This is a genomic window from uncultured Maricaulis sp. (assembly GCF_905480005.1).
Lineage (GTDB): Bacteria > Pseudomonadota > Alphaproteobacteria > Caulobacterales > Maricaulaceae > Maricaulis.
The window spans coordinates 1-44,649 of sequence record NZ_CAJQOO010000005.1; the positions used below are offsets into that span (position 1 = coordinate 1).

39 protein-coding genes, 1 tRNA gene and 2 pseudogenes are annotated in these 44,649 nt (G+C 63.6%); 15 read left to right on the forward strand and 27 right to left on the reverse strand.

Going from position 1 to position 44,649, the window contains the following annotated elements:
- Positions 1-1,293 (reverse strand): annotated as a pseudogene (locus tag QZ266_RS00470) (hypothetical protein); the annotation flags it as partial.
- Positions 1,294-1,499: 206 nt separating this feature from the next.
- Here QZ266_RS00470 and QZ266_RS00475 point away from each other — a divergent pair.
- Positions 1,500-1,946, forward strand: coding sequence for an energy transducer TonB (locus tag QZ266_RS00475; RefSeq protein ID WP_295690590.1), 447 nt, complete (start codon positions 1,500-1,502; stop codon positions 1,944-1,946).
- A gap of 293 nt (positions 1,947-2,239) precedes the next feature.
- A complete protein-coding gene (locus QZ266_RS00480; protein WP_295690592.1) occupies positions 2,240-4,729 on the forward strand; it encodes a PAS domain-containing sensor histidine kinase in 2,490 nt (829 codons plus the stop codon).
- A gap of 42 nt (positions 4,730-4,771) precedes the next feature.
- On the opposite strand, the gene QZ266_RS00485 is transcribed toward QZ266_RS00480, so the two are convergent.
- Positions 4,772-5,092 (reverse strand): 2Fe-2S iron-sulfur cluster-binding protein, encoded by a 321-nt coding sequence (locus QZ266_RS00485; protein WP_295690595.1) that lies wholly within the window; start codon positions 5,090-5,092, stop codon positions 4,772-4,774.
- A 103-nt stretch (positions 5,093-5,195) separates the two neighbouring features.
- Between QZ266_RS00485 and tsaE the strand changes: the two genes are divergently transcribed.
- From tsaE to trxA, 6 genes are all read left to right on the forward strand, one after another.
- Positions 5,196-5,672, forward strand: a complete 477-nt coding sequence (gene tsaE, locus QZ266_RS00490; RefSeq protein ID WP_295690597.1) for a tRNA (adenosine(37)-N6)-threonylcarbamoyltransferase complex ATPase subunit type 1 TsaE — start codon at positions 5,196-5,198, stop codon at positions 5,670-5,672.
- Positions 5,659-6,759 (forward strand): phosphotransferase, encoded by a 1,101-nt coding sequence (locus QZ266_RS00495; RefSeq protein WP_295690598.1) that lies wholly within the window; start codon positions 5,659-5,661, stop codon positions 6,757-6,759. The genes tsaE and QZ266_RS00495 overlap by 14 nt, the downstream gene beginning before the upstream one ends.
- The gene (locus QZ266_RS00500) at positions 6,756-7,469 is read left to right on the forward strand and encodes a nucleotidyltransferase family protein (RefSeq protein ID WP_295690601.1); all 714 of its coding nucleotides are present in this window, start codon (positions 6,756-6,758) and stop codon (positions 7,467-7,469) included. The genes QZ266_RS00495 and QZ266_RS00500 overlap by 4 nt, the downstream gene beginning before the upstream one ends.
- Complete coding sequence (gene addB / locus QZ266_RS00505) at positions 7,466-10,516, forward strand: double-strand break repair protein AddB (protein ID WP_295690602.1); 3,051 nt, start codon at positions 7,466-7,468, stop codon at positions 10,514-10,516. Before QZ266_RS00500 ends, addB begins: the two co-directional genes overlap by 4 nt.
- Positions 10,513-14,064 (forward strand): double-strand break repair helicase AddA, encoded by a 3,552-nt coding sequence (gene addA / locus QZ266_RS00510; protein WP_295690605.1) that lies wholly within the window; start codon positions 10,513-10,515, stop codon positions 14,062-14,064. Before addB ends, addA begins: the two co-directional genes overlap by 4 nt.
- A gap of 80 nt (positions 14,065-14,144) precedes the next feature.
- Positions 14,145-14,465: a thioredoxin TrxA gene (trxA, locus tag QZ266_RS00515; RefSeq protein WP_295690608.1), complete on the forward strand. Its 321-nt coding sequence runs from the start codon at positions 14,145-14,147 to the stop codon at positions 14,463-14,465.
- Positions 14,466-14,543: 78 nt separating this feature from the next.
- Here the strand turns inward: trxA and QZ266_RS00520 are convergent, their stop codons facing one another.
- The 9 genes from QZ266_RS00520 to QZ266_RS00560 form a co-directional block, all read right to left on the reverse strand.
- A complete protein-coding gene (locus tag QZ266_RS00520; RefSeq protein ID WP_295690610.1) occupies positions 14,544-15,560 on the reverse strand; it encodes a S41 family peptidase in 1,017 nt (338 codons plus the stop codon).
- Between the two features lie 88 nt (positions 15,561-15,648).
- Positions 15,649-16,971: a folylpolyglutamate synthase/dihydrofolate synthase family protein gene (locus QZ266_RS00525; protein WP_295690671.1), complete on the reverse strand. Its 1,323-nt coding sequence runs from the start codon at positions 16,969-16,971 to the stop codon at positions 15,649-15,651.
- Positions 16,967-17,902 carry an acetyl-CoA carboxylase, carboxyltransferase subunit beta gene (accD, locus tag QZ266_RS00530; protein ID WP_295690612.1) on the reverse strand — a complete coding sequence of 312 codons (936 nt, stop codon included), beginning with the start codon at positions 17,900-17,902 and terminating at the stop codon, positions 16,967-16,969. The genes QZ266_RS00525 and accD overlap by 5 nt, the downstream gene beginning before the upstream one ends.
- Before the next feature lie 50 nt (positions 17,903-17,952).
- Positions 17,953-18,750 (reverse strand): tryptophan synthase subunit alpha, encoded by a 798-nt coding sequence (trpA, locus tag QZ266_RS00535; protein ID WP_295690614.1) that lies wholly within the window; start codon positions 18,748-18,750, stop codon positions 17,953-17,955.
- A gap of 495 nt (positions 18,751-19,245) precedes the next feature.
- Positions 19,246-19,530 (reverse strand): BrnA antitoxin family protein, encoded by a 285-nt coding sequence (locus QZ266_RS00540; RefSeq protein ID WP_291765863.1) that lies wholly within the window; start codon positions 19,528-19,530, stop codon positions 19,246-19,248.
- The gene (locus QZ266_RS15300; protein ID WP_366523997.1) at positions 19,502-19,786 is read right to left on the reverse strand and encodes a BrnT family toxin; all 285 of its coding nucleotides are present in this window, start codon (positions 19,784-19,786) and stop codon (positions 19,502-19,504) included. Before QZ266_RS15300 ends, QZ266_RS00540 begins: the two co-directional genes overlap by 29 nt.
- Before the next feature lie 59 nt (positions 19,787-19,845).
- Positions 19,846-21,078 carry a tryptophan synthase subunit beta gene (trpB, locus tag QZ266_RS00550; protein WP_295690620.1) on the reverse strand — a complete coding sequence of 411 codons (1,233 nt, stop codon included), beginning with the start codon at positions 21,076-21,078 and terminating at the stop codon, positions 19,846-19,848.
- Positions 21,079-21,107: 29 nt separating this feature from the next.
- On the reverse strand, positions 21,108-21,743 hold the full coding sequence (locus QZ266_RS00555; protein WP_295690623.1) for a phosphoribosylanthranilate isomerase: 636 nt from the start codon (positions 21,741-21,743) through the stop codon (positions 21,108-21,110).
- Positions 21,744-21,883: 140 nt separating this feature from the next.
- The gene (locus QZ266_RS00560) at positions 21,884-22,834 is read right to left on the reverse strand and encodes a LysR substrate-binding domain-containing protein (RefSeq protein WP_295690625.1); all 951 of its coding nucleotides are present in this window, start codon (positions 22,832-22,834) and stop codon (positions 21,884-21,886) included.
- 91 nt (positions 22,835-22,925) lie between these two features.
- Between QZ266_RS00560 and QZ266_RS00565 the strand changes: the two genes are divergently transcribed.
- Positions 22,926-23,078: a hypothetical protein gene (locus QZ266_RS00565; protein WP_295690627.1), complete on the forward strand. Its 153-nt coding sequence runs from the start codon at positions 22,926-22,928 to the stop codon at positions 23,076-23,078.
- 16 nt (positions 23,079-23,094) lie between these two features.
- Here the strand turns inward: QZ266_RS00565 and QZ266_RS00570 are convergent, their stop codons facing one another.
- The 5 genes from QZ266_RS00570 to aroA all read right to left on the reverse strand — a co-directional run bounded on the left by QZ266_RS00570 (position 23,095) and on the right by aroA (position 28,149).
- Positions 23,095-23,796, reverse strand: a complete 702-nt coding sequence (locus tag QZ266_RS00570; protein ID WP_295690630.1) for a putative metalloprotease CJM1_0395 family protein — start codon at positions 23,794-23,796, stop codon at positions 23,095-23,097.
- An 89-nt stretch (positions 23,797-23,885) separates the two neighbouring features.
- Positions 23,886-24,191: an integration host factor subunit beta gene (locus tag QZ266_RS00575; RefSeq protein ID WP_295690633.1), complete on the reverse strand. Its 306-nt coding sequence runs from the start codon at positions 24,189-24,191 to the stop codon at positions 23,886-23,888.
- 141 nt (positions 24,192-24,332) lie between these two features.
- Positions 24,333-26,078, reverse strand: coding sequence for a 30S ribosomal protein S1 (rpsA, locus tag QZ266_RS00580; RefSeq protein WP_295690674.1), 1,746 nt, complete (start codon positions 26,076-26,078; stop codon positions 24,333-24,335).
- 137 nt (positions 26,079-26,215) lie between these two features.
- Entirely contained in the window at positions 26,216-26,842 is a 627-nt protein-coding gene (gene cmk, locus QZ266_RS00585; RefSeq protein WP_295690635.1) for a (d)CMP kinase, read from the reverse strand.
- Complete coding sequence (aroA, locus tag QZ266_RS00590) at positions 26,839-28,149, reverse strand: 3-phosphoshikimate 1-carboxyvinyltransferase (RefSeq protein ID WP_295690637.1); 1,311 nt, start codon at positions 28,147-28,149, stop codon at positions 26,839-26,841. Before aroA ends, cmk begins: the two co-directional genes overlap by 4 nt.
- 143 nt (positions 28,150-28,292) lie before the next feature.
- Between aroA and QZ266_RS00595 the strand changes: the two genes are divergently transcribed.
- Positions 28,293-28,739: a TIGR02300 family protein gene (locus QZ266_RS00595; RefSeq protein WP_295690638.1), complete on the forward strand. Its 447-nt coding sequence runs from the start codon at positions 28,293-28,295 to the stop codon at positions 28,737-28,739.
- A 121-nt stretch (positions 28,740-28,860) separates the two neighbouring features.
- Positions 28,861-28,936 (forward strand) — tRNA-Ala (locus tag QZ266_RS00600).
- 36 nt (positions 28,937-28,972) lie between these two features.
- On the opposite strand, the gene QZ266_RS00605 is transcribed toward QZ266_RS00600, so the two are convergent.
- The 11 genes from QZ266_RS00605 to QZ266_RS00655 form a co-directional block, all read right to left on the reverse strand.
- Positions 28,973-30,214 carry a tetratricopeptide repeat protein gene (locus tag QZ266_RS00605; protein WP_295690639.1) on the reverse strand — a complete coding sequence of 414 codons (1,242 nt, stop codon included), beginning with the start codon at positions 30,212-30,214 and terminating at the stop codon, positions 28,973-28,975.
- Positions 30,215-30,275: 61 nt separating this feature from the next.
- Entirely contained in the window at positions 30,276-31,169 is an 894-nt protein-coding gene (locus QZ266_RS00610; RefSeq protein ID WP_295690641.1) for a hypothetical protein, read from the reverse strand.
- 111 nt (positions 31,170-31,280) lie between these two features.
- Complete coding sequence (ptsN, locus tag QZ266_RS00615; protein ID WP_295690642.1) at positions 31,281-31,745, reverse strand: PTS IIA-like nitrogen regulatory protein PtsN; 465 nt, start codon at positions 31,743-31,745, stop codon at positions 31,281-31,283.
- 17 nt (positions 31,746-31,762) lie between these two features.
- The gene (gene raiA / locus QZ266_RS00620) at positions 31,763-32,413 is read right to left on the reverse strand and encodes a ribosome-associated translation inhibitor RaiA (RefSeq protein ID WP_295690643.1); all 651 of its coding nucleotides are present in this window, start codon (positions 32,411-32,413) and stop codon (positions 31,763-31,765) included.
- A gap of 160 nt (positions 32,414-32,573) precedes the next feature.
- The gene (gene rpoN / locus QZ266_RS00625) at positions 32,574-34,091 is read right to left on the reverse strand and encodes an RNA polymerase factor sigma-54 (protein ID WP_295690644.1); all 1,518 of its coding nucleotides are present in this window, start codon (positions 34,089-34,091) and stop codon (positions 32,574-32,576) included.
- 37 nt (positions 34,092-34,128) lie between these two features.
- Entirely contained in the window at positions 34,129-34,890 is a 762-nt protein-coding gene (lptB, locus tag QZ266_RS00630) for an LPS export ABC transporter ATP-binding protein (RefSeq protein WP_295690647.1), read from the reverse strand.
- Between the two features lie 33 nt (positions 34,891-34,923).
- On the reverse strand, positions 34,924-35,460 hold the full coding sequence (locus tag QZ266_RS00635; protein WP_295690650.1) for an LptA/OstA family protein: 537 nt from the start codon (positions 35,458-35,460) through the stop codon (positions 34,924-34,926).
- The gene (gene lptC, locus QZ266_RS00640) at positions 35,457-36,170 is read right to left on the reverse strand and encodes an LPS export ABC transporter periplasmic protein LptC (RefSeq protein WP_295690653.1); all 714 of its coding nucleotides are present in this window, start codon (positions 36,168-36,170) and stop codon (positions 35,457-35,459) included. Before lptC ends, QZ266_RS00635 begins: the two co-directional genes overlap by 4 nt.
- Positions 36,171-36,257: 87 nt before the next feature.
- Positions 36,258-36,872: a ribonuclease D gene (locus tag QZ266_RS00645; RefSeq protein WP_295690655.1), complete on the reverse strand. Its 615-nt coding sequence runs from the start codon at positions 36,870-36,872 to the stop codon at positions 36,258-36,260.
- Positions 36,873-36,898: 26 nt separating this feature from the next.
- On the reverse strand, positions 36,899-38,158 hold the full coding sequence (locus QZ266_RS00650; protein WP_295690656.1) for a hypothetical protein: 1,260 nt from the start codon (positions 38,156-38,158) through the stop codon (positions 36,899-36,901).
- A gap of 12 nt (positions 38,159-38,170) precedes the next feature.
- Positions 38,171-39,691, reverse strand: coding sequence for an MBOAT family O-acyltransferase (locus tag QZ266_RS00655; RefSeq protein ID WP_295690658.1), 1,521 nt, complete (start codon positions 39,689-39,691; stop codon positions 38,171-38,173).
- A 287-nt stretch (positions 39,692-39,978) separates the two neighbouring features.
- Between QZ266_RS00655 and QZ266_RS00660 the strand changes: the two genes are divergently transcribed.
- The 4 genes and pseudogenes from QZ266_RS00660 to QZ266_RS00675 all read left to right on the forward strand — a co-directional run.
- Positions 39,979-40,413 (forward strand): hypothetical protein, encoded by a 435-nt coding sequence (locus QZ266_RS00660; RefSeq protein WP_295690661.1) that lies wholly within the window; start codon positions 39,979-39,981, stop codon positions 40,411-40,413.
- Positions 40,414-40,811: 398 nt separating this feature from the next.
- Positions 40,812-42,830, forward strand: coding sequence for a class I SAM-dependent DNA methyltransferase (locus tag QZ266_RS00665; protein WP_295690664.1), 2,019 nt, complete (start codon positions 40,812-40,814; stop codon positions 42,828-42,830).
- Complete coding sequence (locus QZ266_RS00670) at positions 42,827-44,104, forward strand: hypothetical protein (protein WP_295690666.1); 1,278 nt, start codon at positions 42,827-42,829, stop codon at positions 44,102-44,104. The genes QZ266_RS00665 and QZ266_RS00670 overlap by 4 nt, the downstream gene beginning before the upstream one ends.
- Positions 44,101-44,649, forward strand: a pseudogene (locus QZ266_RS00675) (CBS domain-containing protein); the annotation flags it as partial. The gene QZ266_RS00670 and the pseudogene QZ266_RS00675, both read left to right, overlap by 4 nt.

Sequence of the window (44,649 nt, forward strand, 5' to 3'; positions counted from 1 at the left end):
GGCAGCGTCAGCCGCCGCGTCGGAGGCGGTCTCGTCTGCGACAGTGACTGCCGCGTCTGCCGCAGTGTCGGAGGCAGTATTGGAGGTGGTGTCAGAGGCCAGGTCGACTTCGTCAGTGGCCACGATTTCTGCGGCGTCTGCGGCAATATCTGTTTCCGCATCGCTGGTTGGCGCAGCTGGCAAAAGATCGTCCTGGGCCGGTGCCTCCACCTCGCCCGACCCGCCTTCGTCCTGGGCCGTTTCAACGGTGTCAGGTGTGTCAGGGGTGTCGGATGACGAGTCGTTGCTGGCTTCCGGTGCAGACTCGGTCTCGGCGCTCGCCTCAGTCGGCGCGTCGCTGACTTCGGCAGCAGCCGGCTCGTCACTGCCCTCGGCCGTTGCGGTGGCCGCAGCGATGGCGGCGCTCGCAATCACACCGGCCTTGGTGGCGTCGGATGTGTCGCTGGTGCGCACACCTTCCTGGGGCGGATTGCGCAGGGCGTGTTCGGCGAGGCGAGCCACACGGGCATTGAAACGCCCACCATCGCGAACGCGATTGATCAGGCCGCCCAGCATGAAGAGAAGCAGGCTGCCACCAATGACCGCGAGAGTCGGCAGGGCGGCGCCCAGAATGGCACCGGTCGCCAGTGCCAGGGTCGCAAGCGCCGGGATATAGACCAGGCGCCAGGAGCGTCCGAGGAAGCTGAGCAGGGCCAGAAGGCCAGCGCCGATGCCGATTCCCCACTCGGTCAGTTGATCCATCGGGATGAAGCCGAGCGATGCGAGCCCGTCCAGCAGGCCGGCAGGCAGGGCCGTCTCGAGACGCCAGCCCGACAGGCCAGGCAGGAATGCGGCGATCTCGGCGTAAACGTCAAAGGCCGGAATTGATGCCATCAGATTCCCATTGACCTCGGTCAGGAAGCCGTGAATGGCGGGCCAGACGGCGGCGATGGCGACCAGCGCCAGGGCCAGGACGGAGAGCCACCAATTGAAGCCACGGGTCACGCCCGAGCGGGCCAGAAGTCCGGTCGCATCCGGAGAGGCCCGCATCCAGGTGCCGCGCGTGTGATTGACGATGGCCGCCGGGCGCGAGCGCCGATTGGGTCCGGCCTGGACCCGCAAAACGCTGGCCGTATCCCCCGGCGCCAGCGCATTCGACCGCTCCAGAAGGTGGACATCATGTGCCATGCCATCCGTGTCGGTGACGCGGCCAGTCCCATCATCGGAGGCGGAAACCTCGCCTGACACTGTATAGAAATCGATCCGGCGGGCGCCGAAAGACTGCCCGGCATGCGCGGTCGGTAACAAAGACATGGCTTTACGCACCTCTAACAACAAATCACCCGTCCGATTGTCCCAAATCGGCAGGCCCCTCACCCGTTTCCGGTGAAGTCTACAAGTTTGATGCCGGAAATAGAACGGTCTTCATCAATTCTTCAGAAATTGTTCAACATCTGTTCCGCCGCCGCTCCGCTGAAAGCGTGCTTCCGTGTTCTCCGGCGAGTCGCTAGCTTGCCGTCATGCGAAGCTTGGTCGTCTGTTTCTGCCTTGTCCTGACTGCCTGTGGCGCGGTTCCGATGCCGGACCTGCCCGGTCTGACGCCGCCTGGGCGTGGCCCGTTCATCCCGCGTGACCAATTGCCGGTTCCGCCGAATGTCGAACGCATGATGGGGCCGGAGGATTGTCGGGGTTCGACCCTCGCTGCCGTGTCGGCGGCGCTACCGGATTATCCGGCCCGCGCCTGGGCGCGGGGTCGGCAGGGCTGGGTCGTGGTGCGCTTCCATGTCTATGCCGATGGCAGTGTTCATCGCGCCCGGGTCCATCGCGCGGTGCCTGACGGGCCGTTCAACCGGGCTACCGAGCGAGCGGTCTCGAACTGGGAGTTCGCTCCGCTGGACGGCGTGGACAGTCTGGAGAATTGCGTCGTCATGTTCGAATTTCGCGCCGGCGAAGTGCACATTCGCTGAGCTGAACGCAGTTTCCACATCTTCCTGCAGTGTGGCTGGGTCTGCCGTACGGACCAGACCGGGCGTCCCTCTGTTTGCGATATTGCAGGGCTGAGGCCCTGTGACGCCCCAATGCCGTCCCGCCGCCGCCCGGGCGCGGGCCTTGTTTTTCCCCACCTCTCTTCGCCAGGGTATATAACTTATTAGAGTTTTTAGCGGCCCGGGCATCGCCCGCGAGTCCAGTGGCCGGTATCATGGTGATTCGTGAGGGCCGCAAGCGATTTGGGGGCGGGTCCGCACCCAGGGCGACATTGATGACCGGACAGACATTTCAGTTCGTGACACTTGCTGTCACCGTCGGGGCCGTAGCCTTTGCTGTCGCTGTCGGCATCTGGGCCTTCAAGCTGACATCCGGTGCGCGTGGTGCACAGGCGCTCTGGCGTCGCAAACTGGCCGAACTCGAAGACCGCATCGCCCGGGCTGACAGCGTTTTCGGCGCGCATCCCGGCCTTGTCCTGGTCTGGGATCAACCGCCTTCAGACGAACCTGAAGCAGGGTGGGGTGAGCCGCGCATCTTTGGCTCCTCTGTCGCGCTGGCCTCGCTCTTGCGCTTTGCCGAGGCAAGCGACGGCCCCAACCCGGCCGGACTCCTCATGGAAGGGCTCGCCGATTATGAAGCCCGATCTGCCGGCGGCGATGAAACGACCCTGCGCCGCCGCTTCCAGGAGTTGACGCAGAAGGGTCAACCTTTCTCCCTGACCATTCTCGGCCCGAGCGGGCGCTTCCTCGAAGTCGACGGGCGCGCCGCCGGAATCCAGCTTGTGGTCTGGCTGTCCGATGCAACGATCCGCGGACTCGAGGAGTCCGGGGCACGGGGTCGGATCGAGGAGGCCCGCCGTCTGGTCTCCAAGGATCCGCTGGCCTTCCTCGACATGCTCGGTCGTGCGCCTTTCCCCGCTTGGCGGATGAATGCCAGCGGCCGGATGGAGTGGGCGAACCAGGCTTATGTGAAAGCCGTCGAAAGCGACACGATCGACGCCACGCTCGATCGCCAGATCCTTCTGGACGGGGCGATGTCCGAACTGGCCAACCGCGCGACCACTGCCGGTGAATCGGTGGAGGAAATGCGCATTGTTGTGGTCGACGGCGCCCGGCGCGGCCTGAACTTTCTGGTTTTCCCGGTCTCGGGCGGCGCGGCAGGCTTCGCCGTGGATGTGACCGATGGTGAGGAAGCCAAGGCAGCGCTCGCCCGCTTCCGTCGTGCCCATGATGACACCCTCAATCACATGGCCGAGGCCGTGGTGGTGTTCGATCGGTCCAAGCGCCTGAACTTTCACAACAAGGCATTCTCCAACCTGTTCAAGCTGGACGATGCCTGGCTCAATGAGCGGCCGGGACACGCCCAATTCCTCGACCGCATGCGCGAAAAGCGCCTTCTGCCCGAGCAGGCCGATTTCGGCGGCTGGAAGAGCGAGGAGCTGGCGCGCTATGACGCCCCGCCGAACGAGGAAACGCCGGACGAACTCTGGCCTCTGCCTGATGGCCGGACCCTGCGTGTCGCGCGCCAACGCCACCCGCTGGGCGGCCTCATGCTGATTTTCGAGGACAAGACCGACGAACTTGCCCTGCGTGCGCGCTACAACACGCTGATCAATGTCCAGCGGGCCACGCTCGACAAGCTGCACGAGGCCGTCGCGGTGTTCGGTGCCCATGGTCGTCTGCAGCTGAATAATTCTGCCTTCGAGGACCTGTGGGGCTTCGAGGCTGATGAGCTGGATGGTCAGCCTGATTTCGATACGGTGTCGGAGACCTGCGCTGCGCTGTTCACGGATGATCGCGTCTGGACCGACATCAAGGCCCGGGTCACTGATCCCAGCCCGCAGGCCCGCAAGCAGGTCACCGGCGAGATGCGCCGCGCGGACGGCCGGGTCCTGACCTATCTGACACGGCCGCTGCCGGATGGCGCGACGCTGATCTGCTGGGATGACGTCACCGATAGTCGCCGTATCGAGGAAGCCCTGCGCGAGCGCGCGGAGGCGCTGGAGACGTCGGAGCGCATCAAGACCGAATTTGTCGAGCATGTGAGCTATCAATTGCGCACGCCGCTGACGACGATTGGCGGGTATGCCGACATGTTGGCCCAGGGCTTTGCCGGTGAATTGTCCGATCGCCAGAAAGAGCCGATGTCGGCAATCCAGTCAGCCGCCGCCCATCTCGCGAAGCTGATCGACGATATTCTCGATGTTGCGGCGATCGATGCCGGCCAGCTCGAGCTGGAACTCGGCGATGTCGATCTGGGTGATGTGGCCCGTGAAGCCGCCGAGCTTATCGCTGCCCGAGCCGATCATCACGCGATCAAGCTGTCTATCGATGTGGAAGAGGAGCTGGGTCTGCTCCGGGCCGATCGCAATCGCCTGAAACAGGTATCGATGAACCTGCTCTCCAATGCGGTTCGTCATGTCGCGACCGGCGGTGCGGTGACGATTGGCGCGCGCCGTAATGGCGAGGACATCACGCTCTGGGTCCAGGATGATGGCGAGGGTATCGCGCCGGACAAACAGGCCAGCGTGTTCGACCGCTTCTCGCGTGGCGAGCGCGGCGGTGCCGGTCTTGGCCTGTCACTGGTCAAGGAAATTGCCGAACTGCACGGCGGCTGGGTCGAGCTTCAGTCCGAGCCGGAACACGGCACGCTGGTCTCCTGCCATCTGCCGCTGGAGCCCCGCAGCACGGCGGCCCCGCCCGAGCTGGATTTCACCAGCCGGGCAGCCACGCGACTGGCCGGAGATCGGGCTCGCGCCGAATAATCCGGGGCTTGCACTGACAGTTCAAGGCGCCGCGACGGGCAATCAGCCCTGGTTTTGCGGCATCCGCACGACCAGGCCGTCAAGCATGTCGGTGACCTTGATCTGGCAGGACAGGCGCGAGGTCTCCTGGACCTCCTCGGCAAAGTCCAGCATCGAGTCTTCCATCGTTTCACGCGAGCCGGTTTTCTCGGCCCAGGCCGGGTCGACATAAACATGGCAGGTCGCGCAGGCGCAGGCCCCGCCACAATCCGCGTCAATTCCGGGAACCAGATTGCGCACGGCGCCTTCCATCACGGTCAGTCCGGTGTCGACATCAATGACGTGTTCGGTTCCGTTGTGCTCGATATAGGTGATCTTCGGCATGCTTGTCTCCGTTAGGTCCCCAGCACATGAACAGCGTTCACGGTCGAGTCAAGATTCAGCCTCACCGCTTGCCGTGTCGGGCGGGCTTCGCTAAGCGCAATCCATGGGGAATTCGAACTCTGTTTCCTTGCCCGACCTGGCAGCCACGCAGGCCCTCGCAAATCGCCTGTCTGCAGCCTTGCGCGCCGGCGACACCGTCTTCCTGACCGGTGATCTCGGGGCTGGCAAGACGACGCTCGCGCGCACAGTCATTGCGACCCTGTGCGGGGTCGAGAATGCGCCCAGCCCGACCTATACGCTGATCCAGACCTATGAGGGTGTAAAAGGTGAACTCTGGCATGCCGATCTGTACCGGATCGAACAGGCCGGGGAGCTGGATGAATTGGGTCTGGAGGATGCTTTCGGGGACATCATCGTGATGATTGAATGGCCGGACCGGCTATTCGGCCTGGTGCCGGATGACCGGCTGGAAATCCATCTCGAAATGGCCGGGGATAGTCCGGGCGATGCGATGGACACACCGCGGCGGGCACGCTTAACAGGGTTCGGGGAGTGGGAGACACGCCTTGACGATATCTGACCGTAGCGCCGCGATGGCGGCTTTCCTGAATGCCGCCGGATGGGGTGATGCAGAGCAGCAGCCACTGCCCGGCGACGCTTCGACCCGGCGCTATGTTCGCCTGACCCGGGGTGAGGCAAAGGCCATGCTGATGGATGCGCCGGCCTCGGCGGAAGCGCCCGCCTGCCCGCCTGATGCAAGTCCCGATGAGCGGGTCGCGCTGGGCTATAATGCGGTGGCGCGTCTTGCGGGCGCCAATCTGGCCGCCTTCGCCGGTCTGGCCGACGCCCTGGGTGAGCGCGGATTTTCCGCTCCAACCATTCTCGCCAGCGATTTGGCGGAGGGCTTTCTCCTGCTTGAGGATCTCGGCGATGACCTGATCGCCCGCCTCCTGCCCGGGACGCTTCACGAAGGCACGCTCTACGGAAAGGCAGTCGACGTCCTCGCAGCGATCTACCGGTCCAGCTTTCCCGCGACGGTCGAGCGCGATGGCCAGTCCTGGCCACTTCTTCGCTATGACACAACGGCGCTGATGGCCGAGGCAGACCTGTTTCTCGACTGGTTCCTGGGCAAACATGTCGGTGCCGGGCTCGACGAGGCTGCGCGCGACGACTGGCACGCAATCTGGGCCCGGGCCTTCGAGCGTCTTGACCATTGTGCGCCAGGCCTGGTGCTGCGAGATTTTCATGCTGAAAACCTCATCTTCTTGCCCGACCGGGAAGGCGAGGCCGCGATTGGCCTGCTCGACTTCCAGGACGCGGTCATGGGGCATCCGGCCTATGATCTCGTCTCGCTGATCGAGGATGCCCGGCGCAATGTCGAGCGCAAGCTGGCGGTGCCGCTCAAGGCGCGTTTCATTGCGCAGGCCGGGATTGAGGATGCGGCCGGTTTCGACGCCGCCTACGCGGTCGTGGGCGCACAGCGTAATGCCAAGATTCTCGGCATCTTCGTCCGCCTCGCCATGCGTGATGGCAAGCAGAACTATCTCGACCTCCTGCCGCGGGTCGCGCGCCATTTCGTGGCCGATCTTCAGCATCCGGCCCTGATGCCCTTGCACATGTGGGTGAAGGCTCATGCGCCGCAGGTCTTCGCGGAAGCACACAAATGATCGAGATCCGCACTGCCATGGCGCTGGCCGCAGGACTGGGGACGCGTATGCGGCCGGTCACCAATGACCGACCCAAGGCTCTGGTCGAAATTGGCGGCAAGACATTGCTGGACTGGGCGCTGGACCGGTATGCGGCCGGCGGGGTCGAGCGCTGTGTGGTCAATATCCATCATTTTGCTGATCTGATGGACGCGCATCTCGCCACCCGCACCGGCGCCCCGGAGATCATCATCTCGGATGAGCGCGGTGAAGTGCTGGAAACCGGTGGCGGCGTGGTCAAGGCTCTGCCCGAGCTGGGCGCTGACCCGGTCTTCATTTCCAATATTGATGCGATCTGGGAGGAGGCTGGCGCCGCCTCGCTCGACAGCCTGCGTGCGGCCTGGGATGAGAGACGGATGGACGCCCTTCTGCTGATGGCGCCGATGGGCAATACGCTTGGCTTTGATGGTCCCGGTGACGCTTTCCTCGAGGGCGACGGGCGGGTCCGCTTCCGCGGCGAGGCGGCCAGCGCGCCCTTTGCCTACGCCGGCGTCCAGATCCTGCACCCGCGCGCCCTGCTCGGGCGCCCGGCGTCGCGTTTCTCGATGATGGAGGTCTGGCGTGTCCTGGCCAGTGCAGGGCGGCTCTACGGTGTCGTCTTGCCGGAATTCTGGATGCATGTCGGCGATCCGAACGCCCTGGCTGAGGCGGAAGCCCGGCTGGCGCGGTGAGTGAACGGCTTTTCGATACGTCCGGGCCCGGCCTTTACACCCTCCCGCCCCAGGCGGATTTTCTGCGGGCCATAGCGACCACGCTGCGGGAGTCTTTTGACGCCGCGGAAAACCCGGATGCGCTGACCCGGCTTCTCATTCTGACCCCCACGCGCCGGGCTGCGAAGGCCCTGGGTGATGTCTTTGCCGACCTGGCTGGCAATGGGGTCGCGCTTTTGCCACTCATCCGTCCGATCGGCGATGTCGACGTGGATGACCCGCCCTTCGAGCCAGGCGAGCTCGCCGGCCTGGCCGCGCCCGCGATCTCGCCGGAGCGGCGCCGCTACGAGCTGGCACGCCTCATCCTGGCCAAGGAACGCGCGCTGGGTCGACCGATCGGTGTCGGCGGCGCCCTGTCACTGGCTGATTCCCTCGCTGCTCTGCTCGATGATCTGGCGACCGAGGATGTCAGCGATCTCTCGACCCTGGACGAGGCGGTGGAGAGCTATCTCCCGGCCGACCGGCGCGAGGCTGTCGAGTTCCTCGATATCGTCCAGCGCGTCTGGCCTGCCCGGCTGGCCGAGCTGGGTCTGACCGATGCCGCCAGTCGGCGTTCCCTGGTTCTGCGTGAGCTGGTGGCGCGCTGGTCCCGAAACGCGCCGGACCATCCGGTCCTGGCGGTCGGCTCGACGGGCTCCATCCCCGCGGCGCGCGACCTTATGGCGGTGATCGCCAATCTGCCCGAGGGCGCGGTCGTCCTGCCCGGCTTTGACTGGGATGCCGATCAGTCGGCCTGGGACTCGATTGCCGACGATCACCCGCAATGGGCGATGAAGCGTTTCGTCGAGGAGTTGGGCCTGGCCCGGGAAGCGGTCAAGGCATGGCCAGGCGCGGCCGAGACCGCCGAGGCCGCCCGGCGGCGGCGTCTGATAGCCGAGGCCCTGCGTCCGGCGGATACCACGGATGAATGGCTGACCCGGATTGCCACGCTGACCGGCCAGTATGGCGATGACTTCTTCGCGGCGGGTCTGGACGGGTTGAGCCTGGTCGAGGCGCCGGACGAGATCACCGAAGCGCGGTCCTGCGCCCTCATGCTCCGCGAGACACTGGAAACACCTGACCGCACGGCCATCCTTGTGACGCCGGACCGCATGCTGGCACGCCGGGTCTCGGCTGAAATGCTCCGCTTTGGCGTTCGGCTGGATGATTCCGGCGGGGCAGCGCTGGCCGAGACGCCTGCCGGCGCGTTTCTCACCCGCGTGCTGGATGCCGCGAGCGATTGCGGGAGCGTCGTGGCGCTGACGGCCTTGTGGGGCTCTCCATTGTTCCGTGGCGGATGCGCGCGTGGTCAGGCTCATACCGTGCTGGCCAAATTCGAGGCCGAGGCCCTGCGTGGGGCCCGCCCCGGTCGGGACCTGGCTGCAGTCCGGGCGCGACTGGACGGAGAATTCGTCAAACTCTTCGATGCGGACCGGGCACAGATCGAGTCCATCCTGGACTGCCTGGAGACGGCGTTCGCCGGGCTTCTGAGTGATGAGGCCCGACCGGCGCGTGATTGGGCCCGGGCCCATGCAGAGGCCGCCGAGGCCCTGGCCGAGGATGGCGGTGACCGCGGTGCCGAGGCGGTGTGGTCAGGCGAGGGCGGTGAAGCAGCCGCCGGTCTTCTGCGCTCTCTCCTCGAGGAAAGCGAGGCCCTGCCCGCAATGCGTTTGCGTGATTACACCCAGGCCTTCGCGGAAATGTGTCGCGCCCGCCGTGTCGCGCCGCGGGTGGGTGTGCATCCGCGACTACAGGTCCTGGGCCCGCTGGAAGCGCGCCTGATTACCGCCGACCGGGTCATCCTGGCCGGGCTGAATGAGGGCGTCTGGCCGCCGGGGCCGGGGGCGGACCCCTGGCTGTCGGCCGGAATGCGACGACGGGTCGGGCTGGGCGCGCCAGAGCGGCGCTATGGGCTGGCCGCCCATGATTTTGCCCAGCTGGCTGCCGCACCCGAAGTGATCCTGACCCGGGCCCAGAAGTCTGAAGGCTCGCCGACCGTCGCCTCGCGCTGGCTGTGGCGATTGAAGACGCTGGCGCGTGGCGCGCTGGGCGATGGGGCCGCCGCGTCTTTTGCGCCGGATATCGATTATGTGGCCCTGTCGCGCGCCCTGGACGATCCCGCCACGCCGCCCCGCCCGGCCCCGCGTCCGACGCCCTGTCCTCCGGTCAGTGTGCGGCCGCGCCGGATGTCGATCACCGAGATCCGGACCTGGGTTCGCGACCCTTACGCCATCTATGCCCGCCATGTTCTGGGCCTGCGGCGCCTGGACCCGGCTGATATGCCGCCCGGTCCTCGCGAGCGGGGATCGGCGCTGCATGACGCGCTCGAAGCAGTCGTCCCGCGCTGGACGGAGGGCGTTCCCGATGATGCGGTGGCCCAGTTGCTGGCGGTGGCGGAGCCGCATCTCGAAAAGGTCGGCTTCGGCCCGGAAGACCGTGTCCTCGAGCGGGCCCGATTCGAGCGGGCAGCGCGCTGGCTGGTGGGATGGGAGGCCGAGCGCCGGGCGCGGGGCATTCGGCTCGACCAGGTCGAGATCAAGGGCCGGATGGGATTCGACGCCCCCGCTGGCGAATGGATATTGACGGGACGCTCGGATCGGTTTGATCGCCATCCGGACGGGCGGCTGGATATCATCGATTACAAGACCGGGTCCTCGGCGAGCGCCAAATCGATCAAGGCCGGCTTTGACCCGCAATTGCCGCTCACCGCTGCAATGGCACGTGACGGCGCGTTCGACGCGCTCGAGCCGGGCGCGCCATCGGGTCTCTACTACATCTCCCTGCCGGGCAATGCGCTGGGCGGCAAGGAGGTGCGGATCGACGGAGGCAAAATGCCCGAAGCCCCGGATTTCGCAGACCAGGCGGTCGAGGATCTGCGCCAGTGGATTGCTCGTTTCGATGACGAAACAATGTCCTATGGCAGCCAGATTCGCGCGCAATATGTAAATGATTACGGGGATTTCGATCATCTTGCCCGGCGTGGGGAGTGGGCATCGGCCGCGGGCGAAAAACCGGAGGGCAGCGAATGAGCGGGGCCTGCTTCGATCCGGACATCCGACAAGCGGCGAGCCAGGCCCAGCAGCGCGCTGCGCGGCCGGAAGCCAGCGTCTTTGTCGAGGCCAATGCGGGTTCCGGCAAGACCCGTGTCCTGGTCGACCGCGTCATCAATCTCCTGCTCGACGACAACAAGCCCGAGGCCATTCTCTGCGTCACCTATACCAAGGCTGCCGCGGCCGAGATGAAGGAGCGCCTGTTCAAGCGGCTCGGGGACTGGTCGGTCACGCCGGACATGGTGCTGGCGCGTGAATTGAAGGATCTGCTCGGCCGCGACCTCAAGCCCGGCGAGGCGGACAAGGCCCGCAAACTCTTCGCCCAGGCGCTTGAAACGCCCGGTGGTCTCAAGATCCAGACGATCCATGCCTTCTGTGAAAACCTGCTGCGCCGCTTCCCCCTGGAGGCGGGTGCGCCGCCCGGCTTCGAAACCCTGGATGATGCGGCGGCCGGTCAGGCGATGGAGGCGGCCCGCAAGGCCGTTCTGTCGACCTTGTCCGCGCAGGACGTCGCTACGCTGATCGAGGTGGGTGGGCCGGATGCGCTTGCCGTCATCCTGCGTTGGGCGCGCTCGAACCGCCATGACTTCGCTGCCAGTATCGCGAATGCCGGCGGTCTTGCAGCGCTGGAAGCACAGCTCTGGTCGGTACTGGACCTGCCAGTCGATTGCGATCCCGAAGACCTCAAAAGGGATGTCATGGCCGCCATGCCGCGCCCCGAGGTCGAAGCGGCGGCCCATGCGATGTGCCATGAGGGCTCGCCCAACGATATCACGCGCGGCGATATCCTCAATCTTGCGCTCTCGGCGGGCACGCCGGACCTCGCCTTCGACACTTACCTCACCGCCTTTTTTACCGATAAGGGCAAGGGGAGTCGGGCGAAGAGTCTCGCGACAAAGTCTATCGCCACCCGTTTTCCGCATGTTCTCACCTTGCTGGAGGTCGAGGCGGCTCGACTTGAGGCGGCACGGGATATGATCCAGCGCGCCGCGCTTGCTCAGGGCAGTGCGGTGGCGCTGGCAGTCACGGCACGCTTCGTCGAGGCCTATGATGCGGCGCTGGAGCGCGCGCGGGCGCTTGACTTTGACGATCTGGTGCGGCTTGCCGGTCGGCTTCTGGGGCCGGACAACCCGTTTTCGGGATGGGTTGGCTACAAGCTGGACGGCATGCTGGCCCATGCCTTGATCGATGAAGCGCAGGATACCGCGCCCCAGCAATGGGACATGATCCGGGGGCTGACCGGGGAATTCTTCGCTGGTGAAGGGGCTGTCGAGCAGGGTCGGACGCTCTTCGTGGTCGGTGACGAGAAACAATCCATCTATTCCTTTCAGGGCGCCGAACCGGCCCGTTTTCTCGACGAGGGCGACCGTCTCGCGGCGTCGGCTGCGGCGGCGGGGCTGCGCTTTGAGCGACCGGGCCTGGATGTTTCCTTCCGTTCAGCGCCGGAAATCCTCGTCGCGGTGGACCAGGCCTTCTCGGCGCGCCTGCCGGCGCCCGAGACAAAATTCCAGGCGGGAGCGACGGATCTGCCCTTCGCGCGTTATCAGGGGCACCGAGCCGCGCGTTCGGGTACACCGGGCTGCGTGGAGATATGGCCGGCCATCCCGAAGCCCGGCCAAGTCGAAGAGACATCCATTTTCGACCCGGTCGATTTGCAGGCCCGCGGCAATTCCCGCGACCTGCTCGCCCAGACGGTGGCGGGTGAGATCGCCGACATGCTCCATCGCGGCGATGCGGTCTGGGAGGAAAAATCGGGGCGTTTCACGGCGCGGCCGGTGCGACCCTCCGACATTGCCATTCTGGTCTGGCGGCGAACCGGCGGGTTTTTCGAGGAAGTCATCCGGCAGCTCAAGCTGAAAGGTGTCCCGGTCGCAGGCGCCGATCGCATGGTGCTGCGCGAGCAGACCGCCGTGAAGGACATGCTGGCCCTGGGTCGTTTTGCGATGACATCGGGGGATGATCTTGCCCTGGCAGAAGTCCTGCGCTCGCCTCTCTTTGACCCGATCGACCCGGATCAGCCCGGGATTGATGAGGCGGCACTCTATGATCTCGCTCGATCGCGCACGGATCTGAAGCGCCGCGGGACATTGTGGAACGCACTCTTCACCAGCGGGGACAAGCGCTTTGCCGATGCCTGCCAGGCGTTGACCACGCTGCGAGACCAGGCCGACAAGGCGCGGCTCTATGACCTCTTCACCGGCTTTCTCAATGCCCGTACGCCAACCGGCGAGACGCGGTGGGCGCGCATCTATGCCCGCCTCGGTGAGGAAGCGCGTGACCCATTGCAGGAATTCCTCGCCCGTGCGCTTCAGCATGAGCGCGAGGAAGGCGGGGCTCTGGCGAGCTTTGTGGCACGTATTGAGGGCGAAGAGACCCAGATCAAGCGCGAGATGAGCCCGGACCGCGACGAGGTCCAGGTGATGACCGTCCATGCCTCCAAGGGGTTGGAGCGTCCGGTGATCATTTTGCCTGACACGACCCGCAGCCCGCTCACCGGCAAGAGTGACCCGGTCTTCGCCCATCCGGACTGCGGTCTGCTGTGGTCGCCGCGCAAGGCCGAGGACCCGGATGTGGTTGCAGCGCTGCGCATTGAGGCCCAGAACCGGCAGCTGGCCGAGCATGGTCGGCTTCTCTATGTCGCCCTCACCCGGGCCCGCGATCGACTGATCGTGTGCGGCTGGCGCCAGGGGCAGGGTGATACAGGCAAAATTTCGGACGATAGCTGGTACAAACAGCTCTCCGATGCCTGGCAGGGCGAGGGCTGGGAGGCGATTTCCACGCCGGTTGAGGCCGTGGTCGAAGATGCAGGCGCCGGTCTGCGTTTCGGGTCGGCACCCATTGCTCTGGGCCGGGCCACGGATGCCGCCGGTGAGCGTGCGGCCATACCTGGCTGGGCGTCCTCTGCCGCGGGGCTCGAGGACGGGCAGATCCGCAGCGCCGCCCCGTCCAGGCTTCTGGCAGACGAGGATGCCGAACCCGCTGTTCGCTCACCGCTGGCGGATCCTGGCGGGCATCGTTTCCGTCGCGGGGATGTGATCCACAAATTGCTCCAGACCCTGCCCGACCTGCCGCATGAGCGGCGCGAGGCGGCGGCGACGCGTTTCCTGTCGGCCCAGCCCGACATCGCCGCGGCGGACCGGGCTCAGATCGTCACCGAAACACTGGGCATTCTCGATCATCCCGAGTTCGCGCCATTGTTCGGACCGGACAGCCGGGCCGAGGTCGCCCTTGTCGGCCATGCGCCGGGCCTTCCGGCCAATACAATCATACGCGGACAGGTCGATCGGCTGGTCGTGACGGAAGGCGAAGTCCTCATCATCGACTACAAGACCAACCGTCCACCGCCGAGCGAGCTTGCTGCAGTGGCGAAAGTTTATCTTGGTCAGATGGCGACGTATCGCGCCCTTTTGCGGGCGGTTCATCCCGGAAAATCCGTGCGTTGCGCCCTGCTCTGGACGGACGCGGCGCGATTGATGGCGCTTCCGGACGCAGTTCTTGATGACATCTTCGACGCGGGCGCGGCTTGACGCGGGGGCTCGCCCCCCCTACCTCACGCGCCATCAATTGAGTCCGCCCCCGCGGATTCGTTCCAGCAAAGGAGTGTCCCATGGCGACCAAAGCGGTCAGCGATGAATCCTTCGAGAGTGACGTGATCAATGCCGCCGGCCCAGTCCTTGTGGACTTCTGGGCAGAATGGTGTGGTCCGTGCAAGCAGATATCCCCGGCGCTCGAAGAGATCGCCGAAGAAATGTCCGGCGCATTGACGGTGGCCAAGGTGAATATCGACGATCACCCGATGACGCCCGGCAAGTACGGCGTACGCGGCATTCCGACCCTGATGATCTTCAAGGACGGCCAGGTCGTCTCCACGAAGATCGGCGCCATGGCCAAGGGCAAGATCTCGGAATGGGTCCAGGAAACGCTCTAGGCGCGCCCTGCCTCACGGACACAAGAAAGCGGGCCCTCCATGTGGAGGGCCCGCTTTTTTCTGCGACGCGCAAGAGGTTCAGTCGTCGTTGATGAGATCGAAGGCCACATCATCGGCCTGATCCGCCTCGGCCCGGATATCGGGCGTCACGCCAATGCCTTCGATCCGGCCGTGCGCGACCGAATAGTAGTCCGCAATCGGCAGCCAGAGCTGCAGGCCCTCCGGCAGGTCAAACACGGTCTGGGACAGCATTTCTCCGGCGGTCTGCTCGCCAATCAATGTGGCCCGCCCGGAGGCTTTCAGGGCGTCGGCGGCCATCTCGGCCGCGCTGGCAGTCGTCTCGCTGATCAGGACATAGACCGGCCCGTCATAGCGGTGCTCGGAGACCGGTTCGAAACGGATGGGTGTCAGGGCATTGATCTGGACGGCGTGCCAGAAGGAGCGCAGCGACCAGCCTTCCCAGGACGGGATGCCGGCGATATCGGCCGCGGTGGGCGTGCGATCATGCGCGGCGCTCCACGGCTGGGACGCGAAGATGCCCGCTTCGAGCGGCTCGGCCAGCACGTGGCGGACAAGCGGAAGCACTGCGAAGGCGCCGCCGCCATTCTCGCGCAGATCGATCACCAGCGCTTCGGCGCCCCGCGCAGCGATCTCGGCATAGGCCGCCTGGATTTCCTCGATCGTGTCCTGTCCCATCATGGTGGTGACGGTCAGGATCGCTGTTTCGCCCTGCCAGTTGAGCGTGGCGCCGCCTCCGCCGATGCGAAGCGTGTCGACATGGGCCGCCATCTGTTCGGCGGTGCCCCGGGCTTCCGACAGGTTGACGTGGGAGAAGGGGGCGTCGGCCCAGATCGCGTGAAAGCCGCTGAGGAAATCGGCGCGGTTTGAGGCCTCGGCCCCGTGTTCCAGCATGGCGGCCTCGACGGCTTGATAGGCCGGGGCATCCAGCTCGTCGGGATTATAGTGGTGGTCCCGCATCAGCCTGGTGATGGCGCTGGCGACCGGCTGCATGTCGGTCCTGTCCGGCTGGGGTTCGGCAGGGGTCGCGGCTTGAACCAGCGCCAGAAGGCCGGCGGCCATGAATGAGTGAATCATGAAACAGTGTCTCCAAAGGGCGCCCGAGCCCGTTGAGGACAGGATGCATCCGGGACCGGTTTTGGATGCGGCAATGCTGACCTGGCAGTCAGCCCGGCGTGATGTGCGGAGGTTCGTCGCCCAGGGCCAGCGCTTCGCCGACCAGATAGAGCGAGCCGCTGACCAGGATACGCGGTGAGGGTGTTTCCTTGACCGCATTCTTCATTGCCGGGATCAGTCCGGTGGCGGAACAGGCATCGAGCCCGGCGCGCCTGGAGGCTTCCACGACGGTGTCCACCGGCTGCGAGCCACCACGGCCGGATTTGAACTCTACAGCGATCAGGCGCCGGGCCAGGCCGGCGAACTGGCTGCACCAGGCCTGGACATCCTTGCCCGGGGTGAAGCCGGCAATGATGACCAGCGGCCGGTCCTCGCGCTCATCCATGTCGGCAAGGGCGTGGGAGAGGGCCTTGGCTGCCGCCTCATTGTGACCGCTGTCGAGCCAGAGCTCGGCCTCGACGGTACGGGCGATATCGCCGATCGGGCCGGTCGAGACGCGTTGCAGTCGTCCGGGCCAGCGCGCATCGCCAATCCCCTTGGCGACGGCTTCCTCGGGCCATTGCAGCACAGCAGCACAGGCCGCGGCGGCGCCGGCATTGAGGATCTGGTGCGGGCCGAGCAGGCCCGGCGCCGGCAAATCCCAGACCTGGGTCTCATTCTCGAAGACCAGCCGTCCGTGCTGCATGTAGGCATTGTAGTCGCGGCCCCAGACATAGGTCGGCGCGCCGACCTTCTGGGCCTCGTCGAGGATGGCGGCTTCGGCGACATCGCCCTGGCTGGCGACCACGGCCGGAATACCGAACTTGCAGATGCCGGCCTTGATGCGGGCAATGTCGGCGAGCTCGTCGCCCAGGAATTCCTGATGGTCGAGGCTGACCGGCGTGATCACGCTGAGCGCCGGCTTGGCAATGACATTGGTCGCGTCCAGCCGTCCGCCCATGCCGACTTCAAGAATGAGCCGGTCGGCGGGGTGTTCCGAGAAGAGCAGGAAGGCGGCCGCGGTTGTGATCTCGAAGAAGGTTATGGGCTCGCCGAAATTGGCGGCTTCGCAACGGGCGAAGGCCTCGATCAGCGTGCGGTCATCCACCGGTCTGGAATCGAGCAGGATACGCTCGTTGAAATTGACCAGATGGGGTGAGGTATAGATATGGACGCGCTCGCCCTTGGCGCGGGCCATTTCGGCCAGGAAGGCGCAAATCGAGCCTTTGCCATTGGTCCCGGCGACATGGATGGTCGGCGGCAGGCTGTCCTGCGGTGAGCCGAGTGCGGCCAGCAACCGCTGAAGGCGGCCCAGGGAGAGATCAATTTTCCGGGGGTGCAGGCGCGCAAGGCGCGCCAGCGCGTCGTCGAGGGCTTGTCGACGCGTGCTAATGGCTCCCCCCGTCGGTCACCACATGATCAGGCGGCGGCGGGGTGAGGGAGGCTGGCATGGAGGTGCCGGGCTTTTTCATCATGACCCTCAACATCCGGGCCAGTGTAGCGGGAATGTCGGAGCGATGCACGACTTTGTCGACCATGCCCTTTTCCAGCAGGTATTCGGCGCGCTGGAATCCTTCCGGCAGTTTTTCGCGAATGGTCTGCTCGATCACGCGCGGACCGGCGAAACCGATCAGGGCGCCCGGCTCGGCAATATGGACATCACCCAGCATGGCGTAGGACGCGGTCACGCCGCCCGTGGTCGGATCGGTCAGGACCACGATATAGGGCAGGCCGGCTTCGCGCAGCATGTCGACGGCCAGCGTGGTGCGCGGCATCTGCATCAGCGACAGGGCGCCTTCCTGCATGCGCGCACCGCCGGCGGCGGTGAAGACGATGAGGGGCGCCTTGCGCGACAGGGCAAGTTCGGCCGCCTTGATGAAGCTCTCGCCGGCTGCCATGCCGAGCGAGCCGCCCATGAAGGCGAAATTCTGGACCAGGGCGACCGCATCGAGCCCGCCGATCTGGCCGTGCGCGATCGCCATGGAATCATCGCGCCCGGTCTTCTTGCGGGCTGCGGCCAGACGGGTCGTATAAGGCTTGTCGTCGCGGAATTTGAGCGGGTCCTTGGCCACTTCCGGCGTGTCGACCTCGGTGTAGTCGCCGTCAAAGGTGAACTGGAAACGATAGGCCGGGGTGATCCGCATATGGTGACCGGCCGGGGTCACAAACATCCCCGCTTCCAGATCCTTGTGGAAGACCATCTCCTTGGAGATCGGGCATTTGACCCAGAGATTGTCCGGCGTGTCGCGCTTGGAAAAGATTTTCGACATGCCCGGCGGCGTGATTTTCGACAGCCAGTTCAATCCGTTCGACTTCTCGGTCATCGTGTCTTCCGTACTCTGCAGCCCGAAGGCCTGTCCCTTGACCCGAAGGTCTAGTTTTTCCGGCTTCGGGCGGTATGCACCGCCGAGGCCAGTCGTTTCACCAGGCCGGTTGCCCCGTCGACACCGCCCTCATGCATGGCGTCGACAATGGCCGATCCGACCACGACAGCGTCGGCCCGCTTGGCGATCGCTTCAGCCTGCTCAGGCTCGCGAACGCCAAATCCCACCGCAACTGGCAGGCCGGACGCGGCCTTGACCCGGTCGACAGCGGCGCCAACCTCGGTGACCACGCCGGTTCCGGCCCCGGTCACCCCTGTCGTGGAGACGTAATAAACGAAGCCCGCCGTATTTGCGACCACAGTGGCCAGACGGTCATCATCGGTGGTCGGGGTGGCCAGGCGGATCAGGGCTATGCCCTGCTTGGTCAGCGCCGTGCGCAGCTCATTGTCTTCTTCCGGCGGGATGTCGACACAGATCAGCCCGTCCACACCGGCCTTGGCAGCGGCCTTGGCGAAGGTCTCCCAGCCCATCGAGAAGATCGGATTGGCATAGCCCATCAGGACCAGCGGCGTGTCCTTGTCCCGCTTGCGGAATTCGGTGGCCTGGGCGAGCGTTCCCTTCAGCGTCATCCCGGCGTCCAGCGCCCGCAGCGCCGAGGCCTGGATGGACGGGCCATCTGCCATCGGGTCGGTAAAGGGCATGCCCAGCTCGATGACATCGGCCCCGGCAGCGGGCAGCGCATTCAGCAAGCCCTGGCTGTCGCCATCGCCGGCCATCATATAGGCGACAAATCCGGCACGATTATAGGCGGACAGCTCCGCGAAACGGGTGGTGAGGCGGTTGGTCATTCTTGTCCCGTCAAAGGTTGGAAGGTCGGGCAGGTTGAGGAGCGATAAAGTGTATAGGAAAAAACGGTGCCGTCGGATTGGGCGTGTCCGGTCGCCTGAAACACTTCTTCGCAGATTCCGGATGTAGAGTTGCGTGTCGCAAGGGTCCGATTTCTCGAGGTTTCGTTGATAGTCCAGCCTTCATCTTGGAGGGCTTGCCGGTGAAAATCCATGACGGACGCCGCTTGGGTGCGGGGATAATACAATGTGTCGAAATGGAAGCCTGACAGTGTTTCAGCTTGCGTGTCATACGGAGGGTTCATTCCGTTGTCCGGAGCCCGCAAGTATCCGCCAAAAATGTTGCTAGGGTCAGTCCAGGCGTTGTCCTGTAGCCAGAGCGCCGAAGTCAAAAGTAATGTTGCTATCAAGGCGTGCCCCCTCGGCTGATCGGATGCGGTTGCGCCGCGTGATCAGTTCGACCGCGGACGGTTGCCAAGAGGTTGGATATGAGCAAACTCAAGCCCGTTTCTTCTTCGCATCCACAAAGGCCCGCAGCACGGCATTCATGCGCGTCTGATAGCCTTTTCCGCTCTCCTTGAAGAAGGCAATGATGTCGTCGTCAAGGCGCAAGGTGATCTGTTTCTTTGCAGCTGGCATGCGGAGTTCGGCTTTGGCGAACCAGGCCTCGTCCAACTCGGGAATGTCGGAATAGTCGATATCCTCGTCCGGCATGTTCTCAATCTCGGCGATCCGTGCTTCGGAGACATGGATGTCACTGAGCTTCTTTCGGATAGTGGCCATGATAGAGCGCCCTTTCTTTCTTGTTGGCCCGCCTTGCCGAAATGAGGCGAGTGCGGCCCTGCCGGTCGGTATGGACAATGGCGACGATAGCGCGGCTTTTGATGAGGCCAATCGATACTTCGCGAAGTTCGCCATAGTCCATTCGGTCATCGACGATTGTGAAGACCGGTCCGTCAAAAGCCTGGATGGCTTCCTCGAAGCTCAGCTTGTGCTTGGCGATATTCGCCGCGTTCTTCGCTGAATCCCATTCGAACATGGATGATTGTAACTACAATTGTCATTACAATCAAGTGCGCTGCCGGGAGAAACGCTAAACTACAACTCCACCCCCAGCATTCGTGCAACTTGCGGGACGTCCTTGTCGCCGCGGCCGCACATATTCATCAGGATGATGCCGTCCGGGCCGAGCTCGTGCGCGAGATCGCGGACGCGGGCGAGGGCGTGGGCGGGTTCCAGGGCCGGGATGATCCCTTCCAGCTTGGTGCAGAGCTGGAACATTTCCATCGCCTCCTCATCGGTGGCGGAGACATATTCGGCGCGCTTCATGTCGTGCAGGAAGGCGTGCTCCGGGCCGATGCCGGGATAGTCGAGACCGGCCGAGATGGAGTGGGCGTCGATGATCTGCCCGTCATCATCCTGCAGGAGATAGGTCTTGTTGCCGTGCAGGATGCCGGGGCGTCCGCCTTTCAGGGAGGCGGCATGCTTGCCGGTCTCAACGCCATGGCCGGCGGCCTCGACGCCGATCAGGCGAACCTCCTCATCCTCGATGAAGGGATGGAAGAGGCCCATCGCGTTCGAGCCGCCACCGATACAGGCGACGCAGGCATCGGGCAGGCGGCCCAGCCGGTCCATCATCTGGGCCCGGGCCTCGCGTCCGATGATGGACTGGAAGTCGCGGACCATGGCCGGATAGGGGTGCGGTCCGGCGACTGTGCCGATCACATAGAAGGTGTCGGACACATTGGTGACCCAGTCCCGCAGCGCCTCATTCATCGCGTCCTTGAGTGTGCCCGTGCCGGAGGTCACCGGGATTACCTCGGCGCCCAGCAGTTTCATGCGGAAGACATTCGGGGCCTGACGCTCGACATCGGTGGCGCCCATGAAGACAGTACAGGGAATGCCGAAACGCGCCGCCACGGTCGCGGTCGCCACGCCATGCTGGCCGGCGCCGGTCTCGGCGATGATGCGCGTCTTGCCCATGCGCTTGGCCAGGAGGACCTGGCCGAGGCAATTATTGATCTTGTGGCTGCCGGTATGGTTGAGCTCGTCGCGCTTGAGCCAGATCTTCGCGCCGCCAAAATTCTCGGTCAGGCGTTCGGCGAAATAGATCGGGCTCGGCTTGCCGACATAGTCCTTGAGGAAGAGGTCCATCTCGGCCTTGAAGCCGGGGTCCGACTTGGCCGCCCCATAGGCTTTTTCAAGTTCGAGAATGTTCGGCATCAGGGTTTCGGCGACGAAGCGGCCACCGAAATCGCCAAAGCGGCCATCCACATCCGGCCAGGCCGAAAGCGCATTCGGTCGTGTGTCGGCAGAGGCGGTTTCGCTCATGGCACGCTCCTTGTGCGCTGGGGTGGGGCTCAGCAGGCTGCGAGAGCAGCTGCGAAGCCGGCAAGGCGACCCGCATCCTTGATGCCGGGTGCGCTTTCGATACCGGAAGACACATCCACCGCCTTGGCTCCGGCAGCCGTGACAGCGGCGCAGACATTGGTGTCATCAAGCCCGCCGGACAAGAGCCAGGGCACGGAAATCTGCAGAGATTTCAGCAAAGAATAGTCATAGCCATGACCCAGCCCGCCGGGTCGATCGGCGCCGGCCGGCGGTTTGGCGTCAAAAAGCAGCATGTCGGCGATGCGATCATAGGGCCTGGCGGCGGCAAGATCGCTGGCCTCAGCTACCGGCAAGGCCTTGATAATGCCCCGTTTTGCATAGGCCCGGGCCTGCACGACACGTTGTGGGCTCTCGGACCCGTGCAGCTGGATCCAGTCCGGTCGCATGGCGTCACGGATCTGCGCCAGCAAGTCATCATCCGGATTGACGGTTACGGCCACGGTCTCGCTCGATCGGGTCAGGTGACACAACTCGCCGGCCAGCGTCGGCGAGACATGGCGCGGGCTTTTGGGAAAAATCACATACCCCGTCCAGCGCGCGCCGGCCGTCTCGGCCGCCGCAATATCCCGTCCGGTCTTCAATCCGCAGAATTTGATGTCGGTCATGGGCTGAGCGTTAGCGGTTTCAGCGCAGTGGGGGAAGTCTTTGATGAAGGAAGGTGCTGCAGCCTGAAATGGCCGTCCTCATGTCAATTTTCGAGCGCTACGCGCGATCATCAGGACGTGGTCGGCAGTCTCCACGAATATTAGCCCTTGCTCACCGCAGTCCCCGCCTCAGGGAAAGCCGGCTCCTGCCGATTGAGGCAAAACGCCATGGGCTGGAACAGCATCCAGGCGATGAAGGCCTTGATCTTGGGCTCATTCGCGCGGGTCGGGTCGAACACCATGTAGTGGCCGTCGCCATGATCGAGCTCCGTCACGAAGGGCTCGATAAGGGCGCCCGAGGCGATCTGTTCGGCGAAATAGATCGGCGTGACCATGACCGCGGCGTCGCCTGAGGCGATGGCGGCGGAGACCTCCATGGTCTGGGTCTCGAGTTCGAGCGCGGGGCGGTCGGGCAGACGGGACGGATCGCCACCGGCCTGTTCAATCCAGTCGCGCCACCAGCTGATTGGCCCAAAGAGGCGCAGCCTGAGCAAGTCGTTCGGGGTGTTGAACGGGCCAAAGCGCTCCGCCGCTGCGCGCGAGACCAGCGGCGCCGTCGTGTCACCGAACAGGCGTCGCGCTTCCAGCCCTGGCCACTGACCCTTGCCGATCCGGATGCCGATATCGGCCTCGCCGGCCTTGATGTCGACCATGTCGGCACGACTGTCGATGCGCACGGCGAGGCCGGGATTATCCAGCTGGAAAGCGCCGAGCCGCGGGACCAGCCAGTTCGAACAGAAGGTCGGCAGGGCCGTCAGCGAAAGCACGCTTTCACGATCCTCGCGGACATCGCGGAAGGTGCGTTCCAGCAGGCGGAAGGCCTCGGACGTGCCGCTAGCGAGGCGTTCGCCGCGCGCGGTCAGCTCGACATGGCGTGCCTTGCGCTCGAACAGGGAAAATCCGAGCCGGTCTTCGAGCAGTTTGATCTGATAGCTCACCGCCGCCTGGGTCATGCCGAGGGCTTCACCGGTGCGGGTGAAATTGCCCAGACGGGCCGCGGTTTCGAAGACGCGGATGGCGTTGACCGGTGGAAGCTGGGGCGCTCTATCCATTAATACCACTTATGGCAGACCCTTGAGAACAGCTTGGTCAGTGCCACGTTGGCTGACCTATATCAAGTCATCGCTTGAACAGGAGGCGGCCATGACATTGGTTGAATTGATGATTGAAACCACCGAGCCACAGCGCGTGAGCGCGACCATTCCGCGGCATTCAGGGCGCCATGACTGGTTGGGCTGGATGGTCCGGCGCTTTAACTGGCTGGACGGTCATGCGGACTGGAACCGCAAGGTCTGAAGGCTCAAGAGGCGGTTCAGGCCGCCGCGACGGGCAGGGCCGATGCCTGATGCCGATAGGCATTGGCCGCATAGGCGGTGAGGTCATTCGGCACCGTCGAGACCGATGCCGATGGTGTCGACGGGTCCGATGAGGTGTCGGCGTTTCGCATCTCCGCGATCTGCTGGTTCAGCGAAGGCTGCAGCTTCTCCCCAGGCGCTGCGGCCTCGCCCTCATCGCCGTCTTCGCCCTGCCGGCGATTGAGCTCGGCGCGCGCCTGGGCAATCTTGGCGTCCGCCAGGGCCGCGACTTTCCGGTCCTGACCCGAGGGCTCGGCAGGCGCCAGGGCGGCCGCCTTGACCTGTTGCATCTTCTCGATGGTGGCCTGCGGGTCGCCCTTTATCTCGCCTGCATCAATCGGGACTTCGCCGCCGACCGCGTAGGAGCGCCCGTCCGGGCCCTTCTGGAAGGTGTAGCTGGCGGCACCGGCATACTGGCCGCCGGCGGCCTGGTGCGCCCGTTCATGGGCGCGAACTTCGCGGTCGCGCGCCTTGAGCGCATCGACCTGCTTGCGTTCTTCGTCAGAAAGCTGTTCGGCGCCCTTGGCCTTCGACGCGCCCTCACAGCCGCCACACGCCGAACTCCCGCACGACCCGCAGCTGGCGAGCCGATTGGTCTGCTCGGTCGCAATCGGTCTGGCGACCCTGGCGATGGCCGGGGTCGAGACAGCGGAGGACACGGATGACGCAATCATTGCGGCGAGTGTCGCCGCAGCGCGTTAAGTCGACGTAAAGGGGTTCAATAAGAGGCGCGGGACCGCCTTGCAGCTCAGGCGATTTCCGGATTGGTCTCGCGCGAGGCATCGACGCGTTCGCGCAATTCCTTGCCGGTCTTGAAGAAGGGCACATGCTTCTCCTTCACGGCAACACTCTCGCCGGTGCGCGGATTGCGACCGACCCGGGAGGGCCGGTGGCGGACGGAGAAGGCACCAAAACCGCGGAGCTCGACACGGTCACCTTCGGCCAGGGCATCAGTGATCCCGTCAAGAATGGTATTCACGACGCGCTCGACATCCCGGTGATAGAGATGGGGATTGGCCTCGGCCAGTTTGTCGATCAATTCGGACTTGATCATGCTAACCCTCCGCGTGTGAATGCCTAATCCTTACGTCTGGCGCCCGCCGCGTCAATCCACACACGCAAAATTGGTCAAAAAAAAACGGCCGGAGCATGAGCCCCGGCCGTTCTTCATGTCCCTTGCGGGAAAGACGCTGGATCAGTCGTCCTTGTTTTCGGTGTTCTCGCGCATTGCGGCGCCGAGGATGTCACCCAGCGAAGCGCCGGCATCCGAGGAACCATACTGCTCGACCGCTTCACGCTCTTCGGAGATCTCGAGCGCCTTGATGGAGAGCGAGATGCGACGCGTGGCCTTGTCGATATTGGTGATGCGGGCATCAACCTTGTCACCGACGGCAAAGCGTTCCGGACGCTGCTCGCCGCGATCGCGGGAGAGGTCGGACTTGCGGATGAAGGCCTTGACCGGGCTGTCATCGCCGAAGGCGACTTCGATACCACCCGAGGTCACTTCGGTGACGGTGCAGGTGACAGTGTCGCCACGGCCGACGCCGGAGCTATCCATCGGGTCACCGGCCAGCTGCTTGATGCCGAGGGAAACGCGTTCCTTCTCGACGTCCACATCGAGGACTTTCGCGTCGACCATGTCGCCCTTCTTGAAGGCTTCGATGGCCTGCTCGCCCGACTGATCCCAGGAGATGTCGGAGAGGTGGACCATGCCGTCGATGTCGCCGTCGAGGCCAACGAACAGACCGAATTCGGTGATGTTCTTGATCTCGCCCTTGATGGCGGTACCGGACGGATAGTTCTCGGCGAACACTTCCCACGGATTGCGCTGGGTCTGCTTGACGCCCAGGGAGATGCGGCGCTTGTCGGCGTCGACATCGAGGACCATGACCTGGACTTCCTGGGAGGTCGACAGGATCTTGCCCGGGTGGACGTTCTTCTTGGTCCAGGACATTTCGGAAACGTGGACGAGGCCTTCAACGCCCTCTTCCAGTTCAACGAAAGCACCGTATTCCGCGATATTGGTGACGCGACCTTCGAAGGTGGCACCCACCGGGTATTTCGCGGCAACGCCTTCCCACGGATCGGACATGAGTTGCTTCATGCCGAGCGAGATGCGCTGGGTTTCCTTGTTGATCTTGATGATCTGGACTTTGACCGTCTGGCCGACTTCCACCACTTCAGACGGGTGGCCGACACGGCTCCACGACATGTCAGTGACGTGCAGCAGGCCGTCAATGCCGCCGAGGTCAACGAATGCACCGTAATCGGTGATGTTCTTGACGACGCCGTCACGGGCTTCGCCCTCGGCCAGCTGGCCGACGAGTTCAGCGCGCTGCTCGGCACGGCTTTCTTCCAGAACGGCGCGGCGCGAGACCACGATATTGCCGCGCGGACGGTCCATTTTCAGGATCGCGAACGGCTGTTCCTGGTTCATCAGCGGGCCGACATCGCGGACCGGACGGATATCAACCTGGGAGCCCGGCAGGAAGGCGGAAGCGCCACCCAGATCCACAGTGAAGCCACCCTTGACGCGGCCAACGATAGCGCCGTTGACCGGCTCTTTCTTGTCGAAGGACTTCTCGAGGCGGTCCCAGCTCTCTTCGCGGCGAGCCTTGTCGCGCGAGAGGATGGCGTCGCCGAGGGCGTTTTCGATACGCTCGAGATAAACTTCGACATCGTCGCCGACTTTCGGGGCGTCAGAGCCCGGGCCGGTGAATTCGCGAAGCGGGATGCGACCTTCGGTCTTGAGGCCAACATCGACAACGACATCGCCATTTTCGACAGCGGTAACGGTGCCTTTGATGACCTGGCCTTCAGCCAGATCGCGTCCGGCCAGGCTGGCTTCCAGCATGGCGGCGAAATCATCAGTCGACGGGGTAAGAGTTTCTGTAGACATGTTAAAGGGTTGCTCCGAGGCAGCGAGATCCGGATTTTCTATGCGTCTCGCCGCTTGGCCGGGTTCGGCCGGTTGGAATTAAAACAATGTGGGCGGCCGAAACGGGTCCGCGACGCAATTCGGTCACGGCAATCCGTCGTCTGAACGCCCGGCTATCTGCCACCTTGCTGTCGACAGGATCACGCCTTTTGGCGTTTTTCCACAATCGCGACAGCGTCGGTAACGGCCGCGTCTATACTCAAGGATGACGTGTCTAGCAAGGTCGCGTCTTCGGCCGGACGCATGGGCGCGTCGGCACGTTCGGCATCGCGGAGGTCTCGTTCCCGGGTCTGGGCGAGCATATCCTCATAGGTGATCGTTTCGCCGCGTGCCGCCAATTCCGACCAGCGCCGCCGCGCACGGGTTTCGGTGGCGGCGGTGATGTAGAGCTTCACATCCGCATCGGGACAGATGACCGTGCCGATATCGCGGCCGTCGAGGATGGCGCCCCCCGGCTGGGTCGCGAAGTCGCGCTGAAGCTCGTAGAGCGCCTTTCGAACGGCTGGCAGGGCCGCAACGCGCGAGGCCATGGCGCCGGCCTCTGCAGTGCGGATACGGGTCTCGTCTATTCCGGTCAGGTCCAGCGTCCGCGCCGCGCGGGCGCAGGCGGCTGCGTCGGTCGGGTCGATGCCGGCATCGAGAACCGCGACGCCCGTGGCCCGGTAGAGAGAGCCGGTATCGAGATAGGGCAGGTCGAAATGCGCCGCCAGGGCCCGGGCAATCGTACCCTTGCCGGACGCCAGGGGGCCGTCGACCGCGATGATCATGGCAGCGGCTCCAATACCCCGCCGAGGGCGGCGATGTCGTCGAAGAAGTCCGGATAGGACGTGGCGATCATGGCGATGTCATCCACCCGCGCGGCCGAGACGGCGCCAAGCCCGATGACGAGGCCGCTCATGGCAAGCCGGTGATCATGATGGGTCAGGGTCTCGCCGCCACCGGGGACGCCGCCAACACCCATTCCTGTGACGACAAGACTGTCCACGCCCTCCTCGACCGGGACGCCATTGGCGCGCAGCAGGGCGGCGCTGCCGGCCAGCCGGTCGCTTTCCTTGGCCCGCAATTCCTCCAGGCCCGGCATGTGGGTGACACCTTCGGCATAGGCCGCGGCAACGCACAGAACCGGGTATTCATCGATCATGGACGGCGCGCGTTCGGCCGGGACGGTGATGCCGCGCAGCTGCGTGTGGCGCACGCGGATATGCATCGTCTTCTCGCCAGCCATTTCCGGGCCCGGTGTCAGGGTGATATCGGCCCCCATTTCCCGGAGCGTGTCGATCAGCCCGGTACGGGCCGGATTGTCCATGACGCCGGTGAGGGTGATGTCCGATCCGGGGACGATCAGCGCCGCGACCATGGCGAAGGCCGAGGAGGAGGGATCGCCCGGAACGTCAACCGGGCAGGCGGTCAGGGTCTGCGGGCCGGCAAGGGTTATGGTCGCCGACGGGCCATCGCGTTTGACCGACAGGGACACACCGAAGGCTTTCAGCATGGTCTCGGTATGATCGCGGGTGATCTGGGGCTCGTGCACAACCGTGGTGCCGTTGGCGCCAAGCGCGGCGAGCAGGACTGCCGACTTCACCTGGGCCGAGGCGATCGGTGGCGTGTATGCAATGCCGGTGAGGGGTCCCGCTTCCAGATGCGCGGGCAGGCGGCCATCCGTGGTCGTGAAGCGCGCGCCCATTTCACCGAGCGGATCGGTGACCCGCCGCATCGGTCGCGAGGAGAGGCTTTCATCGCCGACAAAATCCGCACTGGCGCCGGTGCCCGCCACGGCGCCCATCATCAGACGCACTCCGGTTCCGGCATTGCCGAAGTCGAGCGGCGCCTCCGGATTGGAGAATCGGCCACCGGTTCCGGTGATCCGCCACTGCCCCGGTCCGAGATGTTCGACCGTCGCGCCAAGGGCAGCTGCAGCTTTCCCGGAATTTATGACATCGTCACTTTCCAGCAGGCCGCTGACCTCGGTCACGCCGTTCGCGAGCCCACCGAGAATGAAGGCGCGATGGGAAATCGACTTGTCTCCCGGGGCCTTGATGGAACCGGACAGGGCGGATGCGGGCAGAGCTCGCATGGCGCCTTCACGGCGCATCAAGGATGGGGTCATCAACGGATTGGCAAGGTTTGAGGTGACATACGGCGATGAGGTTTTGACAGAGCGCGGTGATCGTGGCAACGGGTCCCGCCGAAAATGAAAACTGGTTATGTAGGGATGCCATGGCCAAGCCTGAATTGGGAAGCAAGCGCGCGTGCCCCAGCTGCAGCGCGAAATTCTACGATCTCGGTCGCCGTCCGGCCCGATGTCCGAAGTGTGAGACCGAGTTCGACCCGGAGCGCGAAGACCCGCGTCTGAAGGCCAAACTCGAGGCTGACGACGAGGAAGAGGCGCCGAAGAAGCCGGCCTCGACCGAAGAGGATGACGGCTATGGCGACGAGACGGATGATACGCCGGAAGTCGACTCGGAAGCGGCCTTGTCCAGCTCGGATGATGACGATGATGATGACGACGCATCAGGCCTGAGCGACGACCTGCCGGACGGGTTCAGCGAAGATCGCGTTGATGATGACGATGATGATGATGACGATGAAACGGGCGTCCTGATCGATGATGAGGATGATGACGATCTCGGCGACTTCAACATCGAGAAAGACGAGGATCTCTAGGCCTTCGCAGAGGCGCTGCATTTGCCGCGCAAAAGAGGCTTGATCCCGGTGAAAACCGGGACTAGGTTCCGCGCCTCTCGCCGAGGGCATGTTCCCAAACGCCCACGGTGACCCGAGTTTCGGGGCCATAGCTCAGTTGGGAGAGCGCTTGCATGGCATGCAAGAGGTCGTCGGTTCGATTCCGTCTGGCTCCACCAAGATCAAACCCCGCCGGGTCCCGGCGGGGTTTTTTCTTATTCGGTGCGTGCGGCAGTCTGACCGGGATCGCTCATGAAGACCGGGGCTGCGGAGGTCTCTGTCTGGGCGCCATAGAGCGCGTCAGGACTCAGACCGGTTTCGCGCAGGAATCCGGCCCGGGCACCGGAAACCTGATCATGCCATGAGGGTTCATCCGGGATGTGCGGGCGCAATTGGTCAAGCAGCTGGATGGCCAGCTCATCGCCGGACTCCGCTGCCAACTGTGCCAGCGCGACGCCATAGGGCGGATCGGCCGGGCCACCTTCGCCATGGATCAGCATGAAGCCGAGGCCTCGAAGCGCATGCGCGTTTCCGCGGCGGGCGACTTCGGTATAGAGCGCACGGGCGCGTTCGGCATCAACCGGCGTGCCCTGTCCGACAGCGTGCATGACCGCCAGCGAGATCACGCCGTCATCCAATCCGGCGATCGCTGCGAGATTGATCCAGCGAAAGGCCTCCTGCGCGTCCTGCGGCGTGCCGTCGCCATTGAGGTGCATCATGCCGGCAATCCACGCCGGTCGTCCCTGGCCCGACAGCGCCGCGCGCTGGTAGTGGTCGAGTATGGCGGCACGATCCTGGAGCCCGGCCGGCGTGTCGCTCAACCAGTCCGCCATCGCCCAGTTGAACCAGCCATTGTCCGGATCGGCGGCGAGGCCGGTTTCGAGGCGCGCCCGCGTGGTTTCAGGGTCGGGCGGTGTGTCCAGATCGGGCCGGTGCATATCGGCCCAGCCTCGATAGCCGGTCAGGATGGCGCCAAACCCGTCCGGCAGGTCCGGTTGGACCACCAGGTCTTCGAGTGTTGAGCGGCCCTCGCTCACACGGGCAGGATCAAGGCTCCACAGATCGCGGAGCGCCATGTTCAGTCGGGCATCGACACTGCCTGTTTGCGCCGCCAGCCGGAACAGCGCGTAAGCGGCTTCAGGATTGGCTGGCTGGGCCAAACCATCCTCGGTCATGACCGCAAGCAGGTTCAGGGCGGGCCCGTATCCGGTATCGGCAAGTACCGCCGTGCGCCCGCGGATTCGGGCCGCCGCCTCCGGGGCGACCGGATCCTGCTCCAACAGCGCCTGATAGTCGCTGATAATGGCGCTGTAAGCGTCTTCGGCGTTTGGCGCTTCTGCCGGTGCTACGGCCTGCGCAGCGTCCTGTGTGCCCTGTGCGCCGGCCACGGGGGGCAGAAGGCAGGTCAGGATTGCGAGACCGGCACTCGCGGTGGCGGTGCGGACGGGGTGGAACATGCTATCTCCCGGCTGTGATTTGCCTGACTATCACCACAGCGTGCGAGAGCGTCAATCCGGCCTAGTCGGGCAAGGCGGTCCAGCCCAGCCGGCGTTCCCACGCGGCACGGCGGCCCTCGGCATCAGCCCGACCGTCCGCGTCAAGCGTTCTGCCAAGGGTCTCGGCGGCGTCGGCAGCATCGCTGTCGCCGAGGTCGGCCGCCACTGTGTAGAGAAAATAGGCCTGGACCGGGTCGGGGATGCCCCACCCGTCGTCAAGCCAGGTCTCGGCCAGGGCAATCAGGGCGAGACTGTCGGACGCGTCCGCCCCGGCGTTCCAGGCGCGTCGTGCCCCGGCCTGGTCAATCGGGCCGGCATAGCCTTCGGCGGCGCCGATCCCGAGGATATAGTGCGCGCGTGCAACGTCCGGGTCGCGGTCCAGAGCGTCGCGAGCCAGCGTGACCGCACGGGCGAATTCGGTTTCCGTAGAACCCTCAAACATCAGGCTCTCCGCCAGGGTGAGGCTGGCGACCGGGCCGATATCGACATCGCCCAGAAGGTTTTCGAGGATCTCGATCGCGGCGGCGCGTTCATCCGGGAAGTCATAGAGAAGCAGTTCGGCCAGTTCGTGCCCGGCAATGGCATCCTGTGCCGACCAGGCCAGCTCGAGGAAAGCGCGGGCCCGGTCGATGTCAGGGTCGACGCCGAAGCCGTCGCGATAGATCACGCCCAGAATGGCATTGGCGGGGGCGTAGCCCTCATTGGCGGCCTGTATGAGCCAGTACCGACCGGTGACGGTGTCCGGTTCGCCGCTTTCCGGGAAGGTGAGATCATAGCCATAATCAAACGCCGCTTCAGGATCGCCGCTCTCGGCGAGTTCCCGCAAGCTGGGGGGCGGTGTTTGGGATTGGCTCCAGGCCAGGCTGTCGGTGCCGGAAAAGGCAACCAGCCCAGCCAAAAGACAGACACGCAGCATGTCCGGACTCCTGACAATAAGGATCGTCAGAACATCACGGTCCGGCTGAACGCTGCATGAGCAAATTGTTCAGGCTGAAGGCGAGGATGTGACGGCCGGGGAGTGGTCCGGTCAGGCCGCGTCGGAGGCCGGCTCGCCGGCCAGGACAGCGTGGACGGCGTCGGAATTGGGGGCCGCGCGCAGTCTCTGGCGCACATCTTCGCGGCGCAGCAGGCGTGAAACCCGGGCCAGCGCCTTGAGGTGTTCGGCGCCGGCGTTTTCAGGTGCAAGCAACATGAAAACCAGATCGGCCGGGCGTCCGTCGATCGACTCGAAATCAACCGGCGTACGGAGTCGGGCGAAGACGCCAACCACCTCATCCATGCCGCTCAGGCGAGCATGGGGGATGGCGACGCCCTGTCCGACTCCGGTCGAGCCGAGGCGTTCCCGCTGGAGGACGGCATCGTATATCGTGCGGGCGGCTTGCCCGGTCAGATCGGCGGCCAGTTCAGACATGGCCTGGAGGGCCTGTTTCCGGCTGGACGCGCCCAAATCGATGCTGACTCCCGCATTGGGGATCAAGTCTGATAACGCCATTTTACGACTGCTCGCTTCTAGGCTGGCTCTGAGCGATCTTCCCGCGCCGGGTTGAGCCATCCGATATGGCCGTCCGGTCGCCGGTAGACGATGTTGAGACCGCCATGGGCTGCATTGCGAAACATCAGGAAGGGCGAATCCGCCGCATCCAGTTCCAGCGAGGCCATGCCCACGGTCAGGGTCCGGACTTCTCCGGCCTGCTCCGCGATGACGATCGGTTCAGGCGCACCATTGAGCGGTGCACCACTGGTGTCGTCCTCATCAAGGTCATCATCATCAGCATGGCTGTCGCGCATGCCCTTGAGAACGACAATGGGAAGACTTTCGGCCGGAAGCTCGGCCTTGTTGTCGTGATGGTGGTTCTTCAGTTTCCGCTTGTAGCGGCGGAGGCGCTTCTCCAGGCGCTCCATGGTTTCTTCCGCTGCCTTGTAGGCGTCACCGGCTTGGCCGTGAGCCTGCAGCATCACTCCCGATGGCAAATGCACCGAACAGTCCACGCGAAAGCCGATGCCCTCGCGTGATATCGATACATAAGCTTCACCGGGACGGTTGAAGTATTTGGCTACGCCGTCTTGCACGCGCCCGAGGATCTGTTCTCGCAGCGCGCCGCTGACGTCGATGCCTTTGCTGACCACTTGTATATGCATGCGCTCCTTCCCGCCGGCCATTCACCGGCACGTGAGGCGTTGACGTGCAGTTCCGCCTCTTCTCGGAAAGCGGGCGGAACCTAGTCGCGGGCCGCAGGGGGAGTCAATGACTGTTCTCCAGATGCCAACGGACCGCGTATTCGGCGGAGGGTTTCCACCGGGGCGCTCCAACAAGCGATCCCTAGCCAGCACGTTTCAGCATACGACGGCGCTGGACCGAGGAGGGGATGTTGAGCGCCTCCCGGTATTTGGCCACAGTCCGGCGGGCTATTTCAATCCCTTCATCACGCAATTGTTCGACGAGACTGTCATCCGACAGCACATCGCTTGCGGATTCCTGACCGATCATCGTCTTGATCCGGTGCCGGACAGCCTCGGCGGAGTGGGCTTCCCCGCCGCCGGCGGACGGAATGGCCGAGGTGAAGAAATATTTCAGTTCGAACATGCCGCGCGGTGTGGCGACATACTTGTTCGAGGTCACCCGGCTCACGGTGGACTCGTGCATGCCGATCGCGTCGGCGACGGTTTTCAGGTTCAGCGGGCGCAAATAGGCGACGCCATGGGCCAGGAACATGTCCTGCTGGCGCACGATTTCGCTGGCGACCTTGAGAATGGTCCGGGCGCGCTGGTCGAGGCTTTTGACCAGCCAGGAGGCGTTCTGGGAGCATTCCGTGATGAAAGTCTTGTCGGTTTCGGATTTCGCAACCGCAGAGATTTCGTTGAAATAGCTGTTATTCACCAGCACGCGCGGCAGGGTTTCGGAATTCAGCTCGACCTGCCAGCTGCCGTCCGGCGATTGGCGAATGAAGACATCTGGGGAAACCGCACGGGTCGAATCACTGCCGAAGGCATGTCCGGGCTTGGGCGTCAGATTGCGGATTTCCGCGATCATTTCGTCGAGATCATCATTATCGACGCCGCACAGGGATTTCAGGGCCGGGTAATCATGCTTGGCCAGGCGCTCGAGATTGTCGATCAGAGCGGCCATGGCGGGATCGAGCCGGTTCTTGTCCTTGAGCTGCAGGGCCAGGCATTCCGGCAGGTCGCGCGCCATGACACCGGCCGGGTCAAAAGTCTGGGTCATCGACAGGACCGCTTCCACGCGAGCCCGTTCGACGCCCAATTGCTGCGCGATCTCGTCGAGATCCGAGCGCATATAGCCGTCATCATCGGCCAGATCGATCAAGTGAGCGCCGATCAGGCGGTCAACGGGATCGCCAGTGACCATGGAAAGCTGTTCGTGCAGATGTTCGGCCAGCGAGATGTCGCGGGACGAATTGGCGATGGCGTCGTAATCCTCACTGGCGGGACCACGCGCCCCAGTGCCGGACGAATAGGTCGAGCTCGAGCTCGCACCCATGGCGGCGCCGCCTTCCACACCCTCAACACCCGACAGGTCAGACTTGGAATCATCGCCGTGCATCATGTCGGCATCGGCGTCCATTGAATCATTGGCGTCGGCAGAGGGTGCGGCGAGTTCCAGCTCGCGCGGCTCGCCCTGACCCTCTTCGCGAAGTGATTCGGACGAATCACCCCTGTCGTCACGCTCGAGCAACGGGTTGCTTTCCAGCTCGCCTTCGACGAACTCGGCAAGCTCGATATTCGAGAGCTGCAACAGCTTGATGGCTTGTTGGAGCTGGGGCGTCATCACCAGGGATTGTCCCTGGCGCATATCCAGCTTCTGCATCAATCCGGCCATATGAACCTCTGTTTGGTACGTTTCCTGCAGAGGTTAATCAGCCAAAACTTTCCCCGAGATAAACGCGGCGCACGTCAGGGTCGGCCCGAATCTCTGCCGGCGAGCCTTCAAACAGAACCTCGCCCTCGTGAATGATCGTGGCTCTGTCAGTGATTTCAAGGGTTTCGCGGACATTATGGTCGGTAATCAGGATCCCGATCCCGCGTTCTTTCAGGAAGCGGATCAAGTCGCGAATATCTGTGATGGCCAGCGGATCAATGCCGGCAAACGGCTCGTCGAGCAGCATAAAAGAGGGCCGAGTCGCCAATGCCCGGGCGATTTCCATGCGCCGCCTCTCGCCGCCTGACAGCGATGGAGCCGGAGCCTTGCGCAGATGCGAAATCCGCAATTCCTCGAGCAGCTGGTCTACCAGGGCGTGACGCGCATCGCGGTCCTTCTCGACCACTTCCGCTACAGCCAGCACATTCTGCTCGACGGTCATGCCGTGGAAAATGGACTTTTCCTGCGGCAGGTAGCCGATGCCAAGTCGGGCGCGCTGATACATGGGCAGGCGGGTGATATCCTCGCCATCCAGCAGGATGCGGCCATAGTCAGCCTGGACCAGGCCGGTGATCATGTAGAAGCAGGTCGTCTTGCCGGCCCCGTTGGGTCCCAGCAGGCCGGCCACCTCGCCGCGCTGCAGCGACACGGATACGCCCTTCACGACCGGACGTTTGCGGTAGGCCTTGCCGATCTGTTCGACAACAAGGCCGCCCGCCGTTTCGGTCTCGGCGACAGGCGTGGGTTCGGATAGCGCCATGGAGGTCAGTGTCCTTGTGCCAGAGGCTGGAAATCAGCCCTCCGGAGCGTCTTCGCTTGTTTCCGTCTCATTCGCGTCGCGCGCCGGCTGGAGAACCATGCGGACGCGCTCGCCGGTTCCGGCTTCGCCGAAATTGGAATTGCCGGTGGTCAGGTCATTCACAAACCGGTTGGTGGTGATGACATTATCGCCCTGCGTGATGACGACTTCGCCTGTCAGAGTGATGACTTCCTCACTCATCTGGTAGACGCCACGATCGCCGCGCGCGCGCTGGGCGGGCGTGATGTAGAAGACATTATCGGTCGCCACGATGCGATCGATATCGCCCCAGCCACCGGCGGGCGCTTCGGTGTAATAAACATCCATACGGTCTGCCTGCAGGCTCGAATCGCCTTGCACGACGTGGACATTGCCCAGCCAGACGATATGGCGTTCGGCGTCCAGCACCTCGAAGGTATCCGCCTCGATATCCAGCGGCAGGCCGGAATTGCCGATCTGGGCCGCGGCGTTGCCGGTCGAGAGGGTTGCGCTCATCAGGCCGAGCAGGGCAATCGCAATAAGGCGCATCATTGGTTTCCTTCCTCGGACGGGGTCTCCGCCTGGGTAATGGTTCGGCTCTGGGTCAGCCTCGCCCGGACATTGCCGGTGAATACGATCCGGTTGCCGCCATCGGAGATTTCATAACTGTCAGCCCGGATTGTACCCATCGGGCCGGTTCCTTCCACCGCTTCTTCTCCGGTGACACGTTCTTCGCGCAGGAAAATGCGGGCGTGGTCGGACTGGAAGGCGTAACCGGCGCGGGTTCGGAAGTTGACGTCCGAATACAGGTCGAGAATTCGGTTGGGCAGATCATAGCGTCCCGATTCCGCCAGCACTTGCGAGACATCGGCCCCGGCATCGAGGAAATTATAGTCGAGCCGCGGACGCTCCAATTCGGTCACCCCGTCGGCCGCATCGCGGCGGCGGATCGCGACGTCGGCGGTGACGGCATAGGGGGTGAGATTTTCATCACGGCCGGTAAAGCGCGGATTGGTCATGCGGACATCCGTGCTGACGGCCTCGGCTTCGCGAGCCGCGCCGCCGCCTGATCCCAGGATGAGCTGGACAACCAGAATGCCGGCGATGCTCAGCGCCGCCGCCGTAAAGAAGAACCGCAAGCCGCGGACAAAAGTGGTGCGCCGACGAGCCACGCTCAAGGCAAGCGCGCGCCGCGGCTCCCAGCTGGCATGCGGGATCGATTGCGGGGCGTCATGGCCGAAAGAGGCGGTCAGGCTGGTCACGGGGCTACAAACATCCGATCAGGCCTTCCAGCAAGGCCTGCCCGCCAGAAAGACCAGTCTTTGCGGGCCTTTTCAAGGCGGCTGGACTCAGGAATGGGCAAAAATGTCGATTTCCGGCCAACCTTCGAGATCAAGCCGGGCACGCGTGGTCATGAAGTCGAAACAGGCCTTGGCCAGGTCCAGGCGGCCTTCGCGCTCGAGCATCATTGACAGGGCGTCGCGAAGCTTGTGCAGGTGAAGCACGTCCGAGGCGGCATAATCCAGCTGGGCCTGCGACAGCTCGACGGCGCCCCAGTCCGAGGATTGCTGCTGCTTGTTCATGTCGGCCCCGACGAGTTCACGGGTGACATCCTTCAGGCCGTGCCGGTCGGTATAGGTGCGGGCCAGCTTCGAGGCGATCTTGGTGCAGAAGATCGGCGCCATCGTCACGCCGAGATATTTTTCCACCATGGCGACGTCGAAACGGGCGAAATGCAGGATCTTCTCGACATTGGTGTCGGCCAGAACGCGCTTGAGATTGGGGCAGTCATAATCGGGCCGGACCATCTGCACGACATGCGCATCGCCATCGCCGGCCGATAGTTGCACGACGCACAGCATGTCGCGGGTCAGGGACAGGCCGAGGGTTTCGGTGTCGACGGCGACGAGCGGTCCCAGATCGACTTCGGCGGGCAGGTCGCCCTTGTGGTAGTGCACGGTCATGGCGTCATCCTTGTTTGTCCCAGCGTCTAGCGCCGCGCGGCGCGTGGCGCAATGCGCGCCAGCTTGTCGGAGACGCTGGTTTCATCGTCGCGATTGAGAAATTGCGGTGTCTCCACCTCGGCTGACGGGGCAGTGGCGATGACCGCGTCAAGCAGGGCCGAGACGGTCACGCCATCGGCGCCGGCCAGCCAGGCCGCGCGTCGTGTTTCCATGGCCGAAGCCGTTTCGGCCAGTGTTTCGGGGATCAGTCTGTCGCCGGTCACGCGCGGATCGGCGGGCGCTTCACCGCGCATGATGGCGAGCATGTCGGCACCGATATGAGGCAGATAGTGCGACGGTTCATAGAATGTCGGATGGGCTGCGGTGGCCTCGGCGGCGGGAGCATTCACCGCCGCAAAGGGCCGGAAGCCGGAGAAGTCGTACAATTGCGCCGCGCCGCCCGGCTGGCAGGCATGGGACGGCATGCGGTCGGCATGGCGGGCAAAGGTCTCGGTCAGGGCGACGCGGAAGGCGAGATAATCCTCGCCGCGTCCGGCCCGGAACATCGCTTCTTCGCGCCAGGCATGCAGGGGATGGATAAACCCGGTCACCTGTACGCCTTCGGCTGTCAGGCGGTCGAGTACGCGCTCGAACAGGGCAAGGCGTTCCGGGTCGAAGCGATAGCCCAGATAGTAGCGGTAGATTCCGCGCGCGCCGCTTTCGTAACGCGCCCGCTGGGCTCCGGCCGGATAGGTGTCGGCCCATGGAACGCGTGGCTCCGAACCGGTGAGATTATCGGCGAGGAGCTGGATGGAGGCGCCGAATGTACTGGGTGAAAGGGCGACCCGGGCACGGGCGAAATCGGCATTGCCATCGCGCAGGGCTGACAACCAATAGGTCGATTTGGCTTTGGAGTGGGTGCCGAATTCATCAAGGTCGAGCCCGATCACCACACAGCGGAGATCGCCGCTCTGGGCCGCGAGGGCCGCGGCCTGGGACAGTTCGAAGATATTGGTGCCGCGCATGCCGGCATTGATGAAACCGTCGGGCAGGTCGGCCGGATCGCGCGGGAAGCCGTCCACCGTGCGCGAGGAGCCCAGCAGGATGGCGCGGACCCCGCCGCGCGCCAGCTCGTCGCCGACATGCACCCGGCCGCCATCGTCATAAATTCGCGTATCGCGACTGGTCAGGCCGGGAATGTCGGGTGAGCCGGTGATGTTGAACGGGTCGATCAGCGCATTGAAGCCTGAAAACCCGGCCAGGGCCGCGAAGAGGGCGATCAGCAATGTCACGGCGTAGCGGGGCATCTCGGCGTGGTCCTAGAAGGTGTAATAGATGAATTCGGAGGTCTTCCAGGCATTCAGCACGGACAGGAAGAGCAGGAAGGCGGCGCCGATGGCGGCCAGACGTGTAAAGCGCCAGCGCAGGCCCGGCCTGGGCTTGATCTGGGCGTCCTTGAGCGTTTGTTCGTCAAGCACATCGGCGAAGAGTTCCGGCGTGTCCGGCAGCGACCAGACAAGGGTCAGGCCGAAAATGACCCAGGCGACGAGCTCGCCCGAAACGCCTTCCAGTCCGAGGCCCGAGAAACCGAACATGCCGGCGAGGATGCGGCCGGCGCCGGACCAGGTCTCGGCCCGGAAGAAGACCCAGGCAATCGTGGTGAAGGTAAAGGTCAGGCCGATGGCGATGATGCGACGATGGCCATCGAACCAGCCCCTGGGTCCCCACTTGTTCCAGTAATGGTTCACGGTCAGGCCAAGCCCGTGCAGTCCGCCCCAGATGACAAAGGTCCAGGCCGCTCCATGCCACAGGCCGCCGAGCAGCATGGTCGCCATCAGATTGATCGAGCGGCGGGTCTCACCGTGCCGGTTGCCGCCCAGCGGGATATAGAGATGGTCGCGCAGAAAATGGCTGAGCGTGATGTGCCAGCGGCGCCAGAACTCCACAACCGAGGCGGATTTGTAAGGGCCGTTGAAATTGACGGGCAGGCGGAAACCCAGGCACCGCGCCAGGCCGAGCGCCATGTCGGAATAGCCGGAGAAATCGAAGAATATCTGCAGCGCATAGGCGACAGCGCCAAACCAGGCAGCCACCAGGCCCGGCGTGTCGCCGCGTTCTGCCATGGCAAATAGCGAGGAGGCGTAGGGCTCGATGCTCTCGGCGATGAGCACTTTCTTGGCCAGGCCGATGGCGAAGAGGGACAGGCCGACACCCAGATTGTCCCAGAGATCATCCTTGCGGGTCGTGTCGTTGAACTGCGAGGCGATCTGGTGGTGCTGGATCAACGGCCCGGCGACGATGTGCGGAAAGAAGGACACGAAAAGCGCGTGGGCGAAGAAGCGGCCCGGCTCGGTCTTCCGGCGGGCGACATCAACCAGATAGGAAATCTGCTGGAAGGAGAAGAAGGAGATCGCCAGCGGCAGGCCCAGGCCCAGTTCGGGTATGTCCAGACCGGTCAGCGCATTGATATTGCTGGCCAGGAAGTCGGCATACTTGAAAAAGCCGAGCAGGGAGAGGTTGAAGATGATGCCGATGGCGAGCAGGGGCTGATTGCCCCAGCGTCGCATCAGGCGGGCCACAATGTGGTTGATGATCACCGAGCCCAGCAATAGCAGGACATGGCGGATGAACCAGAGCGAGCGGATCAGGCTCTCGACGGTCCAGCCATCGAGCTCGTGCCAGGGCGCCCGCGACACATCCCACCAGGCATAGAAGAAGAAACTCGCGGCAGCGAGCAGGGAGAGCGCCGTCCAATGCGAGATATAGCGCCGCGCCAGATAATAGGTGAGCAGCACGCCGGGCAGGAAAAGAAACAGGAATTCGAAGGAATTGAAGATCATTGCCGCGCCGCACCGGAATTTGGAGCGACGCTAGCCCTCCCCCGTCGAGGCGGCAAGGCAGGCCTGCACGCCGCCGGGTTATCCATCAAGCGCGTCAGTCCCTCGCGAGGGAGAATTGGCGCCCTCATCCCCTCCGTCGATTTCGCGATTGATGGCATGTCTGGCCGGGATTCGGGGGCGGGAGGGGTCTGCAATTTTCTATCCGTATACGGACTTTACTTTTTCCGGTGCAGCTGCGATATTCACGCGTCACACAATCTCGCGAATTCCCTGCAGGAGGGGGCCGGATGAAGGATCGAAACACAATGACCGCGCCTTGCCGAGCGATGTCGATCGCCGCCTGTTTTGTCTTGATGGCGCCGGTCTCGGCGCAGGCCCCCGATCGGGGAGAGGCCTTCCTGCTCGACATGACGGGCGCGCGCGCCTGGGACGTGTCCTGCCAGCTCAGCCAGGGGAATGGCGATAGCGTGGCCATGCGTGAGCTCGGTCGTGAGCCGCGCGACAATGGCCGTTTCTCGGTCCCTGATGTCGTGAGCGGCCTGTGCACTTATGCGGTGCCGGCGCGTGGAGAGCTGCTTTTGACGCTTCACATCGCGCATACCCGGCTCGAATGCCCTTTCACGGTGACCGAAGCCGGACTCTGCCAGGCCTATTTCCAGCCGGGCGAGACAGGCAGCTTCAATATCCAGCGCCACTCGATCCCGGTCACGACCGGCTCGTAAGCGCACGATGAGATAACCTGTACGAAGCATACAGGTTGAAAGACGCCCGGCTGTGGTCCCCCGCAGTCGGGCGTTTTCGTGCGCCCAAACGAAAACGGACCGCCAGGCGGTCCGTTCATTCATCGCATCATGTCTGAAGCAATGGTGCCAGGAGAGGCGTCGAAGTTAGTGTTTATAAAATTGTTTTTATTACCGTTTCTATCGTTACCAAGAAGATGTACCCGCAAATCTACCCGCAATTGAGATGGCTTGGATTAGTTGCCGGGATGGTCGGAAATGGCGAAGCGGTGACGCTGGGGCCGATAGCATGCATAGCCTTGTCGGGGGGCAGTGTCCATGTCTTGCCCAAAGCGAGCGCTTCGGCTTCACTCAACCTCAAGAGCATATGGGGCGGATATATGAGTGACACGTCATCGAACGTGCAGAGCCTGGCGAACTTCGCCTGGTCCATCGCGGAACTCCTGCGGGGGGATTTCAAGCAGTCCGAATACGGCAAGGTGGTGCTGCCCTTCGTGGTGATGCGCCGCCTGGATGCGATCCTGGAGCCGACCAAGGAGGCTGTCCTCTCGGCCCATGCGAACCTGCCGGAAGATATCGATGACGAGACCAAGCGGATGATCCTGCTCGGAGCCGTGGGCAGCGATATCAAGGTCTACAACACCTCGCGCTTCACCTTTGCCAAGCTCAAGCAACAGGACCCCGGCCAGCTCCATGCCAACCTGATCGACTATCTCCAGGGCTTCCCGTCCGATGTGCAGGATGTGTTCCTGGAGAAGTTCCTTTTCACGGACCAGCTCAAGCGTCTGAAGGATGCCGAACTGCTATGGAAGGTGTTCGAGCGCTTCACCGAGATCGACCTTCACCCGTCCAAGGTCTCCAACCTGGAGATGGGTTATCTCTTCGAGGAGTTGATCCGCCGCTTCTCGGAGATTTCCAACGAGACGGCGGGTGAACACTTCACCCCGCGCGAGGTGATCCGCCTAATCGTCGATCTTCTGGTCGAACCGGACAAGGACAAGCTCGCGGGCTTGGGTGTCATCCGTCAGGTCTATGACCCGGCTTGCGGCACGGGCGGCATGCTGGCCCTCACCGAGGAAGCCTTGAAGGAGATCAACGCGGACATGCGCGTGGAACTCTTCGGGCAGGAACTCAATGGCGAGTCCTTCGCCATCTGCCGGTCGGACATGCTGGTCACCGGCCATGACCCGGACCAGATCGCCTATGGCAATACACTCACCCAGGACGCTCATCCCACCCGCAAGTTCCACTACATGATCTCCAACCCGCCCTATGGGGTGGACTGGAAGAAGTACAAGGAACCCATCGAGGCCGAGGCCAAGGATATGGGCCATGATGGCCGCTTCGGCGCGGGAACGCCGCGTGTCTCCGATGGCCAGCTCCTCTTCCTCCAGCACATGATCTCCAAGATGCGCCAGGACGAGGCCGGCTCGCGGATCGGGATTGTCATGAATGGCTCGCCACTCTTCACAGGCGGGGCCGGGTCCGGCGAAAGTGAAATCCGGCGCTGGATGCTGGAGAATGACTGGGTCGAGGCGATCATCGCCCTGCCGACGGACCTTTTCTACAATACGGGCATCCAGACCTATGTCTGGCTCCTCTCCAACCGCAAGGCGCAAGCCCGTCGTGGCAAGGTCCAGCTCATCGACGCCTCCGGCGAGCGCTTCTGGAAATCCATGCGCAAATCGCTGGGGTCCAAGCGGCGCGAGATCACGGACGAGGCCCGCGAAGAAATTGTGCGTCAATACACTCGCTTCGAAACGGCTGACGAGAAGACCTCCAAGGTCTTCCCGAGAGAAGCCTTCGGCTATCGCGAGATCCGGGTGGAGCGTCCGTTGAAGCTCGCCTTCGAAGTGACGGACGAGGCCATCGAAGCACTCAAGGCCGAGAAGGCGATCCAGAAACTCAAGGACGCCGATGCCGAGGCTTTGTTCAAAGCCGTTTCCGGCCTGCCGAGGAATGCCCGCTTTGATGCTCGCGTGGACTTTGAAGCCCACCTCGACGAACACCTCAAAGCGCATGGTGTGAAGATCGGCGCTCCCGTCCGCAAAGCTGTGCTGGCCACCTTCGGCAAGCGCGACGAGACAGCCCATGTCTGCCGCGACAGGAAAGGCCAGCCGGAAGCCGACAGCGATCTCAGGGACACTGAACTCGTGCCTCTGGACGAGGCTTGGGAGACTTATGTCGAGCGCGAAGTGAAACCCTTCGTGCCGGATGCTTGGGTGGACGAAAGCCATACCGATGCCAGCGATGGCGAGGTCGGACGGGTCGGCTATGAGATCAACTTCAACCGGTATTTCTACGAGTATGTCCCGCCGAGACCGCTGGAAGAGATCGATGAGGAACTAAAAGCGCTGGAGGTGAAGATTGCCGGGCTCTTGAAGGAGGTCGCGGCGTGACCTTCCCGAAGTACACTGACTGCAAAAATAGCGGTGTAAGGTGGCTGGGAGAAATTCCGGGGCACTGGGGGGTAATTCAAAGCCGCAGATTGTTTCGCCAGTCGAAGGAACGTGCGCGTCCTGGGGACCAGCAGTTAACCGCGTCGCAGAAGTACGGTGTAATCAGCCAGGCTGAGTATATGGAGCGCGATGGACACAAAGTCGTCCAGGTGATGCTCGGTGAAGACATTCTGAAACATGTCGAGCGGGGTGATTTCGTAATCAGCATGCGCAGCTTCCAAGGCGGCTTGGAGCTAAGTGAGACCGCCGGGAAGATCAGCTCCGCGTATGTAATGGTGCGCCCTACCAGCGATGTCGTTCACCGATCTTTCAAGTATCTCTTCAAATCGCGATCATACATCCAAGCCCTCCAGAGTACGTCTAACCTTGTACGAGACGGCCAAGCGATGCGATTTGCCAACTTTGTTCAAGTTCCGCTACCTCGCGTCCCAGTTCAAGAGCAGAAAGCCATCGCGGACGTCCTCGACAAGGAGACCGCCCGGATCGACCAGCTGATCGAGAAGAAGCAGCGCCTGGTGAAGCTGTTGGGGGAGCGGGTGAAAGGCCTGGCGGATCAGGCCTTGAACCTGCCTCGCGAGGAATGGGAAAGGTTCGAGCATCTTACCAACCGAATATCCCGTTCCGTCGATCTAGCTCAACATGATGAGCTTGTTAGGCTAGGCCTCTACAATCGAGGCCGGGGACTGTTCCGCAAGCCTGCGGCTGACGAGGAAGGCATGGGAGCCTCCGACTTCTACTTCGTTGAAGACGGAGATCTAATCCTAAGCGGGCAGTTCGCGTGGGAGGGCGCTGTCGCACTCGCCTTTCCGGAGGAGAGAGGCTGCGTAGTATCGCATCGATATCCAGTCTACCGAGGACGCGAAGGTGTTCGCTCGGCATATCTGCTGGTCCTTCTCCGTAGCGACTATGGTGACTTCATTCTGAACCAGGCATCGCGCGGTTCTGCTGGACGAAACCGCCCACTTAACACTTGGCGCCTTGGGAAAGAGAAGCTTCCTGCTGCCCCTCTCGACCTGCAGGTCGCTTGTGAAGAAGCCATCCGGAGCGAGCGCTTGTTGAAGATGAAAATCGGAGCCTCCATCGACCGCCTCAGGGAATACCGCTCGGCCCTCATCACAGCCGCCGTCACAGGCCAGATCGACGTGACCCGCTGGGGCCAGACCGGCGAAGGCGACAAGCGCCTCGATCAAATCCAGGAGGAGATGGCAGGATGAGTGGTGTTGGAGAGAACTATACCTCAGTCCACATCCCTCCCGACGATAGGGGACTTGCTGGGCTGCAGCTCGTTCATGCGGGGCTGCCGGTTGAGACGATCATGACCCCGCGTCCATTCTTATCCTGCCGACTGGATGAGACCTGCCGGGAAGTAAAGGAGCGCAATGCGGAGCGCTACAGCTTCCTGCCGGTGATGAATGGCGAGCGGGTCCTGGGCTTGCTGGACGCCCGCCCTTTCTTCGACGTTGCGGCTCCTGACGCCACGGTGGAGGAGCATTACTACCCACTGAGCGAAGAGATGCTTATCGGTGCCGACGCCAGTATTTGGCAGTTTCTCCGGACAGCCGACCAGGTGGAGACGCGTCTGGTGGTGAAGGGACATTCTGTTGCCGGTCTTGTCACTCTTTCCGATCTGCACAAGCTGCCGGTGCGGACGGCATTGTTTGCCGCGCTGACCAATCTCGAAGTCTGCATGACCACCTTGATCGGCGAGAGTTTGGGCTACAATGCGGCCAGTTGGTTGCAGCATCTGACGCCGAAACGC

What these genes read in the sequence shown, in the direction of transcription:
- accD (WP_295690612.1), bottom strand. Translation starts at nt 17,902, where the DNA reads ATGACCGAGAAGTCGAACGGATTGAACTGGCTGTCGAAAATCACGCCG.
- QZ266_RS00665 (WP_295690664.1), top strand. Translation starts at nt 40,812, where the DNA reads ATGAGTGACACGTCATCGAACGTGCAGAGCCTGGCGAACTTCGCCTGG.
- cmk (WP_295690635.1), bottom strand. Translation starts at nt 26,842, where the DNA reads ATGATCATCGCGGTCGACGGCCCCCTGGCGTCCGGCAAGGGTACGATT.
- QZ266_RS00500 (WP_295690601.1), top strand. Translation starts at nt 6,756, where the DNA reads ATGATCGAGATCCGCACTGCCATGGCGCTGGCCGCAGGACTGGGGACG.
- trxA (WP_295690608.1), top strand. Translation starts at nt 14,145, where the DNA reads ATGGCGACCAAAGCGGTCAGCGATGAATCCTTCGAGAGTGACGTGATC.
- trpA (WP_295690614.1), bottom strand. Translation starts at nt 18,750, where the DNA reads ATGACCAACCGCCTCACCACCCGTTTCGCGGAGCTGTCCGCCTATAAT.
- QZ266_RS00635 (WP_295690650.1), bottom strand. Translation starts at nt 35,460, where the DNA reads ATGATGCGCCTTATTGCGATTGCCCTGCTCGGCCTGATGAGCGCAACC.
- rpoN (WP_295690644.1), bottom strand. Translation starts at nt 34,091, where the DNA reads ATGGCCGGATTGATGCAGAAGCTGGATATGCGCCAGGGACAATCCCTG.
- aroA (WP_295690637.1), bottom strand. Translation starts at nt 28,149, where the DNA reads ATGCGAGCTCTGCCCGCATCCGCCCTGTCCGGTTCCATCAAGGCCCCG.
- QZ266_RS00645 (WP_295690655.1), bottom strand. Translation starts at nt 36,872, where the DNA reads ATGACCGTGCACTACCACAAGGGCGACCTGCCCGCCGAAGTCGATCTG.
- QZ266_RS00610 (WP_295690641.1), bottom strand. Translation starts at nt 31,169, where the DNA reads ATGCTGCGTGTCTGTCTTTTGGCTGGGCTGGTTGCCTTTTCCGGCACC.
- QZ266_RS00555 (WP_295690623.1), bottom strand. Translation starts at nt 21,743, where the DNA reads ATGACCGACATCAAATTCTGCGGATTGAAGACCGGACGGGATATTGCG.
- QZ266_RS00660 (WP_295690661.1), top strand. Translation starts at nt 39,979, where the DNA reads ATGAAGGATCGAAACACAATGACCGCGCCTTGCCGAGCGATGTCGATC.
- ptsN (WP_295690642.1), bottom strand. Translation starts at nt 31,745, where the DNA reads ATGGCGTTATCAGACTTGATCCCCAATGCGGGAGTCAGCATCGATTTG.
- QZ266_RS00655 (WP_295690658.1), bottom strand. Translation starts at nt 39,691, where the DNA reads ATGATCTTCAATTCCTTCGAATTCCTGTTTCTTTTCCTGCCCGGCGTG.
- QZ266_RS00540 (WP_291765863.1), bottom strand. Translation starts at nt 19,530, where the DNA reads ATGGCCACTATCCGAAAGAAGCTCAGTGACATCCATGTCTCCGAAGCA.
- addA (WP_295690605.1), top strand. Translation starts at nt 10,513, where the DNA reads ATGAGCGGGGCCTGCTTCGATCCGGACATCCGACAAGCGGCGAGCCAG.
- QZ266_RS00485 (WP_295690595.1), bottom strand. Translation starts at nt 5,092, where the DNA reads ATGCCGAAGATCACCTATATCGAGCACAACGGAACCGAACACGTCATT.
- trpB (WP_295690620.1), bottom strand. Translation starts at nt 21,078, where the DNA reads ATGAGCGAAACCGCCTCTGCCGACACACGACCGAATGCGCTTTCGGCC.
- raiA (WP_295690643.1), bottom strand. Translation starts at nt 32,413, where the DNA reads ATGGCCGGCGGGAAGGAGCGCATGCATATACAAGTGGTCAGCAAAGGC.
- QZ266_RS00520 (WP_295690610.1), bottom strand. Translation starts at nt 15,560, where the DNA reads ATGATTCACTCATTCATGGCCGCCGGCCTTCTGGCGCTGGTTCAAGCC.
- QZ266_RS00480 (WP_295690592.1), top strand. Translation starts at nt 2,240, where the DNA reads ATGACCGGACAGACATTTCAGTTCGTGACACTTGCTGTCACCGTCGGG.
- QZ266_RS00595 (WP_295690638.1), top strand. Translation starts at nt 28,293, where the DNA reads ATGGCCAAGCCTGAATTGGGAAGCAAGCGCGCGTGCCCCAGCTGCAGC.
- QZ266_RS15300 (WP_366523997.1), bottom strand. Translation starts at nt 19,786, where the DNA reads ATGTTCGAATGGGATTCAGCGAAGAACGCGGCGAATATCGCCAAGCAC.
- QZ266_RS00650 (WP_295690656.1), bottom strand. Translation starts at nt 38,158, where the DNA reads ATGCCCCGCTACGCCGTGACATTGCTGATCGCCCTCTTCGCGGCCCTG.
- QZ266_RS00575 (WP_295690633.1), bottom strand. Translation starts at nt 24,191, where the DNA reads ATGATCAAGTCCGAATTGATCGACAAACTGGCCGAGGCCAATCCCCAT.
- QZ266_RS00475 (WP_295690590.1), top strand. Translation starts at nt 1,500, where the DNA reads ATGCGAAGCTTGGTCGTCTGTTTCTGCCTTGTCCTGACTGCCTGTGGC.
- tsaE (WP_295690597.1), top strand. Translation starts at nt 5,196, where the DNA reads ATGGGGAATTCGAACTCTGTTTCCTTGCCCGACCTGGCAGCCACGCAG.
- lptB (WP_295690647.1), bottom strand. Translation starts at nt 34,890, where the DNA reads ATGGCGCTATCCGAACCCACGCCTGTCGCCGAGACCGAAACGGCGGGC.
- QZ266_RS00565 (WP_295690627.1), top strand. Translation starts at nt 22,926, where the DNA reads ATGACATTGGTTGAATTGATGATTGAAACCACCGAGCCACAGCGCGTG.
- QZ266_RS00605 (WP_295690639.1), bottom strand. Translation starts at nt 30,214, where the DNA reads ATGTTCCACCCCGTCCGCACCGCCACCGCGAGTGCCGGTCTCGCAATC.
- QZ266_RS00560 (WP_295690625.1), bottom strand. Translation starts at nt 22,834, where the DNA reads ATGGATAGAGCGCCCCAGCTTCCACCGGTCAACGCCATCCGCGTCTTC.